The organism is uncultured Aquimarina sp. (genome assembly GCF_947500065.1).
Taxonomy (GTDB): Bacteria; Bacteroidota; Bacteroidia; order Flavobacteriales; family Flavobacteriaceae; genus Aquimarina.
On the sequence record NZ_CANMQT010000002.1, the window covers coordinates 57,672 to 115,342 of the forward strand.

General features: G+C 34.1%; 45 protein-coding genes (2 of these 45 cut by a window edge). 11 read left to right on the forward strand and 34 right to left on the reverse strand.

Going from position 1 to position 57,671, the window contains the following annotated elements:
- From paaZ to Q0975_RS05950, 13 genes are all read right to left on the reverse strand, one after another.
- Nucleotides 1-2,084, reverse strand: the 5' portion of a protein-coding gene (gene paaZ, locus Q0975_RS05890; protein ID WP_299434348.1) for a phenylacetic acid degradation bifunctional protein PaaZ. The gene continues 415 nt to the left of window position 1, outside the view; 2,084 of the gene's 2,499 nt are visible here — the first part of the coding sequence; it begins with the start codon at nt 2,082-2,084; its stop codon lies beyond the left edge, outside the window.
- Nucleotides 2,085-2,087: 3 nt separating this feature from the next.
- A complete protein-coding gene (pcaF, locus tag Q0975_RS05895; protein WP_299434350.1) occupies nt 2,088-3,299 on the reverse strand; it encodes a 3-oxoadipyl-CoA thiolase in 1,212 nt (403 codons plus the stop codon).
- Nucleotides 3,300-3,339: 40 nt separating this feature from the next.
- Complete coding sequence (locus Q0975_RS05900) at nt 3,340-3,810, reverse strand: hypothetical protein (protein ID WP_299434352.1); 471 nt, start codon at nt 3,808-3,810, stop codon at nt 3,340-3,342.
- A gap of 111 nt (nt 3,811-3,921) precedes the next feature.
- Nucleotides 3,922-4,329, reverse strand: a complete 408-nt coding sequence (locus tag Q0975_RS05905; RefSeq protein ID WP_299434354.1) for a hotdog fold thioesterase — start codon at nt 4,327-4,329, stop codon at nt 3,922-3,924.
- A gap of 9 nt (nt 4,330-4,338) precedes the next feature.
- A complete protein-coding gene (locus tag Q0975_RS05910; RefSeq protein ID WP_299434356.1) occupies nt 4,339-5,556 on the reverse strand; it encodes a 3-hydroxyacyl-CoA dehydrogenase NAD-binding domain-containing protein in 1,218 nt (405 codons plus the stop codon).
- Nucleotides 5,557-5,559: 3 nt separating this feature from the next.
- Nucleotides 5,560-6,339: an enoyl-CoA hydratase-related protein gene (locus tag Q0975_RS05915; RefSeq protein WP_299434358.1), complete on the reverse strand. Its 780-nt coding sequence runs from the start codon at nt 6,337-6,339 to the stop codon at nt 5,560-5,562.
- A gap of 67 nt (nt 6,340-6,406) precedes the next feature.
- Nucleotides 6,407-6,790, reverse strand: a complete 384-nt coding sequence (locus Q0975_RS05920) for a VOC family protein (protein ID WP_299434360.1) — start codon at nt 6,788-6,790, stop codon at nt 6,407-6,409.
- A gap of 1 nt (nt 6,791) precedes the next feature.
- Nucleotides 6,792-7,295, reverse strand: a complete 504-nt coding sequence (paaD, locus tag Q0975_RS05925; protein ID WP_299434362.1) for a 1,2-phenylacetyl-CoA epoxidase subunit PaaD — start codon at nt 7,293-7,295, stop codon at nt 6,792-6,794.
- A 67-nt stretch (nt 7,296-7,362) separates the two neighbouring features.
- Nucleotides 7,363-8,118 (reverse strand): 1,2-phenylacetyl-CoA epoxidase subunit PaaC, encoded by a 756-nt coding sequence (gene paaC, locus Q0975_RS05930; protein ID WP_299434364.1) that lies wholly within the window; start codon nt 8,116-8,118, stop codon nt 7,363-7,365.
- A 98-nt stretch (nt 8,119-8,216) separates the two neighbouring features.
- Nucleotides 8,217-8,501, reverse strand: coding sequence for a 1,2-phenylacetyl-CoA epoxidase subunit PaaB (gene paaB / locus Q0975_RS05935; RefSeq protein WP_299435882.1), 285 nt, complete (start codon nt 8,499-8,501; stop codon nt 8,217-8,219).
- A gap of 61 nt (nt 8,502-8,562) precedes the next feature.
- Nucleotides 8,563-9,519: a 1,2-phenylacetyl-CoA epoxidase subunit PaaA gene (gene paaA / locus Q0975_RS05940; protein WP_299434366.1), complete on the reverse strand. Its 957-nt coding sequence runs from the start codon at nt 9,517-9,519 to the stop codon at nt 8,563-8,565.
- 66 nt (nt 9,520-9,585) lie between these two features.
- Nucleotides 9,586-10,659, reverse strand: a complete 1,074-nt coding sequence (locus Q0975_RS05945) for a 2Fe-2S iron-sulfur cluster-binding protein (RefSeq protein WP_299434368.1) — start codon at nt 10,657-10,659, stop codon at nt 9,586-9,588.
- Between the two features lie 78 nt (nt 10,660-10,737).
- Nucleotides 10,738-11,307 (reverse strand): TetR/AcrR family transcriptional regulator, encoded by a 570-nt coding sequence (locus Q0975_RS05950; RefSeq protein ID WP_299434370.1) that lies wholly within the window; start codon nt 11,305-11,307, stop codon nt 10,738-10,740.
- Between the two features lie 149 nt (nt 11,308-11,456).
- Between Q0975_RS05950 and Q0975_RS05955 the strand changes: the two genes are divergently transcribed.
- On the forward strand, nt 11,457-11,885 hold the full coding sequence (locus Q0975_RS05955) for an META domain-containing protein (protein ID WP_299434372.1): 429 nt from the start codon (nt 11,457-11,459) through the stop codon (nt 11,883-11,885).
- 75 nt (nt 11,886-11,960) lie between these two features.
- Here the strand turns inward: Q0975_RS05955 and Q0975_RS05960 are convergent, their stop codons facing one another.
- Nucleotides 11,961-13,628, reverse strand: coding sequence for a T9SS type A sorting domain-containing protein (locus tag Q0975_RS05960; protein WP_299434374.1), 1,668 nt, complete (start codon nt 13,626-13,628; stop codon nt 11,961-11,963).
- A 323-nt stretch (nt 13,629-13,951) separates the two neighbouring features.
- Entirely contained in the window at nt 13,952-15,610 is a 1,659-nt protein-coding gene (locus Q0975_RS05965) for a T9SS type A sorting domain-containing protein (protein WP_299434376.1), read from the reverse strand.
- A 211-nt stretch (nt 15,611-15,821) separates the two neighbouring features.
- Between Q0975_RS05965 and Q0975_RS05970 the strand changes: the two genes are divergently transcribed.
- Complete coding sequence (locus Q0975_RS05970) at nt 15,822-17,585, forward strand: aromatic amino acid hydroxylase (RefSeq protein WP_299434378.1); 1,764 nt, start codon at nt 15,822-15,824, stop codon at nt 17,583-17,585.
- A gap of 63 nt (nt 17,586-17,648) precedes the next feature.
- Here Q0975_RS05970 and Q0975_RS05975 read toward each other — a convergent pair whose 3' ends face one another.
- The 9 genes from Q0975_RS05975 to Q0975_RS06015 form a co-directional block, all read right to left on the reverse strand.
- Nucleotides 17,649-18,254, reverse strand: a complete 606-nt coding sequence (locus Q0975_RS05975; protein WP_299434380.1) for a hypothetical protein — start codon at nt 18,252-18,254, stop codon at nt 17,649-17,651.
- A gap of 95 nt (nt 18,255-18,349) precedes the next feature.
- Nucleotides 18,350-18,916 carry a hypothetical protein gene (locus tag Q0975_RS05980; protein ID WP_299434382.1) on the reverse strand — a complete coding sequence of 189 codons (567 nt, stop codon included), beginning with the start codon at nt 18,914-18,916 and terminating at the stop codon, nt 18,350-18,352.
- Nucleotides 18,917-19,117: 201 nt separating this feature from the next.
- Nucleotides 19,118-19,528: a phage holin family protein gene (locus Q0975_RS05985; RefSeq protein WP_299434384.1), complete on the reverse strand. Its 411-nt coding sequence runs from the start codon at nt 19,526-19,528 to the stop codon at nt 19,118-19,120.
- The gene (locus tag Q0975_RS05990) at nt 19,521-19,949 is read right to left on the reverse strand and encodes a TIGR02594 family protein (protein WP_299434385.1); all 429 of its coding nucleotides are present in this window, start codon (nt 19,947-19,949) and stop codon (nt 19,521-19,523) included. Before Q0975_RS05990 ends, Q0975_RS05985 begins: the two co-directional genes overlap by 8 nt.
- Before the next feature lie 458 nt (nt 19,950-20,407).
- Nucleotides 20,408-23,641 (reverse strand): M14 family zinc carboxypeptidase, encoded by a 3,234-nt coding sequence (locus tag Q0975_RS05995; RefSeq protein ID WP_299434387.1) that lies wholly within the window; start codon nt 23,639-23,641, stop codon nt 20,408-20,410.
- 331 nt (nt 23,642-23,972) lie between these two features.
- Nucleotides 23,973-24,362: a hypothetical protein gene (locus tag Q0975_RS06000; RefSeq protein WP_299434389.1), complete on the reverse strand. Its 390-nt coding sequence runs from the start codon at nt 24,360-24,362 to the stop codon at nt 23,973-23,975.
- A gap of 5 nt (nt 24,363-24,367) precedes the next feature.
- Nucleotides 24,368-26,935 (reverse strand): hypothetical protein, encoded by a 2,568-nt coding sequence (locus tag Q0975_RS06005; protein ID WP_299434391.1) that lies wholly within the window; start codon nt 26,933-26,935, stop codon nt 24,368-24,370.
- A gap of 141 nt (nt 26,936-27,076) precedes the next feature.
- Nucleotides 27,077-30,520, reverse strand: a complete 3,444-nt coding sequence (locus Q0975_RS06010) for a hypothetical protein (protein WP_299434393.1) — start codon at nt 30,518-30,520, stop codon at nt 27,077-27,079.
- 2 nt (nt 30,521-30,522) lie between these two features.
- On the reverse strand, nt 30,523-30,678 hold the full coding sequence (locus Q0975_RS06015) for a hypothetical protein (protein ID WP_158596859.1): 156 nt from the start codon (nt 30,676-30,678) through the stop codon (nt 30,523-30,525).
- 291 nt (nt 30,679-30,969) lie between these two features.
- Between Q0975_RS06015 and Q0975_RS06020 the strand changes: the two genes are divergently transcribed.
- Both Q0975_RS06020 and Q0975_RS06025 read left to right on the forward strand, forming a co-directional pair.
- Nucleotides 30,970-31,773, forward strand: a complete 804-nt coding sequence (locus Q0975_RS06020) for a S24 family peptidase (RefSeq protein WP_299434395.1) — start codon at nt 30,970-30,972, stop codon at nt 31,771-31,773.
- A 198-nt stretch (nt 31,774-31,971) separates the two neighbouring features.
- Nucleotides 31,972-32,403: a hypothetical protein gene (locus Q0975_RS06025; protein WP_299434397.1), complete on the forward strand. Its 432-nt coding sequence runs from the start codon at nt 31,972-31,974 to the stop codon at nt 32,401-32,403.
- Nucleotides 32,404-32,446: 43 nt separating this feature from the next.
- Here Q0975_RS06025 and Q0975_RS06030 read toward each other — a convergent pair whose 3' ends face one another.
- Nucleotides 32,447-33,400 (reverse strand): GSCFA domain-containing protein, encoded by a 954-nt coding sequence (locus tag Q0975_RS06030; protein WP_366888271.1) that lies wholly within the window; start codon nt 33,398-33,400, stop codon nt 32,447-32,449.
- A 53-nt stretch (nt 33,401-33,453) separates the two neighbouring features.
- On the reverse strand, nt 33,454-36,084 hold the full coding sequence (gene alaS / locus Q0975_RS06035; protein ID WP_299434399.1) for an alanine--tRNA ligase: 2,631 nt from the start codon (nt 36,082-36,084) through the stop codon (nt 33,454-33,456).
- A 174-nt stretch (nt 36,085-36,258) separates the two neighbouring features.
- Here alaS and Q0975_RS06040 point away from each other — a divergent pair, with 174 nt between their 5' ends.
- The 3 genes from Q0975_RS06040 to Q0975_RS06050 are packed head-to-tail and all read left to right on the forward strand — an operon-like array spanning nt 36,259 to nt 38,692.
- A complete protein-coding gene (locus tag Q0975_RS06040; RefSeq protein WP_299434400.1) occupies nt 36,259-37,236 on the forward strand; it encodes a M23 family metallopeptidase in 978 nt (325 codons plus the stop codon).
- Nucleotides 37,237-37,241: 5 nt separating this feature from the next.
- On the forward strand, nt 37,242-38,360 hold the full coding sequence (locus Q0975_RS06045) for a CapA family protein (RefSeq protein WP_299434402.1): 1,119 nt from the start codon (nt 37,242-37,244) through the stop codon (nt 38,358-38,360).
- Nucleotides 38,361-38,362: 2 nt separating this feature from the next.
- The gene (locus Q0975_RS06050; RefSeq protein ID WP_299434404.1) at nt 38,363-38,692 is read left to right on the forward strand and encodes a MerR family transcriptional regulator; all 330 of its coding nucleotides are present in this window, start codon (nt 38,363-38,365) and stop codon (nt 38,690-38,692) included.
- Here Q0975_RS06050 and Q0975_RS06055 read toward each other — a convergent pair whose 3' ends face one another.
- From Q0975_RS06055 to era, 5 genes are all read right to left on the reverse strand, one after another.
- Nucleotides 38,693-39,304, reverse strand: coding sequence for a hypothetical protein (locus tag Q0975_RS06055; protein WP_299434406.1), 612 nt, complete (start codon nt 39,302-39,304; stop codon nt 38,693-38,695).
- A 12-nt stretch (nt 39,305-39,316) separates the two neighbouring features.
- Entirely contained in the window at nt 39,317-40,624 is a 1,308-nt protein-coding gene (gene der, locus Q0975_RS06060) for a ribosome biogenesis GTPase Der (protein ID WP_299434408.1), read from the reverse strand.
- A gap of 247 nt (nt 40,625-40,871) precedes the next feature.
- Nucleotides 40,872-42,395 carry a choice-of-anchor I family protein gene (locus Q0975_RS06065; protein ID WP_299434410.1) on the reverse strand — a complete coding sequence of 508 codons (1,524 nt, stop codon included), beginning with the start codon at nt 42,393-42,395 and terminating at the stop codon, nt 40,872-40,874.
- Nucleotides 42,396-42,574: 179 nt separating this feature from the next.
- On the reverse strand, nt 42,575-46,585 hold the full coding sequence (locus Q0975_RS06070; RefSeq protein WP_299434412.1) for a T9SS type A sorting domain-containing protein: 4,011 nt from the start codon (nt 46,583-46,585) through the stop codon (nt 42,575-42,577).
- Between the two features lie 397 nt (nt 46,586-46,982).
- Nucleotides 46,983-47,864, reverse strand: coding sequence for a GTPase Era (gene era / locus Q0975_RS06075; protein ID WP_299434414.1), 882 nt, complete (start codon nt 47,862-47,864; stop codon nt 46,983-46,985).
- A gap of 309 nt (nt 47,865-48,173) precedes the next feature.
- On the opposite strand from era, the gene Q0975_RS06080 reads away from it, so the two are divergent.
- Nucleotides 48,174-50,117, forward strand: coding sequence for an OmpA family protein (locus Q0975_RS06080; RefSeq protein ID WP_299434415.1), 1,944 nt, complete (start codon nt 48,174-48,176; stop codon nt 50,115-50,117).
- A 9-nt stretch (nt 50,118-50,126) separates the two neighbouring features.
- On the opposite strand, the gene Q0975_RS06085 is transcribed toward Q0975_RS06080, so the two are convergent.
- Together Q0975_RS06085 and Q0975_RS06090 are read right to left on the reverse strand one after the other, a co-directional pair.
- On the reverse strand, nt 50,127-51,488 hold the full coding sequence (locus Q0975_RS06085; protein ID WP_299434416.1) for an alanine/glycine:cation symporter family protein: 1,362 nt from the start codon (nt 51,486-51,488) through the stop codon (nt 50,127-50,129).
- Between the two features lie 111 nt (nt 51,489-51,599).
- A complete protein-coding gene (locus tag Q0975_RS06090; protein ID WP_299434417.1) occupies nt 51,600-52,073 on the reverse strand; it encodes an RNA methyltransferase in 474 nt (157 codons plus the stop codon).
- A gap of 195 nt (nt 52,074-52,268) precedes the next feature.
- On the opposite strand from Q0975_RS06090, the gene Q0975_RS06095 reads away from it, so the two are divergent.
- From Q0975_RS06095 to Q0975_RS06105, 3 genes are all read left to right on the forward strand, one after another.
- A complete protein-coding gene (locus Q0975_RS06095; protein WP_299434418.1) occupies nt 52,269-52,835 on the forward strand; it encodes a hypothetical protein in 567 nt (188 codons plus the stop codon).
- Between the two features lie 281 nt (nt 52,836-53,116).
- Nucleotides 53,117-56,161 (forward strand): two-component regulator propeller domain-containing protein, encoded by a 3,045-nt coding sequence (locus Q0975_RS06100; protein WP_299434419.1) that lies wholly within the window; start codon nt 53,117-53,119, stop codon nt 56,159-56,161.
- 9 nt (nt 56,162-56,170) lie between these two features.
- Nucleotides 56,171-56,920 carry a LytTR family DNA-binding domain-containing protein gene (locus Q0975_RS06105; RefSeq protein WP_299434420.1) on the forward strand — a complete coding sequence of 250 codons (750 nt, stop codon included), beginning with the start codon at nt 56,171-56,173 and terminating at the stop codon, nt 56,918-56,920.
- Between the two features lie 235 nt (nt 56,921-57,155).
- On the opposite strand, the gene Q0975_RS06110 is transcribed toward Q0975_RS06105, so the two are convergent.
- Nucleotides 57,156-57,671, reverse strand: partial view of a T9SS type A sorting domain-containing protein gene (locus Q0975_RS06110; protein ID WP_299434421.1) — the 3' portion only. The gene runs 345 nt beyond the window's last position; 516 of the gene's 861 nt are visible here — the last part of the coding sequence; its start codon lies off the right edge, out of view; the stop codon is at nt 57,156-57,158.

Consider the following 57,671-nt stretch of genomic DNA (forward strand, 5'->3'; position numbering starts at 1 on the left):
TGAGCTAAATATCCTTCAATATTTGAACGATTTACTTGTATAAATGGTGATTTCTTTTGTACCATCGTTAAAATTGTGGCTATTGCAGTTAATTCATCTTCTTGATCAAATACCTCAACAAACCATTTTACAATTCCGCTTGGAAGTTCTTTACCACGATGATCACGATCTATTTTCTGCTTACAAGTTAATCTAACATATACTGTATCATTATGATAGATAGGACGTAAAAATCTACATTCTTCTAATCCATAATTAGCTGCCACAGGTCCTTTATTAGGATATACAAATAATCCAGCCGCTGCTGCTAGAATAAAGTATCCATGAGCAGTACGCTTTTCGAAAATACTTCCTTCTAAAGAAGTGATATCTGTATGGGCATAAAAATGATCCCACGTCAGGTTTCCAAAATTTATAATATCTGTATCGGTTACTGTACGCTTATGTGTTTTGAGTGACATTCCTGGTTCGATATCTTCCCAATGATAGGCAAAAGGATGCTTGTCCGACTCTTTATACTTTGAGTTTGCCTGATAAATCCCAGTGACTTCTGTTAAAGTTGTTGGTGTTCCTTGTATTGCGCATCGTTGCATATAGTGTTTAATTCCACGCATTCCTCCCATTTCTTCTCCTCCTCCAGCTCTTCCTGGTCCTCCATGCGTAAGCATCGGTAATGGTGAACCATGTCCTGTACTTTGCTTCGCATTTTCTCTATTACCAATCAAAATACGTCCGTGATGAGAAGCTGCTCCTACTACATATTCTTTAGCTATCCGATCATCATATGTAAATATAGAGGACACTAAAGATCCTTTACCCATCTGGGATAAAGTGATTGCATCTTCTAATGTATCGTAAGGCATTATTGTTGATACTGGTCCAAAAGCCTCGATTTCATGAACACCTGTGTGCTGGAACGGATTGTCTTGTCTCATCAAAATTGGACTCACAAATGCTCCTTTTTTAGCATCTGCGCCAACCGTTTCGATTTTATCTAGATCACCATATACAATCTGTGCTGTTTTTGCAATCTCTGTAACGTTATTCCTAAAACTTTCTACTTGTTGTTTACTTGCCAATGCTCCCATTCGAACTTCCTTCAATCGTGGATCTCCAATGGTTACTTTATCTAATTGTTTTCCTAAAGCTATTTGTACATCTTCCACCAATTTTGATGGCACAATAATTCTACGGATAGCTGTACATTTCTGACCTGTTTTAACGGTCATTTCTTTTCGAACTTCTTTAACAAATAAATCAAATTCTGGAGTTCCAGGTATCGCATCTTCTCCCAGAACACAAGCATTTAACGAATCTGCTTCCATTGTGAACGGCACAGATTCTTCTATCAATCTAGGATGTGCTTTTAAGATTTTTCCGGTATGTGCGGAACCTGTAAAAGTTACTACATCCTGAGATTCCACTGTGTCTAATATATTCTTAGTCATTCCGCTCAGTAATTGTAAAGACCCTTCTGGTAATATTCCAGAGTCTACAATAACTCTTACTACAGCTTCTGTTAAGTAAGCTGTTTGTGGAGCTGGTAATACAACTGCTGGCATTCCTGCCATCCAATTCACAGCACATTTTTCTAGCATTCCCCATATTGGAAAATTAAATGCATTAATATGCACGGCTACTCCTCTTTTAGGAACTAAAATGTGATGCGCCATAAATCTTCCTCCTCGCGAAAGATCAATTGGATCTCCTTCTACGTGGTATGATTGATTCGGAAATAATTTACGTAAAGATGCATTAGCAAAAAGGTTCCCAAAACCACCTTCAATATCAATCCAACTATCAATGCGTGTTGCTCCAGATCTAAAACTTAATTCATAAAATTGTTCTTTTCTTTTGGTCAGATATAATGCTAACGACTTAAGCATATTTCCACGTTCCTGAAAAGTCATTTTCCTTAGTACTTCTCCTCCTTTAGTTCTTCCATATTGTAAAACTTCAGGAATATCTAATCCTTGGGTTGTTGACAATCCAATAGGATCTCCTGTAACGGCATCGTGCATTACTAATCCATCTCCTGAACCAGTTACCCATTTTCCGTTTATGTAGCTTTCTAGTGTTTTCATAAATTAGAGATTTGAGTTTTCTATTACGCAAGCATATCCTTGTCCGACACCTACACACATAGTAATTAGTGCATATCGTTTATTTTGTTGTTGTAATTCTAAAGCAGCTGAATACGCGATTCTGGTTCCTGTTACTCCAAGCGGATGTCCAATTGCGATAGATCCTCCATTAGGATTAATTCTAGGATCATCATCTTTTAATCCCCATTCTCTTATACATGCTAGCGCTTGGGAAGCAAACGCTTCATTTAATTCAATTACATCAATATCATCCATGGTAATCCCAGCTTTTTCTAATGCCTTATTAGACGCCTGTACTGGTCCTATTCCCATAATTCTTGGTTCTACTCCTACAACCGCTGAACTTACAATTCGAGCAATTGGATTTAGGTTATATTTTTTAACAGCATCTTCTGAGGCTATTATTGTTGCCGCTGCTCCATCATTTAGTCCAGATGCATTTCCTGCAGTTACACTTCCTTCTTTTTTGAAAGCCGGACGTAATTTGCCTAATATTTCCTTGGTTGTCCCTGCTTTTATAAATTCATCCTGAGAAAATTGAATTGGATCTTTTTTTCTTTGTGGAATCTTGACAGTCGTAATTTCTTTTGCCAATCTTCCTGATTCTTGCGCTTTAGTCGCTTTCATCTGACTCCAATAAGCAAAAGCATCTTGATCCTCACGTGATATATTATATTTTTCTACTAAATTTTCAGCAGTAGTTCCCATTCCATCAGTTCCATATAGCTCGTGCATTTTTTTGTTTACAAAGCGCCACCCAAAACTAGAATCATACATCTTAGAATCATTTCCAAAAGCTGATGAAGGCTTGGCGATTACGTATGGGCCACGCGTCATATTCTCTACTCCACCGGATATAAAAAGATCTCCATCTCCTGCTTTAATTGCGCGATTAGCTTGAACAATTGCTGATAAACCGGAACTACATAAACGATTAATTGTTTCACCAGGAACGGTAAATGGTAATCCTGCTAACAATAAAGACATTCTTGCTACATTACGATTATCTTCTCCTGCTTGATTCGCACAGCCCATAATCACATCATCATAAGCTTCTTTAGGAATATTAGGGTTTTTTTCTACCAATTCTTTAATTACCAAAGCTCCCAAATCATCTGTTCTAACAGCAGATAATGTTCCCTTATAACTTCCTATGGGAGTTCGAACTCCATCTATTATATATGCTTCTTTCATGTTTAGTCTCTGAGTATGTGAGTTTTTGAGTATAAAAATATTATTTCTTAAGCTTCGCTGTTATTACTGATTTTTCTATCAGTGGCAAGTATTTAGATGCTTCTTTTTCCATAAAATAGGACGATATCATGATGGTTTTTTCACCAGCTGGTAATGCATGCATCATCATGATCATTTTATCACCCACCTCATCTGTAGTCATTGACTTTTGGACAAGCACTTTTCTACCTTCAAGTTCAGTTTCTTCTATTCCTAAAGAAGTCACCCCGTTTTGTTCTTCGGGCTCATTCATCATTTTTTCTTTAAAAGTATCATAAGGTTGCGGTGCTAACATTTTCATTATACCTGCAGACATATCCTCATTTGCTCGGTTTGTTCCATTATCAACCACAAATACCGTTTCATCTATTTCCATCGCTATTTGGTCACTAAAAATATCCCCCATAGCATTCTCAACTTCCTCTGCTATTTCTTCTTTCGTTTCTGAAACGATTGGCTCAGTTCCCTCCAAAGTTTCTGTTTTTGATTTGGGATCCTTCCCACAGGAAACAATCGATAAAAATAATATTGCTATTAAAAATGCTCTCATTAGTTTATGCTCGTTAGCTTTAGTACTTAATTTTTATTCCCAATCCTTATTGGTTCTATATACGACTCCTTTAAAAAGTGCCACCATTTGTTCTCCTCGTTTTACTTCTACGATATTAAATCCAATTTTGGTTTTTACGATATCAGTCACTGCTTCTGCGGTGAGATAATCTCCTTCTTCTAATGCTTCTATATGATTAATCGATGTTTCTATCGAAACAGCGTATTTACCGTGGGTATTTGCTGAAAAGCCAAATGCTGTATCTGCCAAGCTGTATGATATTCCTCCGTGAGCTTTACCCATACTATTCAGCATCTCTTTTCGGATTGTCATTCCCACTTTACATCTTCCTTTTTCTACCTCTAAAACCTCTATACCCAACCACTGACTAAAAGCATCTTGGCTAAGCATTTTATGTGGGATAGTTATTGAATCGATCATACTCCAGAATTAGTTATCAGTAATTAATTGAGGGTTAAAAAATGTTTTATTCTCTCGCTCCATTTTTCTTAAAAGTGGACTGCACCTGTACCTATCTTCATGATATTCGTTGTACAGCTTATCTAATTTATTAACACACCAATCGATTCCTTTTTCATCAGCCCAAGAAAGTAATCCTTTTGGATAATTAACCCCTTTAGTCATCGCATTATCAATATCTTCTGCTGAAGCTATATTCCAGAACAATGCATCTGCAGCTTCATTAATTAACATTACTAATACTCTATTATATATATATTGCGAAAGTTCTTCTTTAGATAATGTATCACCTCCATCAGAATTAACGACACTGCCTATATTTTGGGATGTAATTTTTCCTTTTTCATCATAATTGTAATATCCTTTCCCAGATTTTCTTCCTAAATATCCTGCTTCTGATAATCTTTTTTGGGTAAAAGATGGTTTATATCTTGGATCATAATAGAAGGCCGAAAATACCGTTTCGGTAACTGTATAATTAACATCATTACCAATAAAGTCCATCAGTTCAAAAGGTCCCATTCTGAATCCTCCAAGTTCTTTCAAACTAGCATCAATAGTTGTAATATCTGCTAACCCTTCTTCATATATACGAAGTGATTCTCCATAAAAAGGTCTAGCTACACGATTCACGATAAAACCAGGCGTATCCTTAGCAATTGCTACTACTTTTTTCCAATCTTTAATGATATTAACCACTTTGTTTTTCACCTCATTAGAGGTTTGAACTGCAGGAATTACCTCAACTAATTTCATTAAAGGAGCTGGATTGAAAAAGTGAATTCCAATACATCGCTCGGGTTTTAATAATGAAGATGCGATTGAAGCAATGGATAATGATGATGTATTGGAAGCGATAATAGAGTCCTTAGAAATATAACTTTCTAATTCTGAAAACACTTTTTTCTTGATATCTAAATTCTCAATAATTGCTTCAATAGTTAGATCAACATCACTAAGCTCTTTTAGCGTACTTACATAGGAAATATTCCCTTGTATACGTTTCTTTTTTGTTTCATCAATTCTTCCTTTTTCGATTAAACGAGAAAGAATCTTTTCTAATCCAAGTTTACTTTTATCTAAGGCCTCCTGTTTTGTATCAAATACTTTTACAAAACAACCTGCGGTAGCGGCAACTTGTGCAATACCACTTCCCATGGTTCCGGATCCTATTATACCTACAATCATAATTTATTTTCCTTTAAAAACCGGTTTTCTCTTTTCTATAAAAGATTGTACTCCTTCAGCGTAATCTTCACTTTCAGCAGCTTCTATTTGCAAATCAGATTCTATTGCTAATTGATCCTCTAAATTATTAACCATTGATTGATTTAATAATCTTTTTGTCAACCCTAATGCTTTTGTTGGCATTTTAGCAACTTTTAAAGCTAACTTGTTTACTTCTTCTTCAAAAGCTTCTACTTCTAGCACTTTATAAATCATTCCTAATTCTGCTGCTTCTTTTGCAGAAACTTTATCGCCTAACATCATCAAAGCAGATGCTTTTTGGAAACCAATTAATCTAGGCAAAAAGAAAGTTCCTGCACTATCAGGGATTAGTCCAATTTTACTAAATGCCTGAATAAATGATGCTGTTTCTGATGCTACCACTATATCACAGGCCAATGCTAAATTGGCTCCAGCACCAGCAGCAACACCATTTATTGCTGCTATTATTGGTTTTTCAATATTTCTTATTCTTTTTACAATTGGATTGTAATGCTCTTCCAATATTTTTCTAAAACCAGGATTCAATTCTGGGGAAGTAACTTCTTTAAGATCTTGACCTGCACAAAATGCCTTACCACTTCCTGTAAGTACTATTGCTCTTACTTCATTGTTTGATTCACAAGAATCTAAAGTGTCCTGTAACCTTAATGCCATCTCTCTATTGAAACTATTAAATGATTCAGGTCGATTTAATGTTACTTTGGCAATTCCGTTTTGTATTTCTAATTCTACTGAGTTCATAGGCCCTCACCTCAACCCTCTCCTACTTCGACTGCGCTCAGCACAGGCTAGGAGAAGGAGTTTTAGGTTATTTTTTTAAATCTGTTAAACTTTCTATTTTAAAATGTGGATTATAAATTATCCCAATAATATTATTCCAAGGATCTTTTACAGAGGCTACCATCAATTCGCCGCCTACATTTGTTGGTTCTTCATGCGCTACCGATCCTAGCGCTATAAGTTTTTGGTATGTTTTATGAATATCATCTACTCCCCAATATGACAGTACACTATCCGCTTTTTCTTTGACAACCTCTTCTTCTGGCAATAATCCAAGCTCATATCCTCCAATATTAAAACCCACATAAAAGGGTTCATCAAAGTATTGTTTTGTTTCAAAAGCCTTTGCATACCATTCTGCAGCTTTTTTTAAATCACTTACTTTATATATGGTGGTTCTTAATCCTAGCATATCACTTCAAACATTTAAAATAATCAAACGGTTCCAGGCAACTTTCACACTGAAATAATGCCTTACAAGCTGTAGAACCAAATTGACTTATCATTTTTGTACTAGTAGAGCCACATTGAGGGCATTTTACTATCTTTCTATTTCCTAGTAAAGCTTCTTTATCAGCGTCTTCTTCTAATGGAGCCGCTATTCCATATTTCTCCAGAGCATTCCTACCTCTTGGAGTAATCCAATCTGTTGTCCAAGCTGGAGATAGTACTAAGGATACCTTAGCCTCTATATTTTCTTTTTTAAAGGCATTAATAATATCATCTCCTATTACGTCCATTGCTGGACATCCACTATATGTTGGTGTAATTTTAATTTGAACAACATTATTAATTACTTGAGCATATCTAACTACTCCCATATCCATAATAGATAACACTGGAATTTCCGGATCACTAACTTTCTCGAGAATCGAGTATAACTTGGGATCAATATGTTGTTCTAGTTCAATTGTCATTTTGTATTTAAATATAAATCCCGAAACAGTTCTTAGGTATGTTCAGGATGACAATAGCCATAATTTGTTACCATTTCATATTAGGATATGTACGCTGCATATACTGTAAATCAGATAGCAAGTACCCCATATGTTCGCTATGCACTCCTTCCTTACCTCCTTTTCTAAACCACTTAAGTTCTGGAATTATCAAAGTAGCCTCTTCTAGAGTTTCTTTTACAATTTGGTAATACTTCTCTTTTAAAAGGCTAACATCCACTCCAACACCAAGTTCGACAGCATTTTTATCATATTCCGTAAGTTGAAATAGTTCATCCGTAAATTTCCAAAGATCATTTACTGCTTCCTGAACTTTTTGACGACTTACTTCTGTCCCATCTCCTAATCTCTTTATCCAATCAGAAGAAAAACGTTGATGATAGCTAACTTCTTTTATTGCTTTTTTTGCAATAGCTGAAAGTGTTTCATCTTTACTGTTTTGAAGCTCTTGTAGTAATAACAAATGGAATGCATCATAAAAAAACTGACGTGTAATTATGTATCCAAAATGATTATTTGGTTGTTCTACTAAAAGTACATTCTTATATTGCCTTTCTGTTCTTAGAAAAGCAATATCATCTTCCGAAACTTTTTCTCCAGATAACTGAGCTACATACTGATAATAACTACGAGTTTGTCCTAATAGATCCAATGCCATATTAGTACAAGCTATATCTGTTTCTAAATTTGGTCCATGACCACATAATTCAGAAAGACGTTGTCCTAAAATCAGAGCATTATCAGCAATCCCGTAAATGTATTGTATAAGATTTTCTTTTTTCATGACATTGCCCGCGAAACCGGGTATCTTTAGATTAACTTTAAGTTCTTTTTATGGGTTTCCCGCCTTCGCGAGAAATGTAATTATTGTTACTACAATAATTACATATGTTTTACCTCATCGGGTAATGTATAAAAAGTAGGATGTCTGTATACTTTATCCTGAGCAGGTTCGAACAGTTCTCCATTATTTTCTGGATTAGATGCAGTAATATGCTTAGATTCCACTACCCAAATACTTACTCCTTCACTTCTGCGGGTGTATACATCTCTGGCATTTTCTAATGCCATTTCCTCATCTGCAGCACGTAAACTCCCAAAATGACGATGTTCCAAACCATTTTTACTTCTAACAAAAACTTCCCAAAGTGGCCAATTTTTTTTCATAATCAATGCGCCCTTACCCACAATCTTTCTCATAGTGAGAAATAAGTATATAAGGAATTTATTAAATTGCTTTCTTTATTTTATTATTTTGTTGTTTTTCGGCGTACGCCATGGCAGCATCACGCACCCATTCTCCTTCTTCCCAAGCATTTACTCTTGCTGATAATCTTTCTTTATTACAGGGTCCATGACCTTTAACTACCTGCCAGAATTCATCCCAATCGATTTCACCAAAATCATATTTTTTTGTTTCTTCATTCCATTTTAAATCTGAATCAGGAACAGTTAAACCAATAAGATCAGCTTGAGGGACGGTTTGATCTATAAATTGTTGACGAAGTTCGTCATTAGTTTTACGTTTTAATTTCCATTTCATGGATTGCTCTGTATGCACAGATTCGGCATCCGTAGGACCAAGCATCATTAAAGATGGCCACCACCAACGATTTAATGCATCCTGAGCTAATTCTTTTTGTTCCGGTGTTCCATTGGCCAACGTCATCATAATTTCATATCCTTGACGCTGATGAAAACTTTCCTCTTTACACACACGAATCATGGCTCTGGCATATGGTCCATAAGAAGTACTACATAATGGCACTTGATTTATTATCGCTGCACCATCTACCAGCCAACCAATAGCTCCTATATCCGCCCAAGTTAGTGTAGGATAATTAAAAATACTAGAATACTTAGCTTTCCCAGTATGTAATTGTTCATATAGCTCTTCTCGAGAAATCCCAAGCGTTTCGCAAGCACTATATAGGTATAATCCATGTCCAGCTTCATCTTGCACTTTAGCTAATAATGCTACTTTACGCCTCATAGACGGAGCTCTGGAGATCCAGTTACCTTCTGGTAACATTCCTACAATTTCTGAATGTGCATGTTGTGATATCTGCCTGATATGGGTCTTTCGATATTTTTCAGGCATCCAATCTTTTGGTTCAATTTTTTCATCTCTGGCAATTCTTTGATCAAAGAGTTCTTCCAGATTTTTTATTTCTTTTTCACTCATAATATTTGAGTTTTATTATTCTGAATACAGATTTCAGTATTATTATCAGAATTATAAAAATTCTGATTACACATCAAAATCAACTACTACCTTCTCTGTAGTTGGTACCGCTTGGCAAGACAATACTAGCCCTTTTGCTACTTCATCTTCATCTAGCGCATAATTTATTTTCATCTCTACTTCACCTTCAACTATTCTACACTTACAGGTACTACAGACACCTCCTTTACAAGCAAAAGGGAGATCTGCTCCTGCAGCTAATGCTCCATCTAAGATATTATCATAGTCATCATCCATTCCGAAATGAAATTCCTTACCGCCATCAATTATGGTAACTTCGGTTCCATCGAACTTGTGTTCTATTGCTGTTGCTGCTCTTTTTTTATCTTCTTCAGTAACTCCAGAAAAGAATAGTTCGAAATGAATATTATCCCTGGATAATCCTGCTTCTACTAATTCATCTCTTATTAAGAAAATCATCTCTTCCGGGCCACAAATAAAACATTCATCAACGTCAGAAACATCAATAATTTTATCAGTAAGTTCTTTTAACTTCTCCGAAGTAAATCTCCCATTAAGCAATGGAATATCGCGATGTTCTTTCGTTAGAAGGTAAAATATCTCAAACCTCCCAAAATAGGTGTTTCTTAAAGCCTCAATCTCTTCTTTAAAGATAATAGATTTAACAGTACGATTCAAGTAAAACAGCTTGAATGTGCTATTCGGTTCAAGTGCAAGATGTGTTTTAATTATGGAAAGAATTGGAGTAATTCCACTTCCAGCAGCAAAAACAATATAATTCTTTGCTTTTGTTGTATCTACTTCGGTAAAAAAACTTCCATTCGGCGGTAACACTTCTAACTCATCACCTGCTTTCAATACTTTACAAGCAAAATTAGAGAATAAACCACCGTCTATTCTTTTTACAGCAACTTTCCAAACATCCTCAATAGGACTTGAGTACAAAGAATAGTTACGTCGTACCTCTTCTCCATCAAGTACGGTTTTTAATGTTAAATACTGACCTTGCTTATACGCAAATTCTTCTTTTAACTTTTGAGGTATATCAAAAGTTATCGAAGTACAGTCCTTAGTTTCTCTAAGAACTTCAGCTATTTTAATGGTATGAAAATCACTCATGAAATGCTTTACTATATCGTTATAGTGCAGCAAAACTAACGATTGTTAGTTTCATACACAATTAATTAATTGTTAATTTTAAACCACTCCTTTGAGCAGTACCGATATCATATCTCTTTTAAGAATGTTAGCATCGATATTTTTTTGTTTTGGATACCACAGATATAGCGTTCTAAGAGTTGACAACATAGAAAATACTATAATTTCTATATTATTAGATTTAATCTCATTATCATCCACTCCTTTTTTCACAATCTTTCTGAAGTTACCTTCATAATCCTGACGCATCTTCTCGAAATATAAGAGGTTTTCTTCTTCTAAATGCATCCAGTCATTATTCAACGAAGCTAATCCATCAGCATTTCTCAAAGTGACATCAATATGTAGACTTATGATATTTTCTAATTTTTGAATTGAACTTTTATCAGAACCTACTATTTGATTCATTCCGGTAGTAAATTCTTCAGCAAGTTCAATAATAATAGTAGACAAGATCTCCTGCTTGGACTGAATGTGATTATACAAACTAGCTGCTTTAATACCCATAGCCGTAGCTAAATCTCTCATAGTAACGGCGCTATATCCTTTTTCCTTAAAAAGAATAGCCGCAGCATTTACTATTTCTTGCTTTCTACTTTCTTGTTTCATTGGCAAATGAGTTTGTACTTTTAATTAAATTTAAATTTTCATCTCTATTATGACATACAATCCGAGATTAAAGACTAAAATATAATAAATTTGTTATATTCGAAATAATACCGCATCTCTTTGATGTTTCACTTTAAATCCAGATCATTATGAAATACGTAAGCTTACTTTTAATTTCTCTCACTTTGTTTAGTAATTGCAATAGCACTAAAGAAGTTAATTCCAAGAACGAAGAAATCAAAAATCAATCAGAACCGGAAGGTAAATACATTGTCACTTCGCTTTATGGCAAAGACGTTTCTGAACATAAACTTACTTTAGAATTTGACAAAGCTAATCACAAGCTTTCAGGTTTTTCTGGTTGTAATATATATTATTGCGATTATACGTTATCGGATTCTTCATTATCAATAGGAATGCCAGGAGCTTCAAAAAGATATTGTGAAAAAACTATGGAATTAGAAAAACAGTTTTTCAAAGCTTTATCAGAATTAAAAACTAAAAATATCCAGAAAAGCACTTTAGCTCTAAAAAATGAAAAAGAAGAAGAAATTCTAATTGCAACAAAATCAGAGTAAAGCATCAGATTAAAAAAAGGTTTTGTGAATAATATCCGCAAAACCTTTTTTTATAGTATTATAAAATTACTTCTATTATCTGATTACAACTTTCTTGGTAATCTTTGTGTTTTTTGATGTATCAGTAATTGAGATAAAATACACTCCACTATCATTTGAAGAGATATCCAATACAGAATTTTTATTATCCATTTTCCCTGACCCTACTTGTTGTCCTATTATATTAAAAAGATCATAGGTCAACTTACTTCCTGAGTTATTAGCAACGTTAAACACCCCATCAGATGGGTTAGGATACAATGCAATATCACGATCTAATTCATCATTTTCATCTACACTTAATAATAGTTCCTCAGATAATGAATCTAAAGTAGTTTGCCCTGTATTTGCAGGATCTAACCAATTTGACAACCTTGTACTGTTAGTTGTTCCAAAATCCCATGATATATCAAAACGACCGTACCAATCTTCAGTACCGTTATCATTAGTCCCTGAGCAAGCTGCAAATCCACCAGCTAATTGACCTATAATTCTACCATTAGGATCAAACAATGCAGAACCTGATGAACCTGGTTCTGTAACTCCAAGATCCCAACCTTGATTCGCACCTCCTCCTATAATCCTCCATAGCTCTGTAGTAGGGTTTCCATTAAACGTACGAATAAAGTATTCAGGAGCATTATCATCTCTACACACTTTCATAATATCTCCTGAAGGATGGTGAATCCCTACTGTATAAGAAGGTATAGCTCCTGTTCTATCCCATCCTGCCCATTCTAGGTCCCAAGAATCATCAAGACCTCCGGTAATTTCAATCAATTCAAAATCAGTCTCGCTATTCTGAGCTAAAACTGTAGCTCCACTTGTAGTTTGAAAATAATTACTTGGACCATTATCTGTACTATTAGTAATAGCAGCGCACACATTATTTGTACTAATCCAATTAAACCTAAAAGTCCAATTTGCCTCTCCTCCCGAACAGTGATTTGCTGTTAATAGATAAGGAGCAGCATTATTACTAGTATTATTTATAAGCGTACCCGTACACCAATCACTACCGTTATTAAGAATAAGAGCAACTCCTTTTTTCACATTATCTTTTATTGAATTAAAATCAGCACCTATATCACAATTAACATCTTGATTACAATCTCCAGAATCATTTAATCTTTTTAGATGAGTTTCATAATTAGCAACAGTTCTATATCCATGCACTACAGTACCAATATTTAACTTACTCAATCCTTTTACATTTGAAGGCTCATAAAATTCTATAGTTATCTTTTCTCCATCAGCTATCCAAGTCCCTAAAGATTTATTATCATTATTCATCTTACTAGTATAAGCTCCCAAGACAAAAGATTTGTCATCATTATATAAGTGCACAGAAGCTCCTTCCGCTAAGTCAAATAAATCAAAAATAAAATTTAAGGTATTTGCCCCTTCAGATTTAATGGAAAGTCTCCATATCTGATCCCCATTATTCAATTCTTCAAGGACACCAGAATTATTCATGTTTAAATCAACATCAAACTCATGTCCAAATCTAAACGGTTTAGACCTTATTAAATCATTTACCTTGTCTTCTTCTTGAATTTTCTTAAGATCAAAAGAAGGCATACTTATCGTTGGTATGCTTTTGCTCAGCTTAGAAAATGAGCTTCTCGGAGCCTCGTTTGTAATTTGACTACTAGCAATCATACACCAAAGTATTGCTGCAGTACATAAAATAATTTTTTTCATAATATTTATGTGATCTATTTAAGTTAGTTTTACGTGTTTACTGAATTATTAGAAAGATGTAAATTATACACCTTCCTACAAATAATAACAGGACAACTCGTTAAAACCCTACCGAATTTTAACAAAAATAATCAATTAGTTACTATATTAACAAGTTACTTATCTCATATAATAATAAATTAAGCTCAGGCACTATCCTAAATACATTTCTATTGATCAAATAATATGTGATTCAACAACATATTTAAAAATCCTTGATAAACAAAAGATCCTTGAACTATACCCAAGAACCTTTTCTTTATTTTATATAAAACTATTAATGCTTAATTGATTACTATTTTCTTAGTAATCTTTGTGTTTTTTGATGTATCAACAATTGAAATAAAATACACTCCTCTACCATTGGAAGAAATATCCAACACAGCATCCTGACCTTTCATTTCACCATTACTAACTTGTTTACCAGTTATATCAAAAAGACTATAAGTCAATCTATTTTCAGCTTTATTTATTAAATTAAATCTTCCATTAGACGGATTAGGATATAAGAGTACTGTATTATTATCTAACTCGTTTTCATCTACACTTAAAACAGTATTATATGAAATAGAATTTAATGTTGTCGCACCAGTATTTCCAGGATCTAGCCAATTAGACAGTCTCGTAGCATTTGTTGTCCCAAAATTCCAAGAAATATCAAATCTACCATATACATCACGTTGATTATTATCATTAGTCCCTGAACAAGCTGCGGATCCACCTGCCAACTGCCCAACAATTCTTCCATTAGAGTCAAACAAAGGAGACCCTGAAGATCCTTGTTCTGTAACTCCGAGATCCCAATTTGCCACATTCCACATTTCAGTCGTAGAATTTCCATTAAAACTAATGATCGTTTTAGTCAGTGGCTCATTTTCTCTACACACTTTCATTATATCACCTGAAGGGTGATGAATTCCAACGACAAAACTAGATGGAACATTCCCAGTTCTATCCCAACCTGCAAACTCAAGATCCCAAGAATTATCAAGCCCACCATCCAATCGCAGTAACCTAACATCAGATTCAGAGTTAACAGCTAACCTAGTAGCTCCACTTGTTGTTTGATTTACTGTAGCATCCGTACTATTAACTATTGTTGCACAAGAAGGATTAGGACTTATCCAATTAAATCGAAAAGCCCAAGTCGATTCAGGACCAGCATCACAATGATTAGCCGTTAAGAAAAAAGGTGCTCCATCGTTATTTGTATTATTAATCAATCCTCCAGAACATACAAATCCCTGCATAATAACAAAACCTACAGAATGCTTTAATCTATCTTTTATTGAATCGTAATCAGCACCTATTGAACAATCCACATCTTGATTACAATCACCTGAACTATTTAGAGCTTTTTCTTGAACATCAGCATCAGTAATAGATCTATACCCATGTACTACTCTTCCCAAATTTAAATCTCCTTGACCAATAACATTTTTAGGCTCTCTATATTCTATCAAAACTTTTTCTCCTGCCACCATCCAAGTTCCTAACATTTCATCAGAACGATTAAACACATTTGTATATGCTCCTAAAACATCAGTTTTATCATCATTATACAAATAAATCGTGGCACCTGTAGGAACATTATATTTGTTAAAAACAAAATTTAAAGATTTTGCCCCTTCAGAATAAATTCCAATTCTATAGATATGATCTCCATTAGGAAGTACATCTAATGTTCCCTCTTTTTTAATATCAACATTTACTTTAAATTCATGACCAAATCTATAAGGTTTGGATCTATCCGAATCGTTTATCTCGTCCTCTGCTTTAATTTTTTCTAAATTAAATGTCGGCATCTTGATTTCTGAAACACTTTTGTTCATCGATTTACTGAAGTCTTCGCTAAAACTAGCGGGGCTCCCTTCGTTGGTAACTTGACTACTCGCAATCAAACACCAAAGCAATGCTGTAGTAGCTAAAATAATTTTTTTCATAATATTTCTGTGATTCATTAAGTTAGTCTTTTTTTTTGTATTTATATAATAATTCGTATGCCTAAAAAACATCTCTATTCATTAATAATAACAGGATAATTTATCAAAACCCCACCAGCTCTTAACAAAATTAGTTAATTAATTCTAATCTTAGTTGTAAAACCAGTACATTTCGACATCAAAAACTTATTGCTTAAAATTTGATTACGAAATGCCTTTACAGATAGAATCCAACCCTTTACTTGACAGATTACCTCCTCATCTTAAGCAATTTATCAAACCTCAAAACTATGATGAGTACACCTCGATTGATCAAGCTGTATGGAGGTATGTAATGCGTAAAAATATAGCTTCACTAAGCAAAGTTGCTCATAACTCTTATTTAACAGGCTTGAAAAAAACCGGTATTTCTATTGATGAAATCCCTAGTATGTATGGAATGAACCGAATTCTAAAAGAAATTGGGTGGGCCGCGGTTGCTGTAGATGGCTTTATTCCTCCCAATGCATTTATGGAATTCCAGGCATATAATATACTCGTTATTGCATCAGACATTAGGCAATTAGAAAATATAGAATACACGCCTGCTCCTGACATTATTCATGAAGCGGCAGGACATGCTCCAATTATAGCTAATCCTGATTATGCAGAATATTTACGTCGTTTTGGTAAAATTGGATGCAAAGCTATTTCTTCTAAAAAGGATTACGATATGTACGAAGCTGTTCGTACACTATCAATCCTAAAAGAATCACCTGATACCGATCCTGTAACTATAGAAAATGCAGAAAAGAGAGTCAATGAACTACAAAATCAAAAATCAGAACCTTCAGAAATGGCTTTGATTAGGAACCTACATTGGTGGACGGTAGAATATGGTCTTATAGGAAGTGTAGATGACCCAAAAATTTACGGTGCAGGACTACTTTCTTCTATTGGAGAAAGTGAATGGTGTATGACCAATAATGTAACTAAGCTTCCTTATATTCCTGATGCTGCGTTTCAAGATTTTGATATTACAAAGCCTCAACCTCAATTATTTGTAACTCCAGATTTTGCATATCTATGTCAAGTACTCGAAGAATTTGCGGACACTATGGCTTTACGTAAAGGAGGACATCGCGGGCTAGCTAAACTTATTGAGTCTCAAAACCTAGGAACTATAGAACTAAGTACTGGCTTACAAATTTCTGGAACCTTCACTAGAATGATCAAAAATGAAGATAACGAAGTTATTTATTTTGAAACCAAAGGTCCTACTGCACTCTCGTTCAGAGAAAAAGAATTGATTGGTCAAGGAATTGATGCACACCCTAACGGATTCAGATCTCCTCTTGGAAAATTAAAAGGTATTAATCTAGCGATAGAAAACATGTCCCCAAGAGACCTAAAGGCATACAATTTTTATGATGGCGAACATATCGAATTTGAGTTCGAAAGTGGAATTACTGTTGCCGGAATAAATATTACTGGAATACGAAACATAAAAGGAGAACTTATTCTTATTCAGTTTAAAGAGTGTACTATTAAGTACAAAGATGAATACTTATTTAAACCTGAATGGGGTACTTTCGATTTTGCCGTAGGAAAAGAGATCGTATCGGCTTTCTCCGGGCCAGCAGACGACTATTCGTTTGATATGGTTACTCATAATCCAGATATGAATACTATAAAAAGAACATACACTCCAAAAGAAGAAGAGTTACATTCACTATATCAAGCTGTTAAACATGTAAGAAATGGAGAAAACACCAAATTTTCTCTTGAAGCTGTTTTCGCAATTATCAAAAAAGATCACTGCGAAGATTGGTTATTACCCATTGAGATCTATGAATTGATCTACAACAGAGATTCCAATTTTGCTGATCACATCTTAAAACATCTGGAAAACATTAAAGCTAAAAAACCAGAGATAAAACATTTGATTGATAGCGGTATTGAAATCATTGCTCAAAATGCTTTAATAGGATCGTAAATAATATATACTTGTTCGAAAACATCCTTGCTAGATACGTTTTCGAACAAGTTATTTCCACTTTCATTGAATTCGTATTCCTATACCTACATTATGAGTTACACTCGATAATTCACTAAAATTCAACCTATAACTCACAAACCATTTCCCTTTTCGATTGTATTGCAAACCCAGACTTATATTACTAAACTGCTCTTGATTGCCTCCTAATTCTCCAAAACCGTACAAACCACTTCTATATATTGGCGGATGTTCTATAGTGGTTGTAGATTTAATTTCTCTAGGCACTTTTAATTTATACGAAAGACTACTATTTAACAATTCTCCTTTTAAGAGGTTATAACTATAGATTTCTATATCTTCATTATGCAATGTATCCTTATACTCTCTAGCCTCTTCAAAAAGATGTTTTTCTCCTTCAGAAATCTCTTGTTTTTTTCTTATTACTATTTTAGAATTATCTCCTTTAACAACCTTCGGAACATACACTGTTTTGTATTTAATGGTTTGAAGATGAAAAGTATCTATTTTAGTTTGCCAGATTGTATCCACTACCTTAGTTATTTTTGGCTTGGTATCCGAAACCTTTGGACTAACACATTGTCTTTGTATCAAAAAAAAGATTGACAATCCAACAATTATAATCAGCATTCCTTTTTCACTTGACATTTTTTGTAACATATATTTTCATTTAGAACAAAAATTATTTTATACACTTAAAACCGACCTTATCTAAATAATAAGATCGGTTCCTACATTATTACCTAAGAAAGATCTACCAATGTATATTCTACTAATAGTGAGATTTTGCACTTTCCATCAATCGCGCTTGGAGGATTATCGGATGGGTTAGCAGCGTACTTAATCTGTATACCACTATTAATAAAACCAGAGTCTACAGCGATATCAAAATTATTTCCCGGCTCTGCTGATCTCTTATTAATCAACACCCCATTATCCTGAAGATCAAAACCATAAAGTACCGTTGCAATTCCTTGGTCAGAAATTTCTTGATTAGAATAATCACAGGTTAAGGAAAACCCAAATAAATCATTAACGGTATATCCTTCTATCGGTTTTACGAATGTTTTTATAGCATCCACCAATATCATTTTATTTTCTCCTGGAGCTGGAATTACATCAAGCATTCTAAATGACTGATCTATTGTATTTACCTCTCCAGATAAATCAATGATAACCTTTGATACTTTTTTAATTGACTCTGATGATACATCGAATATAGTATCTAACAAATCTTCATACTGTTCTTGAGTAGGCTTGTCGCCTGTTTCGAAGTATGATTTTAATTCTTCTTTTGTTTTTATTGACATTCTTATTTCTTTAAAAAATTATTAAATTATTTTTCCTTTGAAAATTACTACACTCTAGCTATTTCTACTCTTGAGTTCACCCTGTTATTATCCTTATCACTACCTGCCAGGCGTAACACATATTTAGGATTTCTGTTAAATTAGTATCTATTGTGATTTCAACGAAGAAATAACCAGAGGGTAGCTATTTTAAGTATCTCTTTATTTTTTTCCTTCTTTAGAGATGCTACTTATCGTATCTGAAAGACCTCCTGACTTTAGTAAGCTTACTAACGCCTTAAAGAGATCAATACCATAAATTTTATTGAAGTTTTCTAAAATAGATTTTATCTCAGTAATGGCAACAAACCCAGCAATAATCTTAAGAAAAGGAACCTCATCTACGATAAAGGTTTCTAATAAGAATGATGCGAGAATTACCAAATTGTAGATAAAAAACTTAGAGATCGTATTACCTATACGTTCGCTACTGATCGGAATTTTTCTCTTATAGGATGCATATGAACCTGTAATAAAATCCACCAAAATCAGAAAGACCATCGTCATCATTACGCCATTAATAGGCGACAAAATTGTAAGCAACCAAAATGCCATACTTATGATTTTATCCATCTTTAGTTAATTTTTTATACTCTAATACTCTATTCTTTGGATATGCTTGTATGCATACCTTATTGTTTTGATTGCCTCCCAAAACATACACAAATCCTTTCGTCTCTTTGATGAAGAAACCTACATGACCTTTCCAGCTATTAGGACTTTCTCGCCACAGCACCACAACATCTCCAACACTAGGAGAATTAGTAGATTGCCCGATATTAAGCCAACTACGGGCATTAAGCTTACCAGAATAGGAATAGCCAGATTTTTTAGCCACCCAATTAGCAAATGCACTGCACCAAGCAGTTTCATCATGCAATTGTGCACCGTTAAAACCTAATTCATTAAAATAGGAAACAATTTGTGGATGATCCTTGGAGCCATTAATCTCCTTAACGCCATACTGTGATAGCGCCATTTCTAAAATATTCATACGTTAAAAATGTTTTGATTACTTCTACGAAAATGATTCTATTCAAAAAAGATCTATACTACTTTATCACTAAGATTAGTGATACTTTTTTGAGGATTCTTTTGAATTGAATTCATCAAGCAGAACTTGATTAATTGTACTAAAAAGTGAAGATTTTTGGGCGTAATTATAAACCTGCAGGAGCCTAAAAACCTATTCTTTTTTTGTACCTAATTACAGTAAACTGTTATTGTACTATTATCATCAATTCGTCATTAAAAACAATGATCAACAGCACGTTGAAAAGCGTATACAAATATACGAATACACCAAGGCTTTATAAAGGTTTTCACCCTTTACTTACTGCAACTACGGGAGTAAAAAACAAGGCTGGATTCTACAGTAAACAACCATAGAATCCAGCCTTCTTAAAAAAAATATTTCCCCTTTCTGCTATAGATAATTACAGAAGGAAATTCTTATTGCACTATAAATCTTTTTATCTTTTTATTAGTATCATTTCCTACCTGTAAAAGATACAATCCACTCGATAAATTACTTACATCAATATTGCCATCTGTCATTTTCTTACCTATTACTTTTTGGCCTGCATAATTATAGATTGTAATACTCGTTTCCTTATCCGAAAGACCGCTAACAAACAAGATTCCTTCTGTTACAGGATTGGGATATAATTGAAGTGTTCCTTTAGGATTCAAGCTACTTGTAGCATTTGCTCTGGAAGCGGTTGTTCCTCCAATGTTTATTGTATAATCCTCTACTTCCCCATAAGTAAATGTTTCGCAAGGAGTGGCAGTTGCATTATACTTTAAACTTACGCGCATCCTTGTTGTTCCTGTTGATGCACTAGATGGCACTGTAAAATCATAGGATTGATTTGCATCACTACGTGTAGATTCTGAAACTATTAATTCTGAACTATCAAAAATTCCATTTTGATTATAATCAATCCAAACGTTCCAATACTCAGTATATACGGTTCCTGTGTAATTAAGGCTTAACACAATCGTATTTTGCCCATAGGATATGGTTCCTGTTAAGTTTGTATAATCTGTATACCCACTAGTAGCCGCAGAAGTATTATCGATCCCTCCAATACTTACATAATCGATATATTCATCATTCACATTATTACCTTGACTATTACAATAGGTAATTACAACACCTGTAGTAGTTATGGTTACAGAATCACTTGCTGAAGAACTATTTCCTGCAGCATCTTTTGCCGCTACTACAAATGTATATTCTGAATTAGGATTCAATCCGCTAACAGTAGTATTAGCAGAGACAGAAGTAGCTATCAAAGTAGCTCCCTGATAAATTTCATATTCAGATACCCCAATATTATCCGTAGATGCATCCCAGGATAAATCAACCGTTGTTCCCGTAATATTTGATGCTATTACATTGGTTGGTGTAGATGGAGCTTGCGTATCAGGAGTTGTAGAAATAATCTTAAGATCATCAATAGCCATATCACTTCGGAATCCATTTCCTGTAGTACCTTTAAACTGAAGCTTAATTACAGATCCGGCATATGCAGAAAGATCTATAGAAGCTTGGCTCCATTGATCTCCTTGACTTCCGTTTCTACTCCAAAGTGAAGTATAGCTGGATCCATCATCAGTACTTGCTAATATCTCTAAAGACCCCATATTGGTTCCATTCATATGATATCCAAATTCTAAGGTAGCACCAGTTAACGCTTCCAGATCAATGCAAGGGCTATCGAGCAAAGCTATTTTTCCTGGATATCCATTTCCATTACCAGAAGCTTCGGTAAACATATAAAATGAACCTTCCTGAGCTGAAGATGGTCCTGTTCCGTTAGACGGTGTTCCATTGCTATCACGCGTCCAATTAATATCATCACCAGGAGCATTTGTCCATACACCTATACTAGATTCAAAACCTTCTGTATATGGAAATGTAACAATCCCCGCACAAGCAGGTACTCCTGTTGTAGTAAAAGATATTGAACTACTGTAAGGCGAAGTAGTTGCTCCGGCACATATACTACGTACTTGGGCTTCATAAGCCGTTTCTGTCGCTAGATTCGTAAGATTCGTAGTGTTAGTATTAGCAGAAACCACAGTCCAATTTGTAGTTCCCGTTTCTCTATATCTAACATCAAAAGTAGCTCCAGCACTACCAGACCAACTTAGATTAGCGCTAGTTGATTGTACCGAAGATGCAACCAGTCCTGTTGGTGCAACCGCTCCAATTGGAGTTAATTGTACATCTTGAATTACTGCTTGACCGTCTGCAATCGTAACACCTGTGATTGTTTTTGATTCGTAACATTCTGCTTCATACACTAACGTATAAGTTCCAGCTTTGATCGGCCTGTAATAATCACCCTCCGGTAATTCTGTCGGTGTCCATGTTTCGTATGTTTCTTTTCCCACGACGGTTACTTTAGCATCAATCGCCTGATTAGTAACCGCATCTGTAACAACACCGCGTATTCCGTAATTAACCTGTTTTAAAAAACCAATCAATGCTTCTTGATTATAATTCCAGAAATTAACTAATTGGCTAGCTGCAGGAGTTTTGGCATTAGAAAGTTCTACGGTTACTTCTCTTCCCTTATGATAATATATTTGATAATCTTGTCGTCCTCCTTGCACTTCGTACCAAGCATAGCCATTGGTAATTCCGTTATTAAGTGCGTCAAAATATCCATTAGGACTATTTTGTTGACAAAAATCCCTGTATTCTTCTGATACATGAACAAAATAGTCTTCATCAGGATGAGCTCCGGCATAGGTATCCCAAGGATAGTTGATTAGTTCAATTCCACCATGAAAATTAGCCGATAGCACAAAATGTTTAGAGGCTGCAAAATCCATAAATCGCTGTGTTTCTATCTGGTGACTATTCCCATCAGGGTTTGTTCCGTCATCAGGATCAGGATAGTTTCGATTAAGATCTACGTTATTAGCATTACCTCTGGTAGCATTCGCTACGGATGTATTACTTGCACTATTTCTATACGTTCCGTCTGGATTCGCTAATGGATTAATCCACACCTCATTATTATCCAGCAGTTGTTTGATCTCTGCATGTCTTGGATGTGATGTATCATTATACGTAGTCAATAAAAAATCAATAAGATTGAGCATCATAGGATACCCTGCTATTTCATCTCCGTGCATAGAAGAAGTGTACATTACTCGTGGTTCTTGCTCATTTGACCCCACGTTATCGGACAGCTTCACAAAAAGTAAGGACTTATCTCCTTCTGTAGTAGTACCTATATTTTCTACTTGGCATATCGTAGGATTATTAGTAGCAAAATCATTCATCATACTTACATAATCGGCATATGTGGGATATGCAGTTAATGGAAATGTAGCTGCTTTTACAGACAAGTCTGATGTCATCGTTCTATACCCTATGATATTATCTTCCTGTGTTGTAGTAAAAGAAATGTTTTTTTGTAGAAACTGATCAAACTGCGTTTGATTAGCCATTAGTTTTACAATTCCAGTCGCTTCATCATAATGAACAATGGACAACTCTTGAGTCAGCGTTTGTAGTTCAGCAGGACTGTTTATAACGATATCGAATATCACCTCTCCTTTTAGGTTTAGGTATTCAATAGCTTTTTCTTTTTGGGTTTGCTGTGCAAATAGTGAAGTACCAAGGATCATACAGACCCATAAGGCAAGTGTTAGTTTTTTCTTCATGGTTTTTAAGAGTGTTTGTGTGTGACATACTTTGGTTAAGTAGCGGTCAATACAGTTAAATTGGTTTTATTAATTATAAAGATAGAATAAAAAACGACAACACTGAGGTAGAACAACAGATCTTTTCCCCAACCTATACTCCAGTTTATCAATAGATTAACTAGCAGAACCAGCTTATCACAAGTACCCTATGAATCTATCATTATGAGAAAAAAGAATAAAAAAAACCGCTCGAATTGAGCGGTTTTTTTAAGACTTGTTATATTCTTATTTCATATGGATTATAGATCTGTCTTTATTTTGATATTAGGTGATTTTATATTAAAAAAACTTAACTTGGTGTCCCTGCTGGAACCTTAGAAAAATCCCCAGACAACATATCCTGACAATATCGTTCTAACAAAATCCTAAATGAATATACAATCATATCATTCCCTTCTTGTAACGAATCGATGTAAATTGTTTCTTCCGGAGTTAAAAACTCTTTAAAATCAGAAAACCCTTTTATTTCTTCAACCTTAGATGGGTAGTAAAATTCATTTTTAATTTTATTTCTAAAAGCGGTTATTATACCATCTTCCCATCTTTCAGTACAAAAATAAATTTCCACACGCTCATTTTCGATTTTTACAACATATTCTTCATCCGAAAAGAAATCTAGTTCATACTTCTCGATAATTTTACCGAATTGATCCTTAATAAATTTATTATTTATTTTCATCTTTTTTAGTCTACTATTTTATGATCTTCAAAGTTAGTTAAAGTTTGTAAGCTTTTTGCTTTTTCTGACGGAACCATTTTATTAGTTTTAGAGTCATATCGATAGCCATGTTTCCATTCGAATCGATGAATTTCTTTTCCATAACCCGTTAACACTTCTATTCTCTTTCCATCTTTTATTATTGGTCTATACAAATCTATTTTTCTAGTTATCAACAGAATATTCTCTCTTCTTTTTACCGCTGCATCCACCCATTTAGCATTTACCCTATTAAAAAAACCTCCTCTTTTCGAAAAATAACGTACAACTTCCTCTGAAACATTTAGCAAATTATATTTCTGACCAGAAGGTGCTAAAAATTCAAAGTTTCTTCTCAGAATTTCGAAATCAGTAATTACAGGATAGTCTAATTCTTTTAAAATAAACTTTAAATCTGTCATCCAACCTCCTACCAGATAGGTTCCTAAAGGTGTATCCTTACTTACAACAACACCCGAACTTGGTTTATGTTTAAACGTGCTTCTTTTAAATATAATTAGCAATTCATCCAAATATTGTTCCAGTTTTTTATTTCTTCCAGTATTAGAAAAATAACCTTCAAGCTCTGTTTTTGCCTGAGCTTTGGAGCCCACAAAGATCTCTTCATTTTTATAAACAAACCTGAAACTGTCTTCTCCCAGCTTCTGTACAGTAAAACCAACCTTTTCTAATTGGTTAATCCAAATTCTTTTCGACAATAACTTTATAGTTTTAAAAAACGCTTGAATAGGAATAATTTCTCCAAGTAACACTCCAGATCCAGAAGAAAGAACAACATCAGCCTTAACAGATGCCCAGGCATCATCCAACCATTTCCCCAAATCATCTAAAAACTTTGGAAAGTTACTCAGTTGTTTTTGTATTTCTCTGATAATCGTTAAAATGCCATCAATAGTGAATTTAATGGTCTTTTCGGTAGCTCTATACACTCCTTTAATCAGACTTTTATAAGAATCCACAGCTAGTTTTAAAGCTGTTCCGACTGTTTTAGCTCCTCCTGTGAGGATTGCAAACACCACTTCTTCGACTATAAATCCGATCAGATATCCAATACCATATCCCAATTTATCTGAAGAAATTGAAGGAGGAGAAGTCAAGAATTTCACAAAAAGTCCAATCATAAACTTGAAGAACGCTTTGATATTTTTCAAGGTAAATAACTTCGCAGTCGCTTCCATAGCATTTTCGAAAAGCTCTACGAATAAGCTAAACATAGATGCTGGAGTTTTGGCAGTTTGCTCTTGAGCTTTATTAATTCCAATAACAATCTTACAGATCAAACCAATCAGATCAAAAATACCTTTGACCACATCGACCAAACTATTGATCAATCCCACTAAAAAGGAATTTAAAAAAATGAAATAACTTTTAGTTAATGACAATACCTGAGAAGCTACTTCTTTTAGAAATGTTTTTCCTTCATTTATAAAATCAAAAAGAACACTTATTTTTTCTTTTACAAAATCACGAATCAACTGAAAAGGGATTTTATCAATTCCTGTTTGTAATTGATTTTCCAAAGCATCCAACTTTTGGGTAAATCCACTTAATAATTGATCATAATCTGTATTTTCATTGAGTGTTTCTATTTGCTCTATCAACTCAAAACCGGGAAGTATTGGACTATACGTTTTATCTGGGTTTCCAGCTTTATCAAATGCCTTCCAATATTTACTTCCAATCTTCAGGTTATTTTCAATTCCTTTGGAAACAGTATCCATAGCATCTGCTACTTTTTCTAAAGCAAAATTGGCAGGAATATTCACTACTTCTATACCTTTTTGAAATACATTTCGAATTAAATAAAAAACACTGTCTTTATCTTTTACATGATCTTCCAACACTTCTTTAACTACCGAAGAACTAACGCCAATTTCAAAGGTTTTGGTCAATTTGGCGATATCATTATATGGAATATCAGTGCTTTCGGTAATATTATCACCAGAGTTTACTCGTATTACTGAACCAAAGGTGTTGTAAGCATCGTCTTTTTCTATAAACATGACGATCTCATTAGCACCTAATTGATTGATCTTTTGATATGCTCGCTCTAGTTTTGCTCCGTCTTTAGTAATAAATAAAATAACTGATAATTCTGATCCTTCTAATTGTTCATTTAACAAGCTAAGATCGGGTGGAAATTTTTTCTTATTTCCAACACCTTTGGCAGTGACTTCTACCTCATCTAAAATCACAATTTCAGGATTGAAAACAAAGTAATTTCCTTCAAACTCAAATACTTCTCTTTGTGATGAAAACCCAACAATATTTCTAATTTCTCCAGTAGAGGAGAATTGGCCAAATTTCTGCAAATATTCTTTTACAAAAAGATCTGAATATTCAATTCCGGAAGGAGTAATTCTAGCATAGGAATTGTTATTCTCATCCAACGTAACTTGATTATAAACAAGAACTTCTGAAAATAATGAATTGGTCTGATCTAAAACTTCGATTTGATCATTGAAAACGGTAATATTTGGAAATGGCTGGTATTTTTTGTCAAAATTCCTAACACCATATTCATATGCATACATAGTTGTTTTCTTTTGTATTAATATTAATTTTAAGGCATACAGCATCCCCTAATCCTTAATTAGCGGGGACACTGTATGCAGTGAATTTGAAACCATTTTTCAGGTTTTACAATTCACCTTTTCCTTATATTTAAAATGAAATTATGATACTGCGGTATCGCCTACCGTATCAGATCCGATACCTCCTGTATCTATAGATTCGTCATCACCTCCAATCAACTCATTGGTTTGCTGGATTGGATTAAGATCAGAATCAAACTGAGACCAGTCTGCACAATCAGAATCGCACGGCAATCCTTCTACATTAAGACCTATGGATCCGGCCTGGATAACAGTCAGAGATGTAGGAACACGAGTCTCCCAAGTTTCCTCTACTACGCTTTCTGGATTCTGAAGTTCTTCTACAATAGAAACGAACTCTTCATCATCAATTGTTGGCACTTGACCACCATTCCAGATCTGACCAGTTGCCAGATACCAGTTAACCATTTCTTCAAACCCAGGACGTACTGTAATAATCACTCTGGCCATACCACTCTGTAAAAAAGCCTTGAATAATGGATCGTTATTATCTACGATATACTTTCCTCCCCAATTTTCTTTTTTAGCCCAGTAAAATGGATAGAACTGGTAACTCATAATATCCCACTCAAAAGCTTGCTCGAAGAACTTAACTCTCGCGGCATAAGTATCCAGTGTATCATTGGTGTGATTAGGTCGAATCTCTAACCCTTCTCCTGTGATCATTCCTTCTACTCCTACTTTATCCTGCCCTAATAAGTACGTAATACAATTTTTACGCAATACGGTTTTTTCTATTTGTCTATAGAATCCAGGATTGACTTTTAGCATTTCTTCTTGTTGTGCTTTTAGCGCTTCTAACTTTTCGTTATACTCAGCCAGTTTAGTTTCATAGGCATCCATAATTGCCTCAAAAGCTTTGATTTGCTGAGCTTGTCTTCCTTCTGGAGATAATTCGCATGTTACATACAGATTAAAAGCATATACTCCTACATCCCAAGATGTCACGGAAAATTCTAAAGAATTACTGATTTTTTGACTGAAGAAACTTCCGGAAAGTATAATACTTTCTGAAGCATCCTGAGCTGTAAATGAATGCTTTCTACCACCTATTGTGATGGAACCATTTCTTCTCCAGGTTCCTTCATGAATCCCTCTTTCATAGGTGAAATATCCGGAATATCTACTTACCAAATATCCTTCTGGTATATCAACATTCTCGTGACCCGCATGTCCAAATCGTCCGTTATTTATAGAAGTATCATCTTTACTATACGCTTTAGAAACTGTAACATTTTCGGCAGGCAATGGATCTATTGATGCATTGAATACTCCTGCCCAATACTTCAATGTAGAAGCAGTAACCTTACTATAATCTGATAGATTAAGAACACTTGAAGTTCTTGGATCTACAGGTTTTGTTAATACCTCATCCGTATTATTTCCTTTTAGCTTTATAGCTTCATCATGAAAAGCTGCAGGTTCTGGTATCATAAATTCATACATCAATCGCTTTCCATAATTTAGAATGCTATTGTTGTAAATTTTATCTACCCAGCGATATACTCCAGAAATATGCTTATCTCCTTTGCGATTATCAAAACCATGCGAGCTGTTTTCTTCATATTCTTCGACCACTTTTGTCACACGTTCCTCACGAACTTTTTGCACAACTCGATCTAATGCTCTCTCTGTCAATTCTTTTGCCTGACTGATTGCCTGAAGATTTGATTCTTCTTTACTGGTATTATTAGCATAACTGGCATTAGCGCTGGCACTAAATCCAGAAGGATTTGAATACGATACTCCTGCATTTGCCGCAAAAGACTGATCCTTGGCAATCACAGACGCGATCTCCTGATTCATCTCAAAACGACCTGTAGAAGTAGTTTCTGTTAAACTTTCTGTTTCTTGCTCTGCAGAAGTAGTCAAGGTATCCTCTTGTCTACGCAATCTTCTGGTAGATTTTTCTTTATACTCACGAGCCATAATATTCTCGATATGAGAAACTTCTCCAGGAACATAACAACATACTTCTTGTTCTACTTTTCGATAATCTGCAATTCCTAAACGTTGTATCCCAAAACCAGTAGGTACTTCATCATCAGAACTTCCTGGATTACCTCCAGAAACTAAAGTCAATGTTCCAGCAGAACATCCATTAGTACTAAACCCAGGAATGTTGAATTTATACTTAGCTCCATTTGCAAAAGTGATATCCCCCTTAAATCTTTCGATATCTTTATTTATTGTAATTCCATTATACAGGGTCAGAGATATACTATTATTGAGTTTTCGTTGTCTGAAATACCCATTTGTATTGCTAGTACCATCAGTATAATTCATATGATACAACGTACCTGTTACATCATAACTACTATCAGGCACTTTGATGGTCATAATAATAGAATAGGTTTCCGAACCTATCAATCCTAACGCACAACAACTGAAGCTGAATTGAGTTCCTTCTAATGAATCTTTAACAGGAAGTGGGGTTCCTAATACATTGATTTGTTTATTACCCAAATCAGTATTCTCGGATATAATACCAACGTTCGTTTTAATCTCCGTATTAATCGCTTCTTTGATTTCACTAAATGAATCAAACAAAAACTCTGCACTTAATTTATTTACATATGAAAGTGTTTTTTCACTCAATAAACCCAGTGCCTTTGGATCTTCTAACTCATTTACAGCCGAAAAATCATACGCTGGTAAAATTAAATTATCATAATCTCTAACAACCGCTGTCGTTCCAGTTTCTGAATCTTCTACTATTCTTTCTATAACCGCAGCATCATCATATGCTTTTTTTACCAATCCGTCATAATCTTTCTGGTAAAGATCTTGAGCCTTTTGATTTTCTTTTATATATACTTTTTCCGCTCTTTCTATTTCTTCCAGAATACATCTCAACTCTTCATTCTGCTCGGTGGCGATCGCCAGATCCATTTCTTTCTGAAAATCCTTTGCCATAATCGGTTGATCGGTCTCTGGATCTTTAACTACAGGGGTTTCAGAAAACAATGATTTATCAATTACAACTCTGGATTGAGCCATTTTTCTATAAGCTTCATCCGTTTTTTCTAAACGAACTGATCTTGTAACGAAAAATTCTGCAACAATATATGATAAGAGCAGATCTCTTAAATAAGGAGAGCCATTATTTATGATATTATGATGAAGATCATCCCAAATAGCAATAATCTGAGCCGCTGTCGGCTTGTAACCATCTAAATCAGCAATTTTTGTATCCGTTTCTGCTACATTTAATCGAGTTCTATTAGCGATCAACCATTTTGCGAACTCATTAAAATCATCTGTATCCTCTTTTAATTGCGCTACCGATTTGTATTTAGGCACATAATTCACCATTGTTTCAGAAAGACGTTTTGCAATAGGCGCACTCACATCCAAATCTGTTGGCAAAGTTGACGTATCCGTCATAGCGATATCTTTTTCTGGATAACTAATAAATCCATTCGCTTTTTCTTGATCTCCTATTAATTCTGGAGAACGCATGGTTACAAATCTGTATAATGTGTTCTTAATGTTTTGACTCATGTTTAGTCTTTTAAAATGTTATAAATTGTTTTTTCTGAAATGAAGAGCTGATCTATCAACTCTTCGACAATGACTTTCATTTGTTTTTCTGAATTGTTTTCGACATAATTCTGAACAAACTGTTTACGCTTTTCTAATAACAGTCTACTTCGTTGCATAGGTCTTTTTTAATTTTAAATTAGACACAGAAATACCACCCTATTCAAACTTTTGTTTGAATAGTTAACCGTCTAAAGTGATTTTAGCACGACGTCTTATACTAGTTCACCTGAAAATGTTGCAATAGAAATAACACAAATGTTTGATTATGAATTCTTTTTCGTATTTTAGCAACTAATTACAGTACAAATATACAACATTTTACAGAATTAAACAACAAAATACAGAATTATTCTGTAAAATGTTTAAATTTATATTCATCATATGTTTTTAACAAAAAGATTGTCAAAATGGTAGAAATCGATATAAAAATTAGGGAAATAATAGATTTTTTCAACCTAAATAATCATTCTTTTGCTAAAAGAATAGGAGTCACCAGCACAACAATAGATAGCATTACCACAGGAAGATTACAAGCTGATGGTTCGAGAAAACGCACCAAACCAGGATACGATTTATTAGAACGTATTATTGATGAATTCAACATCGACCCTGAATACCTTTTCGGAAAAAGCAATGAACTATTAAGACAAAAACATCAAGAAACTCAAACATATGGTGGAATTCCACAAGTAGTTGCTGTAAATCAAGAAGGCGATGAAAATGTAGTATATGTTCCCATAAAAGCAAGAGCAGGATATCTGGACGGATATGGAGATACTGAATTTATAGAAACACTACCTTCTTTTAATATGCCACATCTTACTAATGGCACTTTTAGATGTTTTGAAGTACAAGGAAATTCTATGGTACGTACTTTTTTTGATGGAGATTTGGTTTTTGGCAAATATGTAGAGGAGCTCAGCGATATTAAAGATGGAAGAATTTATGTTATTGTAAGCAAAAATGATGGTATTGTATTAAAAAGGGTTATTAATAGGATAGAAGAAAGAGGTAAACTTATTCTTAAATCAGATAATAAAGACGGTAATTACCCGACATACACTATTAATTCTGAAGAAATCATGGAAGCCTGGTATGTTACTATGTTTGCCTCTAAACAAATGCCCGAACCTGTAGATGTTTATGATCGTTTACATGATTTAGAAACCAAAATCGTTTTATTAGAAGAAGAACTGAGACAAAATAACTAAATAAAGATCGGGCGCAACTACTGTAGCTATCACCCGATCTCACGTAAAAAAACCTCACAATAAAGACTTTTATACTCATATATCTATCCTATCTATTAGTATTACTAAAAATCAATAGGTTAACATTATAAAATAAGTTTTTATGGAATAATTTTTGATGTATTAGATAAAGTTACTAAACAGCCAAACTTCTACATTATGACGTATTCTAAAATCTTAATTTTATCCATACTATGTATTATGAGCGCAAGCGCTGAAATCTATGCTCAAAAAAGCTTATCAAATCCATCTTTAAGCGCTAAAAAAAGCACCAAAACATTAATCATAGATTCTATTCCTGTTATCAAATCAGAAAACTATAGTTTAAAGGGAATAAACAACGGAACAAATGATTATAGATTATTTTTAGGACTTTCTCGGATTTCGGATTATCCTTCTTTTGGAATTTCAAGAACTCGCCCATATTTAGTCATAAGAAATAATGCGTTTACTCATAAATCACTTTTTGACCCTGTAGTAAATATTTCTTTACAGCAACAATCCTGGGATAACCCTTTAGGTTCTGATTCGTTTGGAGTTGGAGTTATAGCGGGTAGTTTACAATTAATATCAAACGTCTTTAAAAAGTAACTACACCTTTACCTAAGCTTATACACTTCTGACAACAAATATTTTAAAACTTAATAAAAGAATATTCTTGCTCAAGTTGTTGTTTTTTCAGTTCCAATTTCTGAAGAAATAATTGATGTTGTTCACTATCAGGATTAAAAGGTCTATGAGCCATCGCATTTTGTATTTCCTGAATCCTATGCATCGTTTTTAATGCTTCTTCAGAAATCCAGGTTTGTTTAAAATACTCCCATATATAATCAATAGCCATAACACTAGGATGAATCATATCTGTATCATAAAACCTATAATCTCTTAACTCATCCATCATAATTTCATAGGAAGGAAAATAACCGCAATTATTATCAGCAGCTATAGTTTTATGCACAGCAGCAATCAAATGTGATTTGCTTTGATTATTTTCCACAAAACCATCTTTACTATGTCTTACTGGAGATACTGTAAATATGATCTTCACATTAGGATTTAAACTTCTAATCAGACCAATACTATTTTGCAAACACTGACCTACGTCTTCTACAGACAATAACTCTTTTTTAAACTCCTTTTGTGGAACTTTATGACAGTTCGCAACCACCATATCCAATGCTTGCAAGCGATACACCCAAGCCGTTCCTAATGTAATACATATGTGAGAAGCAGATTGAATCTTTTGACATGTATTCTTTAAGGCTTTATTGAGCGTCTGAAGCAATTGACCTTGATCAGAGTGACTTAATTTAGAATGTGCATCAAAACAGTGCCATTGCTCATTATGATAAAACAAATCTGTCTCGGTATATTCTTCCTGTTGCGTCGCCATCCAAAGAAAGGTTTCGATAGCTTTAGGATGAAAAAGTATTCCGAAAGGGTTAACTAATGTCTTAAATTTAAAATACTCAAATTTATCTCCTATATTTTCTGCAAAACATGATCCTAACAACAACAACTCTGCATCATAATCAATTTTAGGTTGCTGAGGTTTTATGGGTATTTTGGTTTGTAGGTTCATAAGCATCTTACCCCAAGACTCTCTCTAAGAAGAAAGAATCTTGGAGTTTTGATTTTTAGTTATAAGTATTGTTTAGCTTTTTCTAAAGCTTCTTCTATTCCTGATGGATTCTTACCTCCCGCAGTTGCAAAAAATGGTTGTCCACCACCACCACCTTGGATGTATTTCCCTAATTCACGAACAACTTGACCAGCATTCAATCCTTTTTCCTCTACCAGATTTTTAGAAATATAACAAGATAACAATGCTTTTCCATTATTATTAGCCCCAAAAAGCATAAAAGCATTTTCTATTTCCCCTCCTAATTCAAAAGATAAATCTTTTATACCGGCTGGATCTAGATCTACTTTCTTAGCCAAAAACTGGATACCATTTATTTCTTGGAATTCTGATTTAAAATCTCCTTTTAGATTCTTTGCTTTATCTTTAAGAAGTCCTTCTATCTGTTTTTTAAGATTAGAATTTTCTTCTTGCAAAGCTATAATAGCCTTTATTGGATTTTTAGGGTTTTTCAAAACAGCTTTTACTTCAGAAAAAGCTTCAGACTGTGTTGTAAAATATTCTTTTGCTGCATCACTAGTAATTGCTTCTATACGACGAATCCCTGCTGCAACAGCACTTTCTGAAGTGATTTTAAAATGCCATATATCGCTAGTGTTTTGCACATGAATTCCTCCGCATAGTTCCATTGATTCCCCAAATCTGATGGCTCTTACCGCATCTCCATATTTCTCACCAAATAACGCAATAGCTCCTTCTACAATTGCTTGATCATAAGAAATAGCTCGTTGCTCTTCTAATGGTAAACTCTCACGAATTCTTGCATTCACAAAGTCTTCTACTTGTTGTAACTCATCTGCCGAAACTTTAGAGAAATGAGAAAAGTCAAAACGAAGATTTCCACTATGCACCATAGAACCTTTTTGTTCTACATGTATTCCCAGAATAGTACGCAATGCCTGATGCAATAAATGCGTAGCCGTATGATTAGAAGCAGTTTTAGCTCGTTGCTTAGCATCTACAACTGCCTGATGTGTCGCATTAATATGCTTAGGCAATGTTTTAGCAAAATGAATAATTAAATTATTCTCTTTCTTAGTATCTATAATATATACCACATCTCCATTATCTACTTCTAGATATCCTTTATCCCCTACTTGACCTCCTCCTTCTGGATAAAAAGGTGTTTTATCAAAAACTAATTGATATAGCTCTCCATCCTTCTTACTATCTACCTTACGATACCTAGAAATCTTTACATCAGCAGAAAGATGATCATACCCTATAAACTCTTCTTTTGCTTCTGGGATTAAAATCTCCCAATCACCCGCTTTTACTTCAGAAGCCGCTCTCGCTCTATCTTTCTGTTTTTTTAGCTCTGCTATAAAAACTTCTTTATTATATTCATATCCCTGCTCAGAAAGAATTAAAGCCGTAAGATCTTCAGGAAAACCAAATGTATCATACAATTCGAATACTTTTTCTCCAGGAACTGTTTTCCCTTTAGTGTCCTTAATTACATTATCTAACAATACCAATCCTCGATCTAGTGTTCTTAGAAATGAATTTTCTTCTTCCTTTATAACGTTAGTAATTAAATTTTTCTGAGCTTTTAATTCTGGAAAAGCGCCACCCATTTGATTACTAAGCGTATCTACAAGCTTATATATAAAAGGTTCTTTTGTGTCTAAAAACGTAAATCCATAACGAATTGCTCTTCTCAAAATTCTACGGATTACATACCCTGCACCTGTATTACTTGGTAATTGACCATCCGCTATAGAAAATGATACTGCTCTTAGGTGATCGGCAATTACACGGATCGCAACACTAACCTTACCGTTTTCATCTGTTGGTAAACTATTTTTATCATAGGTAGTATTAGTGATCGTTTCTATTTCTCTAATTAACGGCGTAAAAACATCCGTGTCATAATTAGACTTTACACCTTGTAATGCCATACACAAACGTTCAAACCCCATTCCTGTATCCACATGTTGCGCGGGTAATTTTTCCAAAGAACCATCTGCCTTGCGATTATATTGCATAAAAACAAGATTCCAGATTTCCACTACTAATGGATCATCCTGATTTACTAAGTCACGACCTGGTATTTTTGCTTTTTCCTCTTCAGATCTTAAATCTACGTGAATTTCAGAACAAGGTCCACAAGGTCCCTGATCTCCCATTTCCCAGAAATTATCGTTTTTATTACCCATGATGATACGATCTTCTGGAACTATGTTTTTCCATAAATCATAAGCTTCCTGATCCATGTTCAGGTTTTCATCCTTTGCTCCTTCAAAAACAGAAACATATAGAATATCTTTATCAATCCCAAAAACCTCTGTTAACAATTCCCAAGCCCATTCGATAGCTTCTGTTTTGAAATAATCACCAAAACTCCAATTTCCTAACATCTCGAACATGGTATGGTGATAGGTATCCATACCTACTTCTTCTAAATCATTATGTTTACCACTAACTCGAAGACATTTTTGAGTATCGGTAATTCTATTATTTTTAGGAATTCCGTTTCCTAAAAAGAATTCTTTAAACTGATTCATCCCGGCATTGGTAAACATCAAGGTAGGATCGTCCTTAATCACCATAGGTGCAGAAGGCACTATACTGTGTTTTTTGGATTCAAAAAACGCTAAAAATTGGTTTCTGATGTCTTGGGATTTCATTTTTTTATATTTTATTTCTAATCAGTTAGTTACCAATGGCCACCTAAAGATATGCTATTGATATTTGTCAGTTTTTTCTACACTTTGCGACATTTTATTATATTTGTTCTAGCCCCAAAGTATAAATCAACCTATTTTTGGCTAATATCCTGCAAAAATAGTATATTTTAGAATATGTCAAAGGTTAAATATTACTACGATAGCGAGACGCTATCTTATCGTAGAATTGAGCAAAAGAAAGGACGTAAATTTGGCTTTGCCATTTTAGGCGTTCTTGGTGCTTTTTTAGCTGGTTTTGTGCTATTACTTGTCTATTTAAACATCCCTCAATTAGAGACTCCAAAAGAAAAGGCATATAAAAGAGAATTGGAAAACATGCAGCTTCAGTACGAGCTTATGAACAAGCAATTAAAGAAAGATCACGCTGTTCTTTCTGAAATTGCGGAAAGAGATGACAATATATATAGACTCTATTTTGGTGCACCACCGATTCCTGAAGAAGTAAGAGGCGCTGGTTTTGGAGGAGTTAATAGATATAAGGGTTATGAAGGTTATGATAATTCTGAAATGATTATCGAAAGCCAAAGACAGATCGATAAACTTACCAAACAGATAGCTGTACAATCTATATCGCTGGACGAAATTAAGGAGCTCGCAGAGCAAAAAGAAGAGTTATTATCTACAATCCCTGCAATCCAACCGATAGAAAACACTGACCTAAAACGAATGGCGTCTGGATATGGATGGAGAAGTGATCCTTTTACCAAAGCAAGAAAGTTTCATTATGGAATGGATTTTTCTGCTGCAACAGGAACTCCTATATATGCATCAGGTAACGGAACTGTTACACGTGCCGATGCAAATTCTAGTGGTTATGGAAGGCACATTAGAATTGATCATGGTTTTAACTATGTAAGTCTCTATGCACACCTTAGTAAATACAATGTAAAAAAAGGACAAAAAGTAAAACGTGGCGATGTAATTGGCTATGTAGGAAGCACAGGAAGATCTGTTGCTCCTCATCTTCATTACGAAATATTTAAGGATGGAGAGCGAATTAATCCACGTAACTTTTATTACGGAAGTTTGACTTCTGAGGAGTTCAACGAAATGCTTAAAGCTTCTTCTCTAATTAATGAAACTCTAGACTAGTTCCTATGCGCAAAGCACTTCTTTTTGTATTTCTAATTGGTTTTAATTATACAATACAAGCACAGAAATTTTCAAAAGAAGCTATCGACTCAATGACTACCATTGTTGAGGATTTTAAACTGGAAATGGAAAAACTTTCGGCTCCTAAAAGCATAAAATTGATGGCGGTAGGGGACATTATGATGGCCACAAATTTTCCTAATGAAAGTTATATGCCTCGGGAGAACAAAGGTCCTTTTGATGATGTAAATGTCATTTTAAAACAAGCAGATATTCTATTTGGAAACTTAGAAGGTACGCTCACTGACGAAGGTGAGAATGCAAAACGTTGTTCTGACCCTTCTAAATGTTATTCATTTCGATCCCCAGAATCTTTTGGTAAATATCTAGAAGAAACAGGATTTGATGTTATGAGTATTGCGAATAATCATATTGGTGATTTTGGAGCAATCGGCATTAAGAATACAGCTAAAACTCTTGAAAAACACAATATCGCTTATGCGGGCATTTTTGCTCAGGAATCTACAATATTTGAAAAAAATGGAATAACGTACGGATTTTGTGCCTTTGCCCCAAACAAAGATTGCGTAAAAATTCATAACTTGACAAAGGCAAAAAAGATTGTAAAAGAACTAAAGGAAAAAGTAGATATCGTAATTGTTTCTTTTCACGGAGGTGCAGAAGGTGCGGATCACACTCATGTAACCAGAAAAACAGAACGTTTTTATGGTGAAGACCGCGGTAATGTATATCTTTTTGCACATACGTTAATAGATGCAGGAGCAGATATTATTTTAGGACACGGTCCTCATGTATCAAGAGCTTTTGAAGTATATAACAATAAATTTATTGCCTATAGTTTAGGTAATTTTTGTACTTATTCCAGATTTAATTTAACTGGCATAAAAGGATACGCCCCTATTGCTGAAATAGAAGTAGATCCTGAAGGTAATTTTATCAAAGGTAAACTCCATTCTGCTAAGCAAATTGATGAGGTATATCCATTTATTGATGATCAACAAAGAGCATTAAAGGAAATAAAAAAATTGACTGAGGAAGATTTTCCAGAAAGTAATTTGGTTTTTGAAAAAGATGGAAGTTTTACCCAAAAAAACGAAAACTAACTATGTATATTGACTTACCAAAAAAAATGTACTATGGTATTGGAGAAGTAGCAGATGCATTCGATGTAAATGCTTCTCTTATTCGTTTCTGGGAAAAAGAATTTGACATTCTAAAACCAAAAAAGAACGCCAAAGGAAATAGAAAATTTACTCCTGAAGACATCAAGAATCTTGAGTTAATATACCACTTAGTAAAAGAACGTGGATTTACCTTAGAAGGTGCGAAAATTCATCTTAAAGAGCAAAAGCAAGAGGCCTTAGATAGCTTTGACATCATTAGAAAACTAGAGTCTATTAGAGGGCAATTACTAAAGATTAAGGAGCAGTTGTAATTATTTCCCTAAACAATCAAGAAATATTTTTGATTCAATCGACGAAACATCTACCTGCATCTGAGTAAGTTTAGTTATACTAGCTATTAACGGAAATCCTTTAAAATTATACTCCAACCATTTTCGTCTTTCACCATTTCTAGAATACACCTGTCCTGTATTAAGTATATTATTTATCTCATTTTTTAATGAAGGAGTTTCTACAAGTATCAATAACCTATCTCTGAATTGATTCATTTTTGCAATAAATTCTTCTCCTTTTTCAGACAAACCATTTTCGAAAAAAAACATATTATTAGGCTTATCCATTAACTCATAATTTTTAGGATCTTTTATACTACCTAACATTTCTTGCTTTACAGATTCCAAATATTCTTTGAAATTGGTTGTTAAAGAATCTACCTGTTTTGCCTTATATACTAGTTTTTTATCACTTATTTCACTTAACAGTGAGTCATTTTTAATTTCAACAGAAAGACTATTAGTTTTCAAAGTATTTTCCATTTCACCAAATGCTGTCAAAACTTCTCTAGAGGAATCACTAATAAACCAGGCTAAAATAGATATTACAACAATTCCAAATAGTAGTATGACTAGAGTTGACTTTTTCATACACGTGTTTTACTACTTTTTCCTAAAATACACAGCTACGGGTACTCCGTGAAAATCAAATTCTTTTCGTAGTTGATTCTCTAAATATCGTTTGTAAGGCTCCCTAATATATTGCGGCAAATTACAGAAAAACGCAAATTGTGGTTGAGGCGTAGGTAATTGCATACAATATTTAATCTTCACATACTTACCTTTATAGGCTGGTGGTGGGTTTCTCTCAATAATTGGAAGCATTGTATCGTTCATCACACTGGTTTTAATCTTTTTAGAACGATTCTTATATACTTCTACTGCGGTTTCTATTGCTTTAAAAATTCGTTGTTTAGTCAATACAGAAATAAAAACAATTGGAACATCTGTGAAAGGCTCTATTTGTTTACGAATATGCCTTTCAAATTCTTTCATGGTGTTACTTTCCTTATTCTCTATCAAATCCCATTTATTGACAAGAATCACCACACCTTTTCGGTTGCGTTCTGCTAACCAAAATATATTCTGTACCTGAGCATCAAACCCTCTGGAAGCATCAACCATTACCAGGCATACATCGCTATGCTCAATTGCCCGAACAGATCGCATTACCGAGTAAAACTCTAAATCTTCTTTAACTTTGGCTTTACGTCTTATCCCTGCAGTATCAACCAAATTAAACTCAAAACCAAAACGATTATATTTAGTATCAATAGAATCTCGGGTAGTTCCCGCAATATCAGTAACAATATATCTATCTTCTCCAATCAGTCCGTTTATAAATGAAGATTTTCCTGCATTAGGTCTTCCCACAACAGCAAAACGAGGTAGCTCAGTTTCTTCTACTTCTTCTACTTCTGGCAACGCCTCTACCAACGCATCCAAAAGCTCTCCTGTACCACTTCCGTTAATACTTGCTATGGTATAATATTCTCCAAGTCCTAGGCTATAAAACTCTACAGCATTTTCGGCTCTTTTACCATTATCAACTTTATTTATAGCTAGAAAAACCGGCTTATTGACTTTACGAAGTAAATTAGCCACTTCTTCATCCATACCGGTAACACCAGATTCCACGTCTACCATGAAAATGATCGCATCCGCTTCATCGATTGCAAGTTCTACCTGCTTATCAATTTCAGCTTCAAAAATATCATCACTACCTACTACATAACCACCAGTATCTATTAGAGAGAATTCTTTACCATTCCAATCACTCTTACCATAGTGACGATCACGAGTAACTCCACTCACCGCATCTACGATAGCTTCTCTTCTTTGGATCAGTCTATTAAAAAAAGTAGATTTTCCTACATTTGGTCGTCCTACAATTGCCACTATATTGCTCATTATCCTGAATTCTAAATTTTGTGCAAAATTAGTCTTTTTATTCTACCTAAACTATTGAAGTTTAAATATCAGACAAATAAAATAAAAGGGAAGGTCATTAAAAACGAAAAAGCTCAACGGTCAGCGCATCGACCTATTGAACTTTTTCATAATTGATAGTCAGTCAGTGAAATAATTACTTACTTCAAAGATAAAAACAAATGTAGATACCTCGGTTACTGTAAAACAACAAACTTTTTATGGATGCCTATTTAATCTCATATATAGCTACGCTATTTGATACTTCATGAGTTACTATTACCAATGCATTTCCTGTTGGACTATCTTCAGCTTTTACTGTAATTAATCCCTCAGGTGAGATATCAGTTGTATCTCTTAACCAATCTATAAATTTTGGATTAACTGGATTAGAAATATCATATATCATAACACCTCCTGTTCTCTCTAAACCTACAAAAAGTAATGTACTTCTACCAACTTCAAGAATTTCTACTGCTTCAGGTTCAGCTCCTTTATCATCAGACCTTTTATCTGTACCGTCTCCTTCATTGCTATTGAAAGCATCGAGATCTAATTCTAAAATAGTTTTTGCTATTTGATCTCCACTATCATAAATCTTATGACCAGAAGTTGACCAGATTGTAAAAGATCTTCCTCCATATACATATATCTGGTCCACATCGCCATCACCATCTATATCTCCATTTGCTGTTGTGGTTTTTAATCTCCCTAGGTTTTCATCTAACTGCAAAGTAGCAGCATCAGGATAAGCTGTTGGATCTAATTCTAAGTCCTTTACTCTTTCTTCTTCAGAATATCCATCATAATCTCTAGCATCACCTTCATTTGCTGTGATTAAAAACCGAGCTCCTCTAACTCTAGCGAATGTAATTGCATCAGGATGATAAAATCCTAAAACCGGCCAATTTTGAAAATTTCCTACAATACCATCCTTATCACTGGCGTCTAGTTGATTCATAGCTAAAGAATAATCTTTTACACCAAGGCCTATTATACTTCTTACGGTTTTGCTTCTTAAATCTATAGTTGCAATACCGTTATTTTCTTGCAGTACCACATAGGCTGTTTTAGAATCATCGGAAATGGCAATATATTCTGGTTCTATATCCTGAGCTAAGGTTGCTCCTGGACCGAACACTCTAAAATCATTACCTATTTTTCTCCCATTGAATGCTCTAAAATCAACTTCAAAAACTTCTCCAGAGATTACATCTATAATAGTTACAGATCCTTCTGGATCATTTGTATACTCATCATTTGGTTCTCCCTCATTGGCTGCAATAATATATTTTCCATCAGGACTAAATGTCACCATATCCGGTAAAGCTCCGGCAGGATAGGTATTTAAAAGAGTTTGTGATTCTGCCTCATAGATTGCAATAGTACCTTCTGCCTGTTTATCAGCAGCATTCTCAAGTGCAACAGCTACAATTCCATCGTTTACAGCTACACTATTAGGAATACCGTTTAAAGGAATATCAGTCCCTGCTACAGGTGAAGAGGGATCAGAAAGATTCCAAACAGAAAGTTCTACATCATTAGGGTTAATCACAAAAAGTTTGGCAGTCTCTGGATCAAAGGCCGAAATCTCTGCAAACCCTTCGCCTCCAGTACCGTTAATTAAACTTCCTATTTTATTAAAAGTAAGATCGCTTGTTCCACTACCTCCTTGATAATCATCTAAATTACAAGAGCAGAACAATCCTAAAGCCCCAATTACAATAAGGCATGATTTATTAAAAATTTTCATTATTGATATGATTTGTATTAGCCATCAAAATTCAATAATGAGTTTATCCTTAGTGTTATGAAAAGAATAAATTAAATCTATTAATCCATGAGTACAGTTAAGAAATTGTTAGACACACAAAAAAAGTCCATCCGCTTAAAGCGGATGGACTCATTATACTACTAGTTATTAATAACGTATTATTTCACAACCATCTTTTCAACTATATAACCCTCTGAATTAGAGATCTTAACAACATATATTCCTGAAGATATTGAACCTAATGTATTAAGATCAATATTAACTATACTATCTCCTTTTGAAATACTCATTGTTGCCGTTTTTGACATTAATCGTCCCGATAAGCTATAAAAAGCTACCTGAATATTATCCTGATCCTTTGTAGTAGTAAGCTCTAAAGAAATGATATCTGAAGATTCTACAATGGTAGGATACATATTATTCATTGATGTTGGACCACCTCCTAGTCCACCGCCACAGCTTTCTACAAATACAGTTACTTCATCTCTATCCAAACAACCATTTCTAACAATTGTAACGATATAGGTTGTAGTAACCGTTGGTGAAACTGTAACCGATTGTGTATTACCTGGTGATCCCGACGGAGAGGACCAAAGGAAAATATCACCATCAGATGCTGTTAATACAGCTGAATCACCAGAACAAATTGTCTGATCTTCACCTGCATTTGCAGTTCCTTCGCAGCCAATAAAAACAATAACATCATCAGAATCTGAACATCCATCTTTAAAAACTGTTACCGTATATGTAGTTGTTTCTGTCGGAGCTACTGTAATAGATTGAGTAGTCTCTCCAGTTGACCATTCATATGTGTCTCCACCAGAAGCTGTTAAAACAACATTTGCTCCTGGAGTACTTTCTACATCTATTCCTGCATTGGCATCTATATCAATTACAAAAACAGTAACATCATCTGTATCACTACATCCATCTTTTGAAACAGTAACTGAATATGTCGTTGTTTCAGTAGGAGTTACTACAATAGATTGCGTAGTTGCTCCTGTAGACCAAAGATACGTATCTCCTCCGCTAGCGGTTAAAGTAATATCTTGCATCATTTTATTTACTTCAGAAGGATTAGAGTCTGAAACACCACAAATAGTTTGATCTGCACCCGCATCAGCCACAACTGTACAACCTTCTACAAAAACAGTAACATCATCTATAGCTGAACATCCATTTGCTGATACAGTAACACTATATGTAGTAGTTTCTGTAGGAGTAACCTCGATAGTTCCTGTTGTCTCACCTGTAGACCACAAATAAGTACCTCCTCCTGTTGCCGTAAGAGTAGCTGTTTGCCCTGCAGTTATGGTTTGATCTTCACCTGCATCAGCAGTTACAGAATTTACCACAACTATTACCTCATCAGTAGCCTCGCAATTTCCGTTAGAAACTGTTACGCTATAAGCAGTAGTTTCTTGCGGAGAAACTTCTATAGTAGAAGTAGTTTCTCCTGTTGACCATACTATATCTCCATCTCCAACAACTGTAAGTGTAGTTGTTTCTCCATTACAAATCTCCTGATCATCTCCTGCATCTGCCATAGCAGAATTTACAGTTACAATTACTTCATCTTCACCTACACAATCTGTACAACTAGTTACAGTAACGGTATACGTAGTATCTTCATCTGGTGACACCGTAATACTTTGAGTAGTTTCTCCTGTTGACCACAAATAATTTGTTTCTCCAGTTCCTGTAGTAATACAATCGCCTAGATTAATATTAAAATCTCCAAAAGAATCAGGATTTCCTTCTAAATTAAACCAACCAGATCCTCCATATACCCCAGGAGTATATTCAAATACATTAGCTCCATTTCCAACCTGAAACGCCTCTCCTCTTCTAGAAATATCATAACTTAATGCTCCATCAATTTGAGTAATAGATCCACTAATCTCTGTATAATACACCCAATCAGTTGCGTCCTCAGACTGACAGAAACTGTCTTTAGGACTATCTACAGGTGGTGTATTTGTGAATCCTGAGAAGGTTGCATCAACCATAAATGATGTATTTGTAGAATTATATTCAAATACTTCACCTCTTAGTGTTACTGTTCCATCCGTATTTTCACTCCAAACAAGATCTACATTACTAAACCATAATCTGGTACCATTATCATTTATAAAAACAACAAACTGATGTTGTCTCCCTCTACAATAGTCAGTATCTTTAATACCATACTCAACACAATCATCACAATTAGTGATGCCTGTAGCCTGAGCAGTAAGTGTTACTTCATCTCCTAAACATATTTCCTGATCTTCACCTGCATCAACCACAACAGGATCATTTACAATAACCATTACAGTATCCGAAGCTTCACAAGTTCCATTAGTCAATGTAACTGTATATGTAGTAGTTTCTGTAGGAGTAACCGTAATACTACTAGTTGTTTCGCCCGTAGACCAAACAAAAGTTCCTTCACCTCTAGCTACTAGAGTTACCGTTTCTCCTGAACAAATATTTTGGTCATTCCCTAACTGAACAGTAGCAGATTTCACAGACACCATTACCTCATCAGTTGCCGAACAACCATTACAATTAGTAACTGTAACTGAATAAGTGGTATCTTCTTCTGGGGATACTGTTATACTTTCTGTAGTTTCTCCAGTAGACCATAAAAATGAAGTATTATTGGTTTCTGAGGTTATACAATCTCCTAAATTAAAATTAAAATCTCCAACAGTATATTCACCATCATTAGTATCAAACCATCCACATGCTCCAAACTTCCCTTGCTCTGTTTCTGTTACGTTAGCACCATTACCCATCTGGAACGCTGGCCCTCTTCTTGTTAAACTTGTAGACCAGGACCCATCAGCACTAGTTATTGTTCCTGTAAATTCAGCATAATACTCCCATCCTGATTCATCTTCGTTATTACATTCATGTTCTTTAGGGCTATTAGCCGGAGTATTAGTTGTTTTTCCAGTAAAAACAACATCTACCTCATAATTTGATTGCGTAGTTGTATAATCGAACACAGTACCTTTTAAAGTAGCCGTTCCGTCTTCAAGTTCATTCCACTCTAAATCTACATTAGAGAAATATCTTCCTCCTTTTAACCACAATACATAGTTCTCATCTCTATTGCATAAATCAGTGTTCTGAATACCATATTCAATACAACTTTCACAACTTTCATTACCATTAGTGGTAGCTGTTAGAGTCACCTCATCACCTACGCATATTTCCTTATCTTCTCCAGCATCTACTTGTGGAACGTCATTTATTACAACTTCTACAGTATCTGTAGCCTCACAGTCTTCACAGTCTTTCACTGTTACCGTGTATGTTCCGCCTTGATTCACTGTAATTGATGGAGTAGTTTCTCCGGTAGACCATAAATAATTAACCTCGGTAGTTGATGTAGTAACACAATCTCCTAGATTAAAATTAAAATCTCCTCTATTATATTGACCGTCTGTAGTATCAAACCATCCACAAGCTCCGTATTTCCCAAGTTCAGTCTCCGTTACATTAGCTCCATTACCTAACTGAAAAGAAGGACCTCTTCTTGATAAATCAATAGACCAAGATCCATCAGTACTTGTTACAGTTCCAGTGAGCCCTGTATAATAAATCCATCCAGATTCATCTTCATTATTACATTCATGTCCTTTAGGACTATTTGCAGGCGTAGTACTTGTTCTTCCTGAATATACAGCATTTACTTCATATGTTTCCTGAGTCAATGTGTGATCAAAAATAGTACCTGTAAGTGTTGCTGTACCATCTGCTAACTCATTCCATTCTAGATCTACATTAGAAAACCATCTTGGATTATTTCCATCAGTTAACCACATTACATAGTCCTGATCTCTTCTACAATTATTAGTGTTTTCTACACCATACTCTCCTGTACAATCCACACATTCTGATTCTCCAGAAACTGTTGCTGTAAGGGTTACTTCTCCTTCTCCACAAAATTCTGCATCACCACCTGCATCAACTGTTAATTGACAACCTGTGTACACTGAAGAATTATAATTACTTGTGGACTGATTATTAAGTTCTTTCTTATTTTCTTCGACTACAGTATTGAAACCTGAAGTCACAAGGAAAATGACGATCAAAGTCAAACCAAATAAAGATGACGCAACTTGGGAGGCTGCAATCTTTTGGCTTAACACGTTAAGCTTGTTAGTAAATTTTGACATTGTGTAGTTGTTTTTTTCGTTTGAATTCAAAAAATTCAATCTGGTTAATTTATTTTGGGTTTTAGATAAATAACGACAGAAGATGCAAAATCACGCAGTAGTCCTTGACAGTACGTATTATAAGAATCTTTTGTAGTTTATTTGATTTTTAGAGTTAAGCCGTTACTAAAAAAACGTGTGTGAAGACAAAGTAAAGTTTATATCATATTTTAGGGCGTTTTAAATATGTTAAGAATGCTAAATTAGAGGATTCACTTCAAAAAAGCATAAAAAAAGACGTAAAAACGTTCAAATGCAGCATTTTACCTTCAAAATACAGTTTTACCGTAAACAGTAAAATTGAAAAGCTTACAAAAATCCTACAAACCTTTGGGTTTAAAATATTTTAATCTAAATATTAACGATTATAGCCAAAACGTTTTAATTGCTGTTCGCTATTTCGCCAGTTTTTATTCACTTTTACATATAACTCTATATGTATCTGTTTCCCAAAAAACTTCTCCAATTCCTTTCGAGCCTCTACGCCAACTCTCTTAAGCGCAGAACCTTTATGACCTATAATAATTCCTTTCTGAGAATCACGCTCCACCATAATCACAGATCTGATTCTAATGATAGTTTCGTCTTCAAAAAACTCTTCGGTTTCTACTTCTACTGAGTATGGAATTTCTTTTTTATAATGCATTAAAATCTTTTCGCGAATAGCCTCATTTACAAAAAAACGTTCTGGTTTATCTGTCAACTGATCCTTAGGATAAAAAGCTGGTGAATCTGGCAATAACTCCACAATCCTATCAAAAACTACCTTTACATTAAAATTTTCTAAAGCTGAGATTGGATACAATTCCGCATTGGGCACTTTTTCCGCCCAAAACTGTACTTGTTCTTCTAATTGCTCCTGATTAGATTGATCGATCTTATTTAATAATAAAAACACAGGTATTTTAGCATTTGTAATCTTAGTAAAAAAAGCTTCATCCTTAAGTTCTTTTTCTCCGATTTCTACCATATAAATAAGGATATCTGCATCTTCGAAAGCAGATTTCACAAACCCCATCATAGACGCTTGAAGCTCATATGCAGGTTTTATAATTCCAGGAGTATCAGATAATATAACCTGAAAATCATCACCATTCACAATTCCTAAAATCCGATGCCTCGTGGTTTGTGCTTTAGAAGTAATAATAGATAATCTTTCTCCAATAAAAGCATTCATCAATGTAGATTTTCCAACATTCGGATTTCCTATAATATTTACAAAACCGGCTTTATGACCCATATATAAGATTTTGATGCAAAGTTAATTGATTATTATACAAATCTATTCAATCTTGGAAAGGTTTATTTTGATGTCAATTTTCGACTAAATATGCTATTTAGATGCTTCAAAAAGGACATTCAGGACGTAAAAAACGTATATGCAAGTACGCCTTTTGTTAATTTTTCGTAAATTTAATTCCAGTATGTTTTCAAAACCCCACGAAAACAAATAATTTATTTTAAAAATACTGGGATCATTTTGGGAAACTATTCTATTTCTTTTTTATCTACTTCGAAGGGATATCACTACACAAACATATGTGTATCTGTGATAACATTACTAATGTTTTCACATCTTTGTTTTGGACAAGACACGAATAAGCAGCTTAGTAAAGCGGACCAAAGTTTTGAAGCATTAGCCTATATAAATGCTCGTGACATCTATCTGAATGTTGCAAAACAAGGGTATTCTTCCTTAGACTTATACAGGAAGTTGGCCGATTCATATTATTTTACAGGAGAGCTGGAAGAATCAGTACAATGGTATGAAAAGTTAATTTCGAATTTTTCTGAAGAAGTAAAACCTGAGTATTTATTTAGATATGCTCAAAGTTTAAAAAGTGCTGAACGTTATGGTGATGCGGATACTATCATGGAGAAGTTTAATATGGCTACTGGAAATGATAAACGTGCAAAATCCTTTATAAACAAACGAGATTATCTTGATTTTATAGAAATGCAATCCGGTAAATATGATTTGTATACGTTAACTATAAATTCTCAATATTCAGATTATGCCCCAAGTTTTAACCATAGAGGTCAAATTGTATTTGCTTCTTCGAGAAGTAAAAATTCTAAAGTGCATGAATGGGATCAAATGCCGTTTTTAGATCTTTTCTCTTCTACAATAAAAGAGGATAAAATTTCTACAGAAGAACCTAAAAAGTTAAAAGGAAAAATAAATACTAAGTTTCATGAATCTTCTACAAGTTTTACCAAAGATGGAAATACGGTATATTTCACCCGAAATAATTTCACAAATAATAAACTTGGAAAGAGTAGAAAAGGTGTTGTTTTATTAAAACTATACAAAGCTACTTTAACCAATCAGAGATGGTCCAATATTACAGAATTACCTTTTAACAGTGATAACTATTCTATTTCTCATCCGGCACTAAGTCCCGACGGCAAACAATTATATTTTGCCAGCGATATGAAAGGAACCAGAGGGAAATCTGATTTATTTGTAGTTGATATACTTCCAGGTGGAAAATATGGAAAACCTAAAAACCTAGGAGATAACATAAATACTGAAGGAAGGGAAACTTTTCCTTATGTTAGTGATAATGGTCGATTATATTTCGCCAGTGATGGACACGTTGGGCTAGGCGGTTTAGATGTATTTGTTGCTATTGCTAATGAAAATAACTCTTATGGAGTGTTTAATGTAGGGAAACCTATTAACAGTTCTAAAGATGATTTCTCTTTTGTATTAAATGAAGAAAATAAGACAGGATATTTTGCTAGCAACAGAAGAGGTGGAAAAGGAAATGATGACATCTATAGCTTTAGACAAACAGAAGAATTAATTACTTCTTGCAAAGAGTATCTTACTGGTATAGTTACTGATAGCGAAACTAATGAAACTATAGCAAATGCAGATATAACATTATTAGATACCGACGGAAATATAGTAAACAAAATTAAGTCTGATGCTGACGGCGGTTACAGTTTCGAAGTAGATTGCGACAAACAATATATCATCAGAGTTTCTATCGAAGGATTTAATCCAAATGATATCATTTTTAAATCAAATAAAACTTTTGAAACGACTAACAATGTTCCTGTAGATTTTAAGAAAGAGAAATTATTATCTACCACCTCAGAACCTGTTAATATTGGAGATGATATCGTAGCTCCACTACAATTAAAAACTATCTTCTTTGATCTGGATACGGATAATATTAGACCCGACGCAGAGGCTGATTTACAAAAGGTCATTGCAGTAATGAGGCAGAATCCTAATTTAAAAATTGAAGTTCGTTCTCACACGGATAGTAGATCTAGTTACTGGTACAATAAAAGACTTAGCGTAAAACGTATGCGTGCAACTGTTCGATATATCATAAGAAATGGCGGAATCCATTGGAGGCGAATAAAAGGAAAAGCCTACGGAGAACGACGACTTATCAACAAATGTGCTAATGGTATCCCTTGCACTGAAGAAGAACACCAGGAAAATCGAAGAAGCGAGTTTATTGTTAGAAAATAATTATAGATACTAAATACTATTCTTGGAACTTGTTTTTAGTTCTCCAAAATATTTTTTTGCTCGAACGTTTACCTTTTTTGCTAGTAATAATCCAGAAATTATTGTTGGTATAGCCATCAATGCAAAGGCACTGTCAATCAGATTAATTGCAAAATCTATTTTCACTACCGCTGCGATTACTATAGAAACGATATATATGTAGTTGTAATACTTCCCATATTTTGGTTTGGTTAAAAATCCTAAACAAGTTACTCCATAATAAGAATATGAAAACAAAGTCGAAAAAGCAAAGACAAGCACCATAATAATTACAACTCCATCTCCAATTCCATATGGCAAAACCGAATTAAAAGCCGCTAAAGTCAAAGAAACTCCATTATCATCGGAATGTTGCCAAACTCCAGTGGACAAAATAGCCAATGCTGTCAAAGTACAAACAAGTAAAGTATCAATTGCAGGACCCATCATGGCTACTAAACCTTCTCGAATTGGTTCATTGGTTTTAGCTGTTCCGTGCATCATAGGAGCAGTACCAATTCCAGCCTCGTTAGAAAATGCAGCTCGTTTCACCCCCGTTTTAACTAAATACCCTAAAGCTCCCCCAGCGGCAGCTTCACCTGAGAAAGCATCAGAAAAAATCAAGACAAACATCTCTGGTACTTTGTCAATTTGTAATATCAGAATAGCAAACACTGTAAGGAAATATAATACCACCATAAAAGGCACCAATTTACTTGCCACTAAACCAATTCTTTTTATTCCTCCAAGAATTACAAAAGATGCAATAACTGCTAAAACGAGACCAATATATAGCTTGTCACTATCCTTCAAATCTAATACATCTACCAGTGTTTGTGTAAGTTGATTTGCTGTAAATGCTGGTAATGTTCCTATTAATCCTGCTAGTGCAAAGAAAACTGCTAATGGTTTCCAATGCCGCCCTAATCCTTCTGTTATCACATACATAGGACCACTAAGTGTCGTTCCTTCTTTACTCTCAGACCTATACATTACTGCCAGTGTACACGTATAGAATTTAGTCGCCATACCAATTAACGCACTTATCCACATCCAGAAAATAGCTCCTGGACCACCCATAACCAATGCAATTGCTACTCCACTAATATTTCCCATCCCAACTGTAGCTGCAATGGCAGATGACAATGCCTGAAAATGACTTAATTGTCCTGGAGCATTTTCATTTTCATATTTTCCTCTAAGGATATTGATCGCATGCCCGAAGTATAAAAAAGGTGTAAAACGTGAATATATCAGAAAGAATAGTCCACCTCCTATCAAAAGAATCAATAGAGGCCAATCCCATATCCACGAACTAAATACCGCAATAAACTCTTCTATTTTTTTGAACATAGGATGTATACCTGCTATAAATGTACTACAAAATAAATTTTAATCTATACTGAAAATAGTAAATAAATCTAATCATCAATTAGGGAAATTAAAAGACACGATATCAATACTTTATTCCGAAACTCTTATAAATCGAGGTTTAGCAACTCCCCTATCGTACATTACTATACTGCCGGCAACAGCTACATTAACACTTAACTCTGAAGTAAATTTAATTAAGAAATGTGACTTTTCTATAGCAGTTTTTGATAAGCCATGATCTTCTGCTCCTAATAAATACACACATCGTTTGGGATGATTAAAAGTCTCTAATGCAACAGCCTTTTCTGTTAATTCTACACCCACAAGCATTGCACCTTTTGGAAGATGATTATAAAAATCCTCAAAAGTATTGTAGTGAAAATAAGGCATTGACTTCACCGCATTATGCGTATCACATGCTTGTTTAGCATAGCGATTACCTATGGTAAATATATAACTTGCCCCCATGTTTTGAGCGGTTCTCCATAGCACTCCTAAATTCTCTGGTGTTTTCCCATTTTGAATCCCAATACCAAAAAACTCATTTTCAAAGTTGTCGATCATATCACAAAAATATAAAGTGTACAATGTAATAACAATAAAAAAAACCGTAAGACAGACAACTCTTTTAAATTATGTTAAAACCGTAATGAGATATACGAATTCTAAATTGATAGCAACGAATTCTAAAACCCAAACTCCACAACTAGATTAAGTACATAATTTCGTACAAAATAATCAACCTCAAAATATACTGTTATGAAAAGAATCATTGTTTTTTTCATCCTAATTATAGGATTTCAGTTTGTGAAAGCACAAAGTTTTCAGAAAACGGGAAAGTATGCTGCAGTTACTGAGATTAAAGAGAATGGAACAGAACAACCAACTTGCATTGTTAATCTGATTCGTTTGGGGGGAATTTCAGAAAACTTATCTACTTTCACTATCAATGACATTGAGCTTTTTGAGGACATCTTTATCACCACCTTAGAGGACCCTGGTCTGGAAGGGATCTCTGAGGTGATTAAGATGGAAGTAGAATATCTGGCATGTTGTGCTCAGGTTGAATCCTACTATTTTATGATTACAAATGATAATAAACTTGTTTCACTTCCGCAGTTAACAAACGTATACTGCGAAAACTCGAATACTGATTCTCAATATACATTTCCTAATCAAGAATATGGAATAAAGGGTAACATATTAGAGACTGAAACTTTATATAAGGAAACATCAAAAATTAAATACGTAAATCTAAAACAAAGCTTTACCTGGAATGACAACAAAGTTAATACTCCAAAGAATACAGCAATTACCAGCTACTAATATATTAGGTAGAGAGAAATATAATATTTTTTACTCGATCATCTTATTGTACTGTATTGTTCTGTTTTTTTTCACAATCCTTTTAAGCTTTAAGATTTTCTATTGATATATAAAACCAATGTATACGGCAGGCGCGTCCAATTATTTCCAATTGTTTTTCCCAAAAAAACTGCCTGCTTGTATACGGTTTTATAAAGTCTCTATTTTTACATTAAGAATTTTATGGGTTTACGAAATCAAAAAATCAGTTTGATTATATTTGTTGTCAAACCATAGTTTCTATGAGCCCCTATCGTTTTTCCTACATCGCACTAATATCCTTTATATGGATATGTTCAATTCATCTGTTGTCTGCCCAAAATAATGGTCTCAGGGCATATACGCTAGAAGATGGACTTCCTCAATCACAAGTACATGATATTATTCAGGATGATATTGGTTATTTATGGTTAGGAACTCGTGGAGGTGGATTGAGCAGATTTAATGGAGAAGAATTTGAAACCTGGAATGAAGATGATGGACTTTTATCTAACTATATCCATTCACTGCACTTTGCTAATGACAGTTTGTTTATAGGAACCAGAAAAGGACTATCTATTAAAACAAAAAAACAGTTTCATAACATTGAAGGACTACAGATTAATAAAATCTTCAAAATCCATAACAAAACCTATCTTGCCACCAATGTTGGAATTCATAAATACGAACCTGCTTCTGGATTAAAAAAAATACTTTTAGACCCTAAAATCAACACTAGTATAGTAAATGACATAGTATTTGATGGTAAGCTTTTTTGGATTGCCACAAATAAAGGACTTTGGAAACTTAACAAAATTCATAAAGATGCAAGTATTATAGAAAGGCATAGTGCTTATAATTTTACTTCGGCATTATATCACAAATCCAAAGTATTTGCCGCGGCTACTAATCAAGGAATTTTAGTCTTAAACACCAATGCCAAAAGCTATGGTAATAAATGGATCCCGAAACCATTGAACGTTAATAATATTTCCATCCTTGATACGGAATTATGGTTTTCTACAAGTAATGAGGGGATTACAGTATTAGATGCTAAAAATTATAGATTAAAGAAAAAAATCAATCGTAAAAATGGTTTAGCAGTTTCTAATATTAGAAAAAGCATTTCAGATCGTCAATCTAATATATGGATTGCAACATCAGGAGGAGGGTTTTATAAATATTCACAGAATAATTTCACACACTATAACCAAGATACTGGTTTAAAAGGTAATCGAGTATATGCAGTCCATATTACCAATAATGAAATTTGGGCTTCTAATTCCGAGGAAGGGCTTATAAAAATTGATAGTACAGGCATACATCAGATCGAACAAGATAAACGGTTATCTGACATAAAAATTAAAACTATTACCAGTGATAACAAAGGAAATATTTGGGCCGGTACAGAAGGAAAGGGGATATTATTCAAAGAAATTAAACTTAAAGATAGTATTGTAATTACTAATGAAGATTCTAAAAACCCTCAAAGAGATACACTCACTAAAAAAGTAATTAAAAACTACATTATCAATAAAAAAAGAGGACTTTCTGCTGATTGGATTAGATCTATACATATATCTAATGATACCGTTTGGGCCGCTACGCACTCTTCAGGAATTACCAGATTTAGATATGATTACAAAAAACACAAGGTAAGATCTATAAGAAAGTTTAATAAAAAAAGAGGTCTCAAAGATCTTGAAATTAAACACATGACTTCTGATGGTAATGGCAAAATATGGTATGCAACTGAAAATGGAAGTATTGGGTTTATCAAAAAAAACAAAGTAACACATTACAGCAATATTTTAGAGCAAAAAATTGCAATCAACACCTTTCTTTTTAAAGACAAAAAAATATATGTAGGTACTGCTGGTCAAGGAATATGGTGGTCAAACTTAGATAAAGGAGCGCTTTCTTTTAAAAAACTCGAAGGTGAAAAAAACCTATACTCTAACAATATTTATCAAATGATATTTGATAATGAAGATAATTTATGGGTTGGGACCGAGCGCGGTGTAGATCGAATCGAAATTAACTTACTTAATCAAATTACCGATATTCTTCACTATGGCCGAAATGATGGTTTTTTAGGTATCGAAACATGCCTTAATGCCATCGCAAAAGACACCAAAGGAAATCTATGGTTCGGTGCTATATATGGATTAACTAAATACGAACCGGGAGAAACCAATAAAGCCACAATTAAACCAGAGATTCATTTTGAAAATGTAGAAATAGCGTATCAAACTCTAGACTCCATTAACCCAGATATATGGGCAAAAAATGATAACATTTTATTATTAACTCCAGAACAAACTGAATTATCATTTAGCTATAAAACCATTGATCTTAATCACCCTAAGGATATAGAATATCGTTATAAACTTAATAATACAGCTTGGAGTCCTTGGTCTTCAGAAAGAAAGCAGAATCTGGCAGGATTAGCTTATGGCCCACATTCATTTTCTGCGCAATCCAGAAATTATCGCTGGGAAGAAAGCCAACCTATTACTTTTAAAATATTTATCGATAGTCCTATTTATAAGAAAATATGGTTTCTGTTGACAATGCTTGGGGTTTTACTTTTGGTATTAACCGTAATAACATTATTATACATTAGAAAAGTAAAACTAAAAAATAGCGAAGAACGAGAAAAACTTCAGATGCAAAACCATTTGCTCTCTCTAGAGCAAAAAGCATTGCGTCTTCAGATGAATCCTCATTTTATTTTTAACGTACTGAATGGCATCAAAGCTATGGGAACCAGCAACCCGTCAAAAATGAATAGTACAATTAACACCTTTGCTACGCTACTTAGAGAAACCCTGTATAATTCTAGGAAAGATCATATTACGCTGGATCAGGAAATGAAAACATTAAAGCATTATATAGAAGTTGAAAAACTAATGGCAAACAAGTCATTTGATTATACTATTTCTATTGATTCTGAATTTGATCCAGAAGAAGTACTCATCCCGCCAATGCTTATTCAGCCATTTGTAGAAAATGCAATAAGACACGGGATTCTAAAAGGAAATAGAGAGGGAAAACTGAAAGTATTTTTTGATACTAATGAAGAATTCTTACATTGTAAGATATTAGATAATGGATTGGGAATTTTTCAATCTCAAAAAGCTAAAACCAAAACAGACCACCAATCTATGGCATTAACTGTAACACGGGAAAGATTAGAATCTATCTCAGGAAAAGACTCCCTACAGATAAAAGAAATTCTTGAAGAGGATACTTCCGTAGCAGGTACCGAAATATCGTTTAAAATACCTTTATTAACTGACTATTAATAACACTATATGCTTACAGCTATTATTGTAGAAGATATGCCAGATGCGCTTCAGCTTTTGAAGAGCGATCTGGAAACTAATCATCCCGAAATAAAAATTATTGACACCGCTCGCAGTGTAGTAGAAGCAGCAAAGTCTCTTAGGACAGATGAACCTGATATTCTATTTCTAGATATTATGCTTGGAGATGGAACTGGGTTTGATGTATTAGAAATATTCCCAGAATTAAAATCTAAAATTATCTTCGTTACCGCAAGTGATGAATACGCCATAAGAGCTTTTAAATTTGCAGCTATAGATTATGTACTAAAACCATATTCTAACGAAGAATTAGCACAAGCAATTGACAAAGCAAAGGAACAAATACAACCAAACAAAGAACGTTTAAACATCCTTAAGGATACACTATCTGCTCCAGAGCAAAAACCTGACAAAATATCTCTGCACACGTTAGATAAGATTATCATCGTGAGCTTAGATGACATTGTCCGTTGTGAATCTGATAGTAATAACACTATCTTTTATCTACAGGATGGTCAAAAGGTTTTTGTAACCAAAACGTTGAAGTATTTTGCAGATATGCTTAAAAACTATCAGTTTCTGCGAGTTCATCAAAGTCACTTAATTAACTTACAATGTATTAGTGCTTTTATAAAAGCTGACGGAGGTTATCTAATGTTAAAAAATGGAGAAAATGTCCCTGTTTCTGTTCGTAAAAAAGTTGAGGTAATGGAAATATTGGATAGAATGCACAGATAGTATTAACAGTAAGATTATTTTTAAAAAATATGTAAATAAAAACCACTCAAGAATAATTGAGTGGTTTTTTATTTTAACAGCTTCAATCCTGTATTTGGAAATCAGCAATATTATTTTAAAATTTCTTGAAAATTATTTGATCCAGATAAAATTAATAATAGTAATTAAAATACTACCATAAAGCACCATTAATGTTAAGCTTAATCTATATTTATCTATCAATACTTTCATCAATTTATTGTTTAACTAATTTGACTGCTGATACAGCACCCTGAGAACTTAGTTGTACAAAATAAACTCCAGCGGATAAATCTTTTACAGAGATCGCTTCATTGATAACATCAGTAGCAATTTCTTTTACTAACCCTCCGTTGATATCAAAAATCTTAACTTCATCTATCTGTGATGTAGCTCCCTGAATCGTAAAACTTGTTACTACAGGATTAGGAGATATTTTTATGTTTCCTAAAGTATCATCAACCTCACCTACATTTAATAATGGATCCATTAGATCATAGGTAATCAATCCTGCTGCATTAGCTCCATAAAAATTAGTGTCTGTAATAGGCACTCCATCTATATCAGCTCCAAAAAAGTTAGATAAATCAAAACTACCTCCAGAATTTGCAGCTAAGTCCACAATAATAGCATCTGTATTCTCTGTTAAGGTAATATCTCCTGTAGTAGGCATATTAGCCACTACAAATGAAAATAAAGGAATCTGTTGACCAGCTGTATGAGAAGCAATTCC

What these genes read in the sequence shown, in the direction of transcription:
- paaB (WP_299435882.1), bottom strand. Translation starts at nt 8,501, where the DNA reads ATGAAAAAAAATTGGCCACTTTGGGAAGTTTTTGTTAGAAGTAAAAAT.
- Q0975_RS06020 (WP_299434395.1), top strand. Translation starts at nt 30,970, where the DNA reads ATGGTAGAAATCGATATAAAAATTAGGGAAATAATAGATTTTTTCAAC.
- Q0975_RS06030 (WP_366888271.1), bottom strand. Translation starts at nt 33,400, where the DNA reads ATGCTTATGAACCTACAAACCAAAATACCCATAAAACCTCAGCAACCT.
- Q0975_RS06070 (WP_299434412.1), bottom strand. Translation starts at nt 46,585, where the DNA reads ATGTCAAAATTTACTAACAAGCTTAACGTGTTAAGCCAAAAGATTGCA.
- Q0975_RS05905 (WP_299434354.1), bottom strand. Translation starts at nt 4,329, where the DNA reads ATGATCGATTCAATAACTATCCCACATAAAATGCTTAGCCAAGATGCT.
- Q0975_RS06085 (WP_299434416.1), bottom strand. Translation starts at nt 51,488, where the DNA reads ATGTTCAAAAAAATAGAAGAGTTTATTGCGGTATTTAGTTCGTGGATA.
- Q0975_RS06045 (WP_299434402.1), top strand. Translation starts at nt 37,242, where the DNA reads ATGCGCAAAGCACTTCTTTTTGTATTTCTAATTGGTTTTAATTATACA.
- Q0975_RS05990 (WP_299434385.1), bottom strand. Translation starts at nt 19,949, where the DNA reads ATGAATATTTTAGAAATGGCGCTATCACAGTATGGCGTTAAGGAGATT.
- Q0975_RS06090 (WP_299434417.1), bottom strand. Translation starts at nt 52,073, where the DNA reads ATGATCGACAACTTTGAAAATGAGTTTTTTGGTATTGGGATTCAAAAT.
- Q0975_RS05980 (WP_299434382.1), bottom strand. Translation starts at nt 18,916, where the DNA reads ATGTCAATAAAAACAAAAGAAGAATTAAAATCATACTTCGAAACAGGC.
- Q0975_RS05985 (WP_299434384.1), bottom strand. Translation starts at nt 19,528, where the DNA reads ATGGATAAAATCATAAGTATGGCATTTTGGTTGCTTACAATTTTGTCG.
- Q0975_RS06050 (WP_299434404.1), top strand. Translation starts at nt 38,363, where the DNA reads ATGTATATTGACTTACCAAAAAAAATGTACTATGGTATTGGAGAAGTA.
- Q0975_RS05955 (WP_299434372.1), top strand. Translation starts at nt 11,457, where the DNA reads ATGAAATACGTAAGCTTACTTTTAATTTCTCTCACTTTGTTTAGTAAT.
- Q0975_RS05970 (WP_299434378.1), top strand. Translation starts at nt 15,822, where the DNA reads ATGCCTTTACAGATAGAATCCAACCCTTTACTTGACAGATTACCTCCT.
- Q0975_RS06010 (WP_299434393.1), bottom strand. Translation starts at nt 30,520, where the DNA reads ATGAGTCAAAACATTAAGAACACATTATACAGATTTGTAACCATGCGT.
- Q0975_RS06005 (WP_299434391.1), bottom strand. Translation starts at nt 26,935, where the DNA reads ATGTATGCATATGAATATGGTGTTAGGAATTTTGACAAAAAATACCAG.
- Q0975_RS06100 (WP_299434419.1), top strand. Translation starts at nt 53,117, where the DNA reads ATGAGCCCCTATCGTTTTTCCTACATCGCACTAATATCCTTTATATGG.
- Q0975_RS06040 (WP_299434400.1), top strand. Translation starts at nt 36,259, where the DNA reads ATGTCAAAGGTTAAATATTACTACGATAGCGAGACGCTATCTTATCGT.
- Q0975_RS06055 (WP_299434406.1), bottom strand. Translation starts at nt 39,304, where the DNA reads ATGAAAAAGTCAACTCTAGTCATACTACTATTTGGAATTGTTGTAATA.
- era (WP_299434414.1), bottom strand. Translation starts at nt 47,864, where the DNA reads ATGGGTCATAAAGCCGGTTTTGTAAATATTATAGGAAATCCGAATGTT.
- Q0975_RS05965 (WP_299434376.1), bottom strand. Translation starts at nt 15,610, where the DNA reads ATGAAAAAAATTATTTTAGCTACTACAGCATTGCTTTGGTGTTTGATT.
- Q0975_RS05950 (WP_299434370.1), bottom strand. Translation starts at nt 11,307, where the DNA reads ATGAAACAAGAAAGTAGAAAGCAAGAAATAGTAAATGCTGCGGCTATT.
- Q0975_RS06025 (WP_299434397.1), top strand. Translation starts at nt 31,972, where the DNA reads ATGACGTATTCTAAAATCTTAATTTTATCCATACTATGTATTATGAGC.
- paaC (WP_299434364.1), bottom strand. Translation starts at nt 8,118, where the DNA reads ATGAAAAAAGAAAATCTTATACAATACATTTACGGGATTGCTGATAAT.
- Q0975_RS06095 (WP_299434418.1), top strand. Translation starts at nt 52,269, where the DNA reads ATGAAAAGAATCATTGTTTTTTTCATCCTAATTATAGGATTTCAGTTT.
- Q0975_RS05960 (WP_299434374.1), bottom strand. Translation starts at nt 13,628, where the DNA reads ATGAAAAAAATTATTTTATGTACTGCAGCAATACTTTGGTGTATGATT.
- pcaF (WP_299434350.1), bottom strand. Translation starts at nt 3,299, where the DNA reads ATGAAAGAAGCATATATAATAGATGGAGTTCGAACTCCCATAGGAAGT.
- paaD (WP_299434362.1), bottom strand. Translation starts at nt 7,295, where the DNA reads ATGACAATTGAACTAGAACAACATATTGATCCCAAGTTATACTCGATT.
- Q0975_RS05915 (WP_299434358.1), bottom strand. Translation starts at nt 6,339, where the DNA reads ATGAACTCAGTAGAATTAGAAATACAAAACGGAATTGCCAAAGTAACA.
- Q0975_RS06000 (WP_299434389.1), bottom strand. Translation starts at nt 24,362, where the DNA reads ATGAAAATAAATAATAAATTTATTAAGGATCAATTCGGTAAAATTATC.
- Q0975_RS05945 (WP_299434368.1), bottom strand. Translation starts at nt 10,659, where the DNA reads ATGAGTGATTTTCATACCATTAAAATAGCTGAAGTTCTTAGAGAAACT.
- Q0975_RS06105 (WP_299434420.1), top strand. Translation starts at nt 56,171, where the DNA reads ATGCTTACAGCTATTATTGTAGAAGATATGCCAGATGCGCTTCAGCTT.
- Q0975_RS05910 (WP_299434356.1), bottom strand. Translation starts at nt 5,556, where the DNA reads ATGATTGTAGGTATAATAGGATCCGGAACCATGGGAAGTGGTATTGCA.
- Q0975_RS06065 (WP_299434410.1), bottom strand. Translation starts at nt 42,395, where the DNA reads ATGAAAATTTTTAATAAATCATGCCTTATTGTAATTGGGGCTTTAGGA.
- der (WP_299434408.1), bottom strand. Translation starts at nt 40,624, where the DNA reads ATGAGCAATATAGTGGCAATTGTAGGACGACCAAATGTAGGAAAATCT.
- Q0975_RS05995 (WP_299434387.1), bottom strand. Translation starts at nt 23,641, where the DNA reads ATGAAGAAAAAACTAACACTTGCCTTATGGGTCTGTATGATCCTTGGT.
- Q0975_RS05975 (WP_299434380.1), bottom strand. Translation starts at nt 18,254, where the DNA reads ATGTCAAGTGAAAAAGGAATGCTGATTATAATTGTTGGATTGTCAATC.
- alaS (WP_299434399.1), bottom strand. Translation starts at nt 36,084, where the DNA reads ATGAAATCCCAAGACATCAGAAACCAATTTTTAGCGTTTTTTGAATCC.
- Q0975_RS06015 (WP_158596859.1), bottom strand. Translation starts at nt 30,678, where the DNA reads ATGCAACGAAGTAGACTGTTATTAGAAAAGCGTAAACAGTTTGTTCAG.
- paaA (WP_299434366.1), bottom strand. Translation starts at nt 9,519, where the DNA reads ATGAGTGAAAAAGAAATAAAAAATCTGGAAGAACTCTTTGATCAAAGA.
- Q0975_RS05920 (WP_299434360.1), bottom strand. Translation starts at nt 6,790, where the DNA reads ATGCTAGGATTAAGAACCACCATATATAAAGTAAGTGATTTAAAAAAA.